Source organism: Flavobacterium denitrificans DSM 15936, assembly GCF_000425445.1.
Classification (GTDB): Bacteria; Bacteroidota; Bacteroidia; order Flavobacteriales; family Flavobacteriaceae; genus Flavobacterium; species Flavobacterium denitrificans.
Genome location: NZ_AUDL01000004.1, coordinates 288358 through 346028, shown reverse-complemented (window position 1 = coordinate 346028; position 57671 = coordinate 288358). Strand labels below are relative to the sequence as shown.

Sequence of the window (57671 nt, the reverse complement as noted above, 5' to 3'; positions counted from 1 at the left end):
TCAGTTGTATTTGAATCTTGGATTGTTGTTGCAGATTTTCCATCTTTAAAAACTTGCTCCAAAGTGCTGAAAAAGTTAAATCCGAAAGTATAATCAAATCCTGAAGCAAAGTGGTTTACTTTTGAACCTTCAGCCAACATTAAAATATTTTGGTTTTTCTTGATTTTTCTCAATTTCGAAATTGCATCTGACCAAAAATTATTCGGAACAAAATCGGCATAATCACATCTAAAACCATCAATATTTGCATTGTAAACCCAATATGACATAGCATCAATCATGGCATTTTTCATATCGGTATTGTTGAAATTTAATTGCGCTACATCATTGTAATTTGTTCCTGGAGGAATAATAATGTTTCCGTTTGCGTCTTGTTGATACCAATCTTTATGCTGTGTAATCCAAGCATTGTCCCAAGAAGTATGATTGGCAACCCAGTCCAAAATAACAGCCATGTTTTTTTTGTGCGCTTCTTCTACTAAAGTTTGAAGGTCTTGCAAAGTCCCAAAATCAGGATTTACGGCTTTATAATCTCTTACAGAATATGGAGATCCTAACTCTCCAGAAGCTTTCACTTTCCCGACTGGATAAATTGGCATTAAATAAATAACATTGGCACCCAATTCTTGGATTTGCGTTAATCGATCTTGAACGCCTTTTAATGTTCCAGCCTGACTAAAAGCACGAATGTTTACTTGATAAATAATGGCATCTTCTTTCTTTGGCATTTTTTCAAAAGAAGCTCCATATTGTGTGTATGGAGAAGCTGGGGTAGCTCCGTCGTCGTCAGAAGAACTGCATGAGACAAATGCTAATGCCAGCAGAAATGTATAAACGAGTTTTATATTGAATTTCATTTTTTTTTCGATTTAGTTGAATAAAACCAGAGTAGAAAGATAGCCTGCCTTTCGCTCAAAAAAGGCAGGTATCACTCAAACTAATCTAGCTTTATTACAATGTTAGATTATTTTTTAACGATAGTACACGTTGCAGTTGCAGGATATCCTGTACTTGCTGGATCTACTTCGTTTATTGTAAATGTTACCTCGTATTTTCCTGCTTCACCAATAGTATAAGCATTGCTATTATCAAGGTTGATTGTGTTTGTACCCGGATCTGCCGGCCCATAATTGATTGTCCAAGCATCATTCAATCTGAATTTTAAAGCTCCAGCAACTAAATCTGCAGTAATTTTCCATGATTTTGTTTGATGATCGTAGCTCATTATAGTACTCTTATCCCAGCCACCAGCAGTTGCGGTTCCAATGATTCCCCATGCATAAGGAGTTTGCGACCATTTTAAGGTATTTAAGTTTACTTTAATTTGATAAGAACCAGCTCCCGGAAGCGTGAAATCAGTATCGCTCATGTTTTTCAAGTCGTTGTTTGTTTCTCCTGCTCCGTAGAATTGCGCCCAATTTCTAGCGGTATTCAATTTGAAACCTGGTCCAGCTCCAACAGGAACTGTCATATAACCTTGGTAAACTCCTTTTTGAATTGCAGTTAAAGCAGCAGCCGTTTCAATAGCCCAACCTTGATAGCTTCCCGGCATATAAATTTCGCCAAAAACAACACTTTTTTCATATGGAGTAATTGTTAATGTAATCGGGTTTGAATATACTTTACGGTCCATTGTTGCTTCAACACGAACAACTAATTTTCCTTCTACGTTTGGAAGGAGTGCTAAATCAACCGCAATTTTGTTTAAATCTCGACCATTAAAACTTTTGCTTAAAACATCAGAACCTGCTTCAACTCTTTTGGCTTTTGCCCAAGCATTTGCACCGCTGGTATCACCAATTAAATCAAATTGAATCGCATAAGAAACCGGAGCTTCAATTGGGAAAGTTACTTCTGGCCAAGAAACCAATAAAACCTGATCATCGGCTGTGTCTTCTGTCAATACTAATTTTGTAGCTGAAACGGTAATATCAGAAGGGAAATTAACCGCTTTTAATGTCGTTAATTCGGCTTCACTGTCGCAGGAAACGCCTAAAAAAAGCACACTTCCTAATAGAAATAATTTACTAATATATTTTTTCATGATAGTTTCGTTTTTTAGTAACCTGGGTTTTGTTTTAGTCCACGATTTGCATCTAAAGCCTCAGTTGGAATTGGAAACAATTTTCTGTAAGCAGGAGATGCGGGTCTAAATTCGTTTGCTAATAAAAATTTGTCAAAACGAATCATGTCTTGTCTTCTGTGACCTTCCCAGTTTAATTCAAATCCTCTTTCATTGTAAATATCCTCTAAGGTTGGATCATGATCTAATGCATTTAATCCAGCACGTTGTCTGATTTGATCGATAAAAGGTTTTGCAGCAGCTGCATTTCCTAAACGCGCATTACATTCGGCCATCATTAAAATTACATCGGCATATCTAAAAATTGGAAAATCGTTAGAAGCTCCTCCACCTGTTCTTGGTGTTGCAGGATAAAATTTCAAGTTACGCACACCAGCTTGAGGATCTGCTCCCGGATTGTCTAAAGAAGCAACGTCCAGTGTATAATTAAATCCGCCTGGCTGTTCTCCGAATAAAAATTGTTTTCTGCGGATATCATTTTCCGCATATTTCAAGAAGAAATCTTTTGGGACAATGGTTCCGTTCCATCCGCTAAACCCAAATAAAGCTTGAGCATGAGGTCCGTACAAACTTCTAACTGCATAAACATTTCGAGAAACAACATCTACCGTTGCGTAAATTGGCAAAATAGTTTCGTCTTCAGGTAGCATATCTCCAAATAATTCATAATAGCGGTTTCCTAACGGACTTGCTGAATTTGCTGCTCCAGAATGAAGTGTAAATCCACCTTCGGCAACTTTATTGCAAGCAGCTAAAGCTTCATTCCATTTTGGAGTTCCTGTATAGACTTGAGCATTCAAATATACTTTTGCTAATAAAGTATAACCTGCCCATTTGTTGAATCTTCCGTAATAATTGCCTCCTCTTGTTCCTGAAAGCAATTCAACGTTTTCAGTCAATTCTTTTACGATAAAATCATAAACTGTTTTACGACTCGCTTGCGGAATTTTATCTACAGTAATATTATTGTCTGTATAAAATGGAACATCTCCATAATCGTCAATCAATAAATAGTAGAAGAAAGCTCTCAATACTTTTGCTTCTGCAATTTTTGAAGCTTCTGCATTTGATTTTTGCAATAGATCTACCGCTAGATTGGCATTAAAAATCGATTTGTAAAGCCATTTCCAAGTGTTGGTCACAATATAATCGGTAGGCAACCATTCATGTTTGTGCAAACGAGCAAAATCTTGTTGCCAATCACCTGTATTTCTATGCGGAATAACTTGTTCATCAGAGGACATACAGTTCATGTCATACCAGCCATTATCCGCTCCGGCGTAACCCACACCATAAAAACCTTCTCTTACGAAGTCGCCTGGAATTTGCGCATAGACACTTGCAAGAGCAATATTAGCGCCCTCTGGAGTTCCGTAAAATTCATCTGCCGGATATTTGTCGTACACGTTTTCTTCAATATCAGAACAGCTAAAAAGTGTCAAGAAACATAGGCTTCCTGTCAATATTATATTTTTAATTTTCATTTCTTTTACTATTTAAATTTTACAGTCAAACCAAACGCCACACTTCTGGTACGAGGATAAATTCCTTTATCGCCTCCAAAGTTGTCACCACCACCGCTTAAATTTAATTCAGGATCAATACCTGAATAATCCGTAATCAGGAATAAGTTGTTTCCTGTAAGTGAAAGTCTAATAGTATCAATGTATTTATCTGTAAAACGGAAATTATATCCCGCAGTAAGATTTTCTAAACGCACAAATGAACCGTCTTCTAACCATAAGTCTGAACCGTATGGAGTAGTGTAGATTCCTTCTTCAACTGCACTTGCCAAAACATTTGATTTACCAATGTTTTCTAATCTGCTTAAATTAGAACGCAAGCCGTTATAGATTTTATTTCCTCCAGAACCTCTGATCAACATCGAAGCATCGAAGTTTTTGTATTTATAAGATGGATTAAATGAAAAAGTATACGTCGGCAAAGCTGAACCTGCATAATAGCGATCTGGACTTTTAACTCCTTGATCAATTACACCATTTCCATCACGATCTAAAACAGTTTCTACACCATTATCATTTTTACCGGTATGTTCCAAAATATAAAAAGCACCAATTGGTTTTCCTGTTACTAAGTATGAGTTTGCTGCTCCCCAACCAACATAATCCGTATTTAAAGGCACACCGTTGATGCTTCCGCTTAAATTAAGCACTTCGTTTTTCATTAATGAAACGTTTCCTGCTAGTGTCAATGTGCTATTTTGGGTTTTGATTACATCATAGGCAAGAGCAAATTCAAGACCTTTATTTGAAATGCTTCCCACATTAGCCATAATGGTATTGTATGGATATGGTGGCTGAGGTACTGTATAATTAAACAATAGATTTTCAGTTTTTGAGGTATAAACATCAAAAGTTCCTCTAAGTCTGCTGTCTAAAAGAGAGAAATCAAGACCAATATTAGTTTGTTTTTTAGTTTCCCAACGTAAATCAGCATTTGCATTTTGACTAATGTTGAAATTCGTAATTGGTGAACCTCCAAAATATGTTGTGCCCGCGCTGTTTACCAATGACAATGAATTTTGCGGACCAAGACCTTGTTGATTTCCAGTTACCCCATAACCTACTCTCAATTTAAGTTCGTTGAAAACATTTTGGCTCTCCATAAAAGATTCTTTGTTGATTTGCCAAGCCAAAGAAGCCGATGGAAAATTTCCCCATTTGTTGTTTGCTCCAAAAACAGATGAACCATCACGTCTGATACTTCCTGTAAATAAGTAACGATCTAATAAACTGTAATTTACGCGGGCTAAATAAGAGACTAGAGTTCGGTCATTTTTATAAGACGAAATATCTCCTGATGTTGCTTTAGAAATATCTCCAAACTGCAACGCATTGTAAGTAGTTTTGTCGTTGATAAAACCTTTTGCTTGAGCGTAGTTTCCTTGATATGTTTGACTTTGCCATTCGTATAAAGCCAAAGCATTGATGCTGTGAATGCCAAAAGTCTTTTTGTATGTAAGGCTTAAATTGGTTAATTTTTCATTTTGTCTTCTGTCGCGAATATTAGCATAACCTTTTTGGTCTATTGCATATGCATTGGTTGATTCTGCTGGAAGGAAATAACCTTCCGTTTGACTTGTTTTTCTCCAGCTTCCAAACCAGCTTCCTTGTAAATCTTTTGTGAAATCCAAATCAGCTTTCAAGCTTCCAAAAAGATTATCTTCTTGTCTTTCATTTACTACAGTTTGTGCCGCAGCGTATGGGTTTAAATATTGAAAAACGTTAGGATCTGTAAAGTAAGTTCCATCTGTATTAAAAACGGGATCTGTTGGTCTAACTAAATAAGCGTTTGTAATCAAATTTGACATATAAGCAGCAGTTCCAATATCTTGAATTGTGCTGTTTGTATCTGTAATACCACTATTTAAATTGAAAGTCAATTTTAATTTGTCATCCAATGCCAATTGCGTTGCTTGAACACGTCCGATATATTTTTTATAATCAGTATTGATTACAACACCATCTTGCAAAATTGCGGTTAGCGATGCTCTGTAATTGAATTTGTCGGTTCCTCCACCAAAAGACAATGTATGCGTTTGCGTAATTCCAGTTTGGGTCAAAATTCCGTACCAATCTGTATTAGAACCGTGATTTGCAGATGCTGGAACACCAACGCTTTGTGCAGTTGCCCACCATTCATCAGCATTCATCATGTCTAGTTTCTTTGGAATAAAATCTAAAGATGTAGATCCAATATATTCCATAGTCGTTTTTCCTGCTTTGCTTTTTTTCGTTGTAACGATGATTACACCAGGTGCACCACGAGAACCATAAACTGCAGTAGCCGAAGCATCTTTTAAAATATCAATAGTTTCAATCTCTGTTGGCGGTACTTGATTCAATAAATCTAAGTTTCCCTGAATTCCGTCAACAACAACCAATGGATCGCTTCCTCCAATTAATGACGTTATACCACGAATACGAACACTTGGTCCAGAACCTGGTTCGCTACCAATTTGATTGATGTTAACACCAGCTGCTTTTCCAGAAATCAATTGTAACGGATTTACAATTGCGCCCTGATTCATGTCTTTTGATGCAATTGAAGAAACGGCACCAGTAACATCTTTTTTAGCTGTAGTTCCGTAACCAACAACCACAATTTCTTGAAGGTCAGTTGCATCTGGAATAAGCTGAATATTAATTACGCTTTGATTAGCGGTTACTTTTTTCTCTTTGTATCCAACAAAAGAAACTACGATTACAGATTGACTGCTTTCAACGGTAAGTTTGTATTTTCCGTCAAAATCTGTTACCATTCCGTTTTTTGTTCCTTCTTCAATAACTGAAGCTCCCGGCAAAGGCAAGCCATTTTCATCGGTAATAATTCCAGATACAGTTTGTTTTTGAAACCGAATTATTTCTGTTTTGAGTTCTGGTTTTTTCAGGATTATCTGAGTGTCACGAATTTTAAATTCAGTTGGAGTTCCTTTAAAAAGCTTATCTAGAACAACATAAATTGATTGATCTTTTACAGAAATTGAAACGGTTCGATCCAAATCGATATCGTTCAGTTTGTAAATAAACCTGAAATCTGTTTTTTGTTCTATGGTCTCAATAACCTTTTCGATTGTTGAATTGTTTAATTCCAGCGTTACTTTTGTTTTTTGGGCATAAGTACTTGCTCTAATATTAAACATGGCGACCAAAATAAGTAGTGTAGTTAGTTTCAATTTTAGGTCATTTTGGAACACTCGGTATAGAAACCCAGTGTTCTTTGATTTTTTTTTCATAATTTTGTTAATTGATTGTAGTTAATTCGTTATATTCAATCACTTAGTTAATCGGAAATTGTTCGCAGCTCTTTCCGATTTTTTTATTCCCGTAATGTTATTTCCTCATAGTTTGTAGTTGGTTTTAAGTGGTTATTTAATTAGTATTTGATTGTCTTTTATAGTGTAATTGATGCCGTGAATATCATTGAAATAGCTCATAACATTTTCAATAGATTCTTCCTTGAAGCTGGCATTGAATTTTTCGTTTGCTAATTTTTCGTTTTTGTTTACAATTGTAACATTATAGCGTCTTTCAAGTTTTGTAATGATATTTTTGAACGTCATATTTCTGAAAGTCAAACCGCCATTTATCCATGAAGTGTAAATGTCTGTAAGAACAGCTTTAGTCGAAATTTTAGCATTTTCTTTATTAAAGCTTCCTTTAAATCCAGGTTTTAAAATGATGTTTTTCGATGCGTCAAATTGCTCTTTTGATTCGTACATCCCAACTGAACCTTCGACCAAAACAACATCTGTCAAAGCGTCTTCTGGATAATTTGAAACGTTGAAATGCGTTCCTAAAACGCGAACATTCAAGTTGTCGGCATTTACTATAAACGGATGTTTTTTATCTTTGGCAACATCAAAAAAGGCTTCTCCGTCAAGAAATACTTGTCTGTTTTCGCCAGCGATAAATTTTATAGGATATCTTAAAGTGGTGCCCGAATTGAGATGAACAAATGTTCCGTCAGAAAGTTGAAGACGGAATTTTTTCCCGTACGGAATTTTGATGGTGTTGTAAACCAATTTTTCAGGATTCGAGCTGTTTTCATAAACCAATTTATCTCCAGTTTGATTTCCAACGATATTGCCTTTAGCATCTTTTACAATCGATGAATTTTTTTCAGAGATTACCTGAATATCACCATTTTCTAATTGAAGAACAATATCGGTGCTTTTGAAATCAAATTCTTTTTCAGCCGGTTTAGTTACAAGATTTTGTTTGTAGAAAAAACCAATTCCCAATAAAACAACAACAGATGCTGCAATCGAAATGTATTTTCTGTAATTCGATTTACGTGCAGGCATTTCAATCACAGCTTCCTTTTTTTCTTCTTTCGAAGCAGATAAAATATTCATGAAAATGTCATCAGCAGTTTGCTTGTCCATTTTCGGCATTTCATCCAAAAGATTTTGAACATCTTCTACTGTCGGAAAATCATCAGTGAGCTGATTTTTTTTATAGTAAGCAATTACCTCATTTGTTTCCTCAGGCGTACACTGATTCAAAACAAACTTTTGCAAAAGGCCTTTTATTTCAGAATTTGAATTCATTACGAATTGTTTTTAAGTCGGGGTTCTAGCATAATACAGCTGAACTAAAGTTGAGTACTACTCAAACGTTATAAATTTTTAAATTTTAACAGTTTGAACGTGAAATTTGTTTTTAACGCAATGATTTTTAGTGTTTTATAGAATGTGTTTTTATTAAAAAAAAATGAGCACTATCTGATGTTAGCCCACAAATTGAATAGATTTAAGCTGGTTTTCATAGATTTTTTGATTATTTCTTATCGTATTTTTTTCAAATATAGCCCGCGGTTTCAACTGCGGGGACCAATATGTGAACAATATATAATCACGATTAGAATAACACCTGTCTCCCGGGGTTTCAACCGCGGGCTATGTTTTTACAATAATTGTGGAGATTTTTAAAGTAATAAAAACAAATAAAATCAGCGTAAACCAGTTTAAATCTGTTAAATCCGTGGCGAATCTCTTCGCTAAGAACAAAAAAAAATCACTTCGAAAGAAGTGATTTAGTTGGTTAACATGTGGTTTGGTTAGATAATTTCATCATGAACTTGAAAAAAGACTCGCATGGATTCCAGTGCTTTGCTCATTTGGTTCCTGACAGTATTTATAGAGATGCCGAGTTCCTGACTTATTTCTTCGTAACTCATGCCTTTCTTTCGGGACATTTTAAAAATTTGCTTTCGCTTGGGGGGCAATTGTTTTATGGCCTGTTTGCGAAGTTTTTTGCAATCTTCTTCGCGAATCGAATAATCGCCGTATTCATGAGACTTTTGGCTTTCATAAAAAACGGCTTCTTTTAAAACCTGATCATTTGCAGCTTTATTCAAAGTATTAAAAGCTTGATTTCTTGCAATTGTAAAAATATAAGCTTTAAATGACTGCTCTAGATTCAAGTTTTCGCGATGCTGCCATACCTTCATAAAAACATCCTGAACATTTTCTTCGGCAGCTTCTTTTGATTTTAAGAGACTAATGCTGTAGCCATAGATATCTTGGTAATACAAATCAAAAAGGGAACGAAATGCTTTTTCGCTGCCATTTTTAAGTTCGCTTACCAATAATTTGTCGTTATGATCTTTGGCTTCCAACATTAAATTAATTAGTTTGTATTTAAATCTAATTATATTGCGATACTATCAAAATCGATACTCTAATGCGTTGAGTGGTTAGCAAATATATAAAAATATAATTCGCATAAAAAAGTCAAAAATCACACTTAATTCTATTTTTTTTAAAATAGTATAGCTTCAATCGCAACAAATGCTGAGGTAATGTGCTTTTTATCAAGTTGATAACTTTTTGGCTAAAAATCTAAAAATTAACTATTTTGATTTTTTAATTTTGAGAATATTCTTATTGTCAGAAGTAGGAGTTGCAGATTCTATATTTTTTTAAATCAAAAAAATCCTTTCATCTTTTTACAAAAAGACAAAAGGATTATTGAAAATTGAATCTATATAATTGATCTAAAATTAAATTCGGCTTAATTAGTTTTTCAAATCTTTGATTACTTTGAACGCAACGTCAACTTGATCTTCGCCAACTAAAATTGTAAATTCATTTGAAGTAGAAATTACCTCGTTGATGATGATTCCTTCCCAAGCCAAACGTTGGAAAATAAAATAATAAATTCCAGGAACAACAATATTTTCTTTTGGCAATTTTACTGTAATAGAAGCTAAATTGTCTAATTTCTGAATTAGTTTTTCTCTCATAAAGTGTTTCTCAACCAAGTGATTCACACTGCTGCTCACTACAATATTAGTTTCATTTACACCACGTGATGAGGTATAGAAAATATCAGATAAAGCATTAATATCAGAAATTAAATCAGCTTGTTTGTTTAAAACAGTTTCTGAAGCAGCAAAAGTGTAATCTGTAAGCTCAGAACGAACCGTGATTTCACCAATATTCTTGATTACTTTATTGATTTTGTGGTTTAATTTAAAATCTAATTCCTCAGTCAATCTTTTAAGAGACATTACAACAGCACCTTGTTTTACCTCTTTGCCAAACTCACTTTCCAGCTCGGTCATAATATTTCGAGATAGCGAAGTCAGATTGATAATTCCGAGCGATAATGCATTTAATAAAAACGGTTTTGTTTTGATGTAATTTTCGACGATGGAAGAAACGGTTTTCATAATTTTTTTTCTTTTTTTTTGTAACTTAATTGTGTTGGTTTAGTTAATTTGATGTTATAAATCTCTGCAAATATAAATAAAAAAACAAATTGTTACAATTATAACAACAAAAAAATATGTTAAAAATGATAAAAAGCGTCAGTAAGGTGCTCAATTGCAAATGTTTCCTCGGTTTTATGAATCGCAATTATGTCAAAACGAATATTTAAATCGTCATTAAAATCCATTTCCCTATCGTTTATGTAGGCATTTACTGCTTTTATGAGTAGCTGAATTTTTTTTTGCTTGACAAAATCTTGCGGAGAACCAAAATCTAAACTCGATCTTGTCTTGACTTCTACGATGGCCAAAATGGATTCTTTTAGGGCAATAATATCAATTTCGGCTTTTTGAATAACAAAGTTTCGTTCTAAAATTTCATAGCCATTTTCTTCGAGATAAGAGACAGCCAAATCTTCTCCAAGTTTTCCTAGTTCGTTATGTTCTGCCATGTTTTTTTTGTTTCAAGTTTCAAGTTTCAAGTTTTTTGTACATAAAAACACAAAGTCGCAAAGGTTGGATACACTTTGCGACTTTGCTCCCGATAATTATCGGGATTGCGAGATTTTATGTGGTATTTTTAGTTTTCCTAGAAAGGAATCAATGTGAGATATTATTTTTGGAATGTAAGTGTACTTCCAGAAGCATTTACATCGATTGTAACAGTATTTCCCATTATCAAGGTTCTGTTGTCTCTAATATGTCCTGCTGGGAAATTGAAAATTACAGGAATATTATATTTTTTAGTCACATCATCAATGATTTCTAGAGCGTTTTTCCCCCACGGAACTTCATTGTCTTTCATTTTGGTCATGCCACCAATAACAATTCCTTTCAAATTTTCGATGCATCCATTTCGTCTTAAATTCATCATCATACGGTCAATATGATACAGATATTCATCTAAATCTTCAATAAATAGAATTTTGTCTTTACAATCAATTGCCGATGGTGAACCTAATAAGCTATATAAAATGGATAAATTTCCACCAACCAATTCTCCAGTTGCTTTTCCAAAACGATTCATTTGGTCTGGAGCAATAGAATAGGATACAGGTTCTCCAAACAAACTTGCTTTTAAAGAACTGACCGCTTCTGGCGTTGCACGCGGTACTGTAACTGGCATTATAGCATGCAACGATTTAAAGCCCATTGTGTTTAAATGATTGTGCAAAACCGTTACGTCGCTAAAACCGATAACCCATTTCGGATGCTGTTTGAATTTGGTAAAATCTAATAAATCTAACATTCTGACAGTTCCGTATCCACCACGAACACACCAAATTGCTTTGATATTTGGATTGTCCATTTGCTTTTGAAAATCGGCCGCACGTTGTTCATCTGTACCAGCTAATTGGTGGTAATCAAGACCAATTGTGCTTCCTACAACAGCTTCTAATCCCCAACTGTGCAATAAATCAATTGTTGGTTTTAAATTGTCGTCGATGTTTTTTCTAGCTGTTGCCAAAAGAGCTACAGTATCTCCTTTTTGTAAATAAGGTGGTGTTATCATGTTTTGTTGAGATTGACAAGTGAATGTATGTAAAGCAAAAGTAAGAAATGCGATTTTAAAGCAGTTAAATTTCTTTTTAAGATTGAGGAAGCTATTCATGATTTCTTATGCTGTTTTTTAATTTTGGTCTGTAACAAATTTAGATATTTGAACGCATAAATAACTGAAATTTCTTACAAATTATTTAATTTGGCGTTTTAATTTTTTAAAGTTATGCAAATTATTAAATTTCATTTTTGTTTGATCGCTTTTTTTGCAATTTCTAGTTTAAGCGGTCAATCTAAAAAATACAGTATTCATACTGTAGCCTTTTATAATTTCGAAAATCTTTTTGATACAATTAATGACCCAAGCACAAACGATGATGAATGGACACCTATAGGTGCGCAACATTGGACAAAAGAAAAATACGAACAAAAATTAAGGAATTTGTCTAAAGTAATTTCTGAAATTGGAACTCCAGAAAACTTAAATGCACCAACTTTAATAGGTTGTTCAGAAGTTGAAAATAGAGGCGTCCTTGAGGATTTGATCAAACAAGAAAAAATTGCAGATTTCGATTATGGAATTATTCATTTTGATTCACCAGATCAACGCGGGATCGATGTGGCACTTTTATACCGTAAAAAATATTTTAGGCCGACTTCTTTTTCAAATATTCCTTTAATTATTTATAAAAACAAAACTGTTCCTCAAGAAAAACGAAATGAAGATTTGGGTGATGTTGAAATTAAAGATAATCATAATCGTGTATTTACGAGAGATCAGCTTTTGGTTACGGGTTTTCTGGAAAATGAAGAAATTAATATCATCATTAATCATTGGCCGTCCAGATCAGGTGGCGAAAAAGCCAGCAGTCCGTATCGTGAAGCAGCTGGTAGATTGAACAGAAAAATTATTGATTCATTGCAGCAAATAAATCCGCTTGCAAAAGTGATTACGATGGGAGATTTGAATGATGGACCATTTAACAAAAGCATAAAAGTGGGCTTAGGAACAGAATCTAAAAAAGCTGAAACTTCAGAATTTGGAACTTTCAATCCGTTTGAAGAAATGGCAGCAAAGGGAATGGGAACGCTGGCTTTCAGAGATTCTTGGGATATTTTCGACCAAATTATAATGACTCAAACTCTTATTCAGCCTGATTTTTCAAGTTATAAATTCTGGAAAGCAGGAATTTTCAATCGGCCTTATTTAATTCAGACTGTTGGAAAATATAAAGGGTATCCGTTGCGAAATTCTCCAACCGAAGCAGGTTTTAGCGATCATTTTCCGGTTTACATCTATTTGGTAAAAGAATTTTAGTCGCAGTCGCAATTTTCAGTCTCAGTGAATCTGAAAACTGCGACTGCGACTGAATACTTTTCATTACCTTAGCATTTCATAAATTCTGAAAAAAATGGCTATAGCAAAACCGTTCAATCTTACCCAATGGATTGAAGAAAACCGACAATTACTTAAACCGCCAGTTGGAAATAAAAACCTTTATGTAGATTCAGGCGATTATATCGTGATGATTGTTGCTGGACCAAATGCTCGAAAAGATTATCATTATAATGAAACCGAAGAGCTTTTTTACCAGCTTGAAGGAAGCATAAAAGTAGTCATTCAGGAAGATGGCGAACGCAAGGAAATGGAATTAAATGCTGGTGATATGTATCTTCATCCTGCTAAGGTGCCACATTCTCCAGTTCGTTCTGAAGGTTCAATTGGATTAGTAATCGAAAGAAAACGCGCAGGGCTTGGTTATACTGATGGTTTGCTTTGGCATTGTGATAATTGTAATCATAAATTGTATGAAGTCTATTTTGAACTTCATAATATCGAAAAAGATTTCCTTCCTCATTTTGAACATTTCTACAATTCAGAAGAATTAAGAACCTGTGATAAATGTGGAACTGTTATGGAAACAGATCCGAGATTTGTGGCTAAAAAATAATTTCGATTAAAACATAATAGCAAACCCGACAGGTTTTTAAAGCCTGTCGGGTTTTTTATAAGTGCAGTTTTTAAATATTTTTTAATCTGCCTAATCAGTAAAATCTGTGGCCAAAAAAATTATAATTCAAACTTCTTCCCTTGTTGAGGATAAATAATCTTCAATCTTAAATCATTTTGAATTTTAATTTGCTCTTTTAGTTTTGTAATGTTTTTAGCTGGCGGTTTCAAATGTGTAATGATAATATTGAAATCCTTTAAACTACCTTTTCCAGCTAAATTTTCCAAGACATGAAGTTCTTTCATTAAATGGTTTGGTGTCAAATGTCCAAATAAAAATTGATCAGGCTGTTCATTTGGAAAAGAGACTTCGATAAAAATACCTTTTAATTGTTTGTTTTGAACTAAAGGTGCAACTGCGGTCCATAGATTTTTTAACTTATCACTTTTCTCAACAGAATCTGGCCCAGTATCACCTAAATACAGGACATAAGATTCTTCATTTTTAATTAAAAATGCAGTACTTTCAAACGGGTTAACATGACTTAAAGGAAAAGCTTTTACCGTCATTTTTGTATTTGCAATAGGAGTTTCTTCGCCTAAACTCAAGGTTTGGAAATGATATTTTTTTAGTGGAAATCCCACGCCTTTATCTCCAAAGTTTGCCCAAGTATGGTCGTTAAAATAATGATTTTCCATCATTTCCATACATTTTTCAGTGGCATAAACTGTTTTTGAAGAATCGGCAGGAGAATTTATGATTAAGCCAGAAACGTGATCTAAATGCGCATGCGAGATTAGATATCCTTTGATGTATTTTCGCAAAACTTCGCTTGTAGAAACTTTAAAGACCTTGTTTTCAATTGCTTTTTCGATTCCTGCATTTACAGTTCCAGCATCCAGACAAATGAAATCTTTCGTGTTTGTTGGCGCTACTAAATAGGCAGAAAGATTTTTTTCGTCGATTCCTCCTTTTATTCCCAGCGGAACAACTTGGAAAGAGGTTTTTTCTTTTTGAGCAAAAACATTCGCTGAAATTAAAAGCAAACAAAGTAAAAGTCTATTGAAATTGGTCATAATTCAATTTTTAAGTAGTGCAAATTTCACGAAATAATTCCAATAAATGCGGTTCTGTTTCTGTAAATACTATCAAATAATCTTAAATTTACAGGTATTTATGTTGGCACTTCAATTTGAAATTAATTCTAAAAGAATATCTTTACATAAATAATATAACAATTTTAACTAAAAAAGTTACAATGACAACAATAGCATCGCAATTTGGTATGAACGAAGCCTTAGAAAAACTAGGAATTAAACTAGTTAATGAAGGGACTTCAACAGGAGTGGAGAGTTTTTCATCAGGAGAAATCTTAGATAGTTTTTCTCCTGTTGATGGAAAATTAATTGCATCGGTAAAAACTTCTACACTTGAAGATTATGAGAAAGTAATGCGTTCAGCAACTGAAGCTTTTAAATCTTTTAGATTAATTCCAGCGCCGCAACGTGGTGAAATTGTACGTCAGTTTGGAGAAAAATTACGTCAAAATAAAGAAGCTCTTGGAAAATTGGTTTCTTATGAAATGGGCAAATCATTACAGGAAGGCTACGGCGAAGTTCAAGAAATGATCGATATCTGTGATTTTGCGGTTGGATTATCTCGTCAATTACATGGTTTGACAATGCATTCTGAAAGGCCGGGACATCGTATGTATGAGCAATATCATCCACTGGGAATTGTCGGAATTATTTCGGCATTTAATTTTCCGGTTGCCGTTTGGTCTTGGAACACTGCTTTGGCTTGGATTTCTGGCGATGTCTGCGTTTGGAAACCTTCTGAAAAAACACCTCTTTGTGGTATTGCATGTCAAAATATAATCGCTCAAGTTATTAAAGAAAACAATTTGCCAGAAGGAATTTCTTGTTTGGTAAATGGTGATTATAAAATAGGAGAGTTGTTGACAAAAGATACTCGTATTCCGTTAGTTTCTGCAACAGGTTCAACCCGAATGGGGAAAATTGTGGCGCAAGCAGTTGCAGCTCGATTAGGAAAATCATTATTAGAATTGGGAGGAAACAATGCCATTATTGTTACTCCAGATGCAGATATTAAAATGACTGTTATTGGTGCAGTTTTTGGTGCTGTTGGAACGGCTGGTCAACGTTGTACATCAACTCGAAGATTGATTATTCACGAAAGTATTTATGATAAAGTAAAAGATGCTTTAGTCGCGGCTTACAAACAATTACGAATTGGAAATCCGCTTGACGAAAATAATCACGTTGGGCCGCTGATTGACACACACGCAGTTGAACAATACGCTGTTGCTTTAAATAGAGTCGTTTCTGAAGGTGGAAAAATTTTGGTTGAAGGTGGAGTACTTTCAGGTGAAGGTTACGAAAGTGGCTGTTATGTAAAACCTGCAATTGCTGAAGCTGAAAATTCATTTGCAATTGTGCAACATGAAACTTTTGCTCCTGTTTTGTATTTAATTAAATATTCTGGAGAAGTTGATAATGCAATCGAAATTCAGAATGGAGTTGCTCAAGGTTTATCTTCAGCAATTATGACGAATAATTTACGCGAGGCTGAAAGATTTTTATCGGTTACAGGTTCAGATTGTGGTATTGCAAACGTAAACATTGGAACTTCGGGAGCTGAAATTGGTGGTGCTTTTGGTGGTGAAAAAGAAACTGGAGGCGGACGCGAATCTGGATCTGATGCATGGAAAATTTACATGCGCCGTCAGACTAATACGATCAATTATACTACGAATCTTCCTTTGGCACAAGGAATTAAATTTGACTTATAAGATTCAAAATAATTATAAAACAACAAAGGCTTCCATAATTGGAAGCCTTTGCTTTTTAAATTAAGTTGGTTAGGTTTTGTTTGTATTATTTTTTAAGAATTGTTTGATTGAAAGAACCATTAGAAGTGTAAAGTTTAACTAAATAAGTTCCTGGAATTAATTGGCTTAAATCGACACTTTCAGCATCTTTTCCTGCACTTTTTACTAACGTCCCAAAAATGTTGTAAATCTGGACTTTTTCAATTGATTGCGTTGATTTTGAAAAGTATAAAACATCAGAAACAGGGTTTGGATATAAAAGGACATTTGTAGTTTCTGGTTCTGCAGTGGTTTCAGTTGTTTTTGCCATTCGTGCAGTGCCTCCGCTTGTGTAAACGGTACTGATATAGAAAAGATTTGCAACAGATCCTTTGGTAATGGTATGAGAACCTGCAGCGATTGATGCGGTTACAATTCCTGCTGATGCAGTATAGGAAACGTTATCAACTTTAATAGTTCCGGTAAAATTCGAATCAAAAACCAAAGTAAGTGTCGAATTGCTTGTTGTCGTGTAAGTTATTGAAGTGCTTGATTCGATCTTTAATCGTTTAGTCAAAGTAAGTCCGTTATATGTTACAGAACCGTCTGTAGAGTTCATATTTCCGGTAATTGCATAAAACGAGCTTGTTTTACCAGAGACTGTAAAATTGTGAATCTCATCACTACTTGGAGTTCCAGTGTTAACTGTAATTGTTCCTGAACCTGTTGCCGGCGTTCCTGTTCCTGTAGTTGCAATTGAGTAAGATACTGTTGCTGTTGGTGTTCCAGTAATTGTAATTGTTTTAGCAGTTGTGTTTTTCACAAAACTAATTCCAGATGTTGGTAATCCTGTTACGGTTGCGTCTGTAGCAGTTCCTCCCCAAGTGAAAACAATTGATGATATTGCTGACCCACTTGTTACAGTCTGGTTATTATTTGACGTTGATGTTAAAGTTTGCGCTCCAGCTGCCGTTACCGTAATTGTTCCTGATCCCGTTGCTGGCGAGCCCGTTCCAGTCGTTGCTATTGAATAGGAAACTGTAGCCGTTGGAGTTCCCGAAATAGTAATAGTTTTAGCAGTTGTGTTTTTTATATAACTAAGCCCTGATGCCGGCAAACCTGTTACAGTAGCGTCTGTCGCGTCTCCGCCCCAAGTAAATACAATTGATGCAATTGCAGTTCCGCTTGCTACAGTTTGGTTTTGATTGCCAGTCGAAGTAAGTGTTTGTGAACTCGCAGGAGGATTTCCTTCGCCTTGAACAGCTACTAATGTTCCAGTATAGTTTGTTAAAGCCGATTTAAGAGCTGTAATTACAAGTGACGAAGTATCATCAACACTGTTGTCAAATGTCCATTTTAAATCTCCTCCAGAAATACGCCCGGCATATTGAGTCACTTTTGTTTTTGCAGTTGCTGGCTGATCAACAACTAAATTTTTTACATATAATGTAGCATCTGTATCAAAGTTGTTATATGAATTTGCACCCGATTTTGATTTGATAGTGCTACTTACGGTTTCGCCTCTTGTTGTTGCTACATAAGCGTCGAAATCTGTAGCAGAACTTATTTTTCCTGAAATATTGTATAGCGGGTTAGGATCATTATAAGCCACAAAACGCATATTGTTTGTTCCGTTCGAAGTATCAAAAGTGTTGTTGTAGGCTTTAATGCTTCCGCCAGCTTCACCAGAAAAGGTTCCCATAGTTCCTGCATTATTGACCTGATTAGCTTCATCCCATATATCTGTTCCTTGTAAAGAGGTTAACATTGGGTGCTTACTATTTCTATAATAATTTCCCTCGATGAAAAGCGAAGAACCTAAAGTTGAACCTGCGCCATATTTAGAAACTCCATCATAATAATTGTTGTAAATGTGTGCCGAATAATAACGTACACGTGGATGACGAGAATCAGAATGGTCAAACCAGTTGTGGTGATACGTAATGTATAAACCAGTTGTAGTTCCTTCACTTAACCCTAAAAGACTTGCTTTTCCGTTATCCCAAAAGTGGTTGTACGACAAAGTGATATAAGTGGAAGATTTGTTGTCCAATGCTCCGTCACCTTTAATTTGATCGGCATCGCTTCCTGCATTTCCGTAGAATAAATCACAATTGTGGACCCAAATATGATCATTGTTTTGCTGCATTCCAACATTGTCACCAGCTGTACTATTGCAGTTCATAAAACCGAGATTGCTTACCTCAATATTCGAAGCCGATTTTAAACGAACACCCCAGCCATTTGCTACGGCATCATTTCCAATTCCTTCAATTGTTACATAACTCGATGCGTTGTTTGCATTTTCGATTACCACATCACCACCTTCCATTACAGTCATATCCGTAATATTTCCGATTAATCGTATGATGAATGGGCGAGTATCTTTTCCTTTCTTAATAGCGTATAAAATATTTTGAAGACCCACACAAGGATTTGCACTTGCTCCAGTAATATTCATCGAAATCGTGTTTTTTGTATTTTGCGTAATGTATAGGATTACTGCATTGTCTTTCGGTGTTCCGTCGGCTTTATAACCACCCGGAACTCTACCGCTTTCAAAAGCAAATCCATTTCGATCGTGTGCAGAGACAGTCAATGCGCTGGTTATTGATCCAATGCCTTCTGTGCCTGAGATTACTGGTTTTACTTTAATTGTGTATGACCCAGCTTTCAATCCTGGAACATCGGCACGATAATAGCTTCCGTAACTTCTGATTAGTTGATCATCAATTTTTCTGTCTGTGCTTCCTTCACCAGAATAATAAACATTGTAGGTTTGAGCATTGCTAACTGGTTGCCATTTTACGAAAGCAGTTTCAAGCCAGCCAGATGCTTCAGTAATTGTAACTTGTTGTGCCCAGATTTGTGCTGTCACAAAGAAAACGAAAACGAAAAGTAGGTTTTTTTTCATAATTGTTTAGGTTAAAAAAGTTAGTAATAGTTATTTGTGGTTTTGATTATTTTTTACAAATATTAATTGTAATCGATTACACAAAAATATAATTTTTTCTGAAATTCATAAATATTTCATAAATAAAAGAAATATTATTTAAAAAATTAATTATATAAATATTGATTATGTAATAAATTGCACTAATTGTAATTTATTACATAATTCAAGAAGTGTCTTCTTAGGTCTTATTTTTACTACGTTTTTGATATGTGAAAAAACAAAAAGGATCATATATTTTTGCAAAATTTTTAAGATTTGCAAATGTTTTAAAATAAAAATTAAAAATAGGAAATAAGCCACTTTTTTGAGTTTGATTTGGGGTTTTTACACTGATAAACAATTTTTTGATCTCTTTTTACATTCTTTTTAAAGATACAAGGGTCAATTAGAGGAATGCTGTTTTTTAAAGAAATTTTGAAAACGAATTGGTGAAGATGTAATTTTTATAAATGCTTTTATTAAATGATAAGCATAAAAAAAGCCTTTTTGAAAAGTTCAAAAAGGCTTATATAGTATAAGTTGGAAAAACTACTAGTCTTTGCTAGATAATTTTGAAAGCAATCTCAAAAATTCAACGTAAAGCCAAACTAATGTAATAATTAGTCCCATAGCACCAAACCATTCCATAAATTTTGGCATTCTTTGCTGTACTCCTTTTTCGATTTGGTCAAAATCTAAAAATAAGTTCAAGGCCGCAATAACAATTACAAATACACTAATCCCAATGCTCATCATTGAATTTCCATAATGAACAGGAGTCCAGTTTGTAAATAATGAAACTAACCAAGAAATTAAATAGTAAGTCCCGATTGCTAGAGTAGAGGCAATAACGACTGATTTGAATTGTTCAGTAACTTTTACGATTTTAAATTTATATAAACCCAAACATACTAAAAAAGTAACGAGTGTTGCAGCAACGGCATTGATTACTATTCCAGGATATTTTATTTCAAATATTGCAGAAATTCCGCCGATGAATAAGCCTTCAAAAAAAGCGTAACCTGGAGCTAGATATGGCGAAGCTTGGGGTTTGAATGAAGAAATAAGAACCAGGATCAAACCAACGATCGCACCACCAATAGTAGGCAACATAGGATTCATTCCGTTAAAGGCCATCCACCAAGTTATCATTGATCCGGCACACAGCAATAAAAATAAAATGGCTGTTTTGTTGATTGTACCAGACAAAGTCATTTCTTGATTGTAATCAATAATTTGTGCTTCGTGTACTTCTTCAGCTTTTGATACAGTATTTGATGAAAAACGCTTGTCGCTTAAAAATGGATTTTTTGAATTGAAGTTCATATTTTTAATACATTTAATTGTAATCAAATATATGGAGTTTTTTTGAAGTCTGTTGTTTTGCGTTAAATTTTTAACATGAATTTTTCGGACTAAAGGTGGCTTAAAAAAAAGTCCGTCAAAAATAACTCTTGACGGACTTTTTATATTTTGGATAAACTTTTTAGTTCAATAAATCTAAAACTAAAGAAGGGAATAAACCTAATACAATGTTTAAAGTAATTGAAACAATTGCTACAGCATAAATAAGGAATGGTTTTCCGGTGCGCTCTTCGTTTGGTTCTTTTGAATACATTGCTAAAATTAATTTAAAATAGTAACCAACACTGATAATAGAGTTGATAACAGCAACAATAACTAAAGCAATATAACCAGATTGAATGGTTTGGCTGAATAAGAATAATTTAGCAAAAAATCCAGAGAAAATTGGAATTCCGGCCATTGATAATAATGAGCCAGTCAAAATTGCAGCCAATAACGGATTTGTTTTTCCTAAACCGTGGAAGTTTGTAATATCCTCGTTGTCTTGATTTTTGCAAACATATAAAATAACACTAAATGCCGCGATTCCTGCTAATGCATACGCAGCTGCGTAGTACAATAAAACTCCTGCAGAAGTTGCGATAGTCAAAAATGTCATCAACATGAAACCAGCATGTGAGATTCCTGAAAATGCAAGCATACGTTTCACATTCACTTGACGCAAAGCCATTAAATTTCCAACTGTCATAGAAGCAATTGAAATGATCACTATAATATGTTCAAATGTTCCTAATAGATCTTGGTTTTCTAATGAAGGAATTAAGTTTAAACCAGCTACCAATTTGTAAAGTGTTGCAACCGCAACAACTTTAGCCAAAGTGCTCATCAAAGCCGTTGTCAATGCAGGAGAACCTTCATAAACGTCTGGAGCCCAGAAATGAAATGGTACAGCTGCAATCTTAAAAAACATTCCAATTGTCATTAAGACCATCCCGATTGGAAACCAGATTGGCAATTCAGCAGATAGAGAGCTTTCGTAGATTTCAGTTACATCAAAAGTTCCCATAGCTCCGTAAATCAAACAAATTCCGAATAAAATGATTCCTGATGCAAAAGATCCCATCAAGAAATATTTCATACCAGCTTCGTTACTTTTAATGTTCAAACGGTCACTTGCTGCAAGAATGTATAATGCAATTGACAGGATTTCAATTCCAAGGAAAAACATTGCTAAATTTCCAAAAGAAACCATAGCAACAGCTCCAGCCAATAAAAATACTTTTATAGCAATATAATCAGAAATTTTTGTTTGATGATTTTCGTAAAAATTATGACTTAATGCTACAAGGAAAATAGTCAAAATAATAAACAATGATGAAAATGCAGTAGAGAACTTGCTTACCGCAATCATATTGTTGTAATAACTTGCTGTTGATCCAAATTCATAATAGTTAAGTGCTAAAACTCCTAATAAACCTAAAATGGTAAACGGAACAATGCCTTTTCTAAAATTTAGAATTTCAAACAATAGGCAAAAAATACCCAATCCTGTTATAGCTATTAATGTATTCATTTTTGTTTTTTTGATTTAGGAAATCTAAAACGCCCTAATTTATTTTATTTAAAATATTAATTTTTATTGATAACGTTTAAAATCGTTTCTAAACTTGGTGTGATCAAATCTGTTATAGGTTTTGGATAAAATCCAAAGAATATTAAAACAGCAATAATGGCTACCATTGAAATACCTTCGTTAAGCGTAACATCAGCAAATATTTTTGAATTCGTTTCTCCTAACATAACATTCTGAAACATTTTAAGCATATAGTAAGCTCCCAAAATAATAGTAGTTCCGCCCAAAACAGCAAACCAGATATTGATTTGAGATAAACTGTATAATACTGTAAACTCTCCAATAAAGTTAAATGTAGTTGGCAAGGCAACTGAAGCTAGAACCAAAATTAAGAACATTGAAGTAAATTTTGGAGACTGTGTACGAATACCACCTAATGAAGCAATTTCTCTTGTTTCAAATCTTCTGTAAATAATTTCGGCAGCATAAAACAATCCAACAACAACAAAACCGTGAGCAATCATTTGTAAAACTGCTCCACGTAAACCATCAACCGTCAAAGTGTAAGTTCCTGCAGCGATTAATCCCACGTGAGCTAAAGAGGAATAAGCTAATAATTTCTTTAAATCTTTTTGTCTCAAAGCTACAATTGATCCGTAAATAACTCCAGCAATTCCTAATATGATAAAAATATCCATGTATTCTTTCGCTGCCAAAGGCGCAATTGGCAATTGCCAACGAATTACACTGTACAATCCCATTTTAAGCATGATACCTGATAAAAGCATTGTTCCAACTGTTGGTGCTTTTTGGTACACATTTGCTTGCCATGTATGGAAAGGAATAATTGGAATTTTGATTGCATAAGCTAAAAAGAAAGCTAGGAATATCCATAATTGCTCGTCAGCAGAAAGATTCAATTTGTATAGATCTTCGATTAAGAAACTGCCCGCTTTTTGATATAAATAAATAAATGCAACAAGCATGAATAACGAACCGGCAAGTGTATAAATAAAGAATTTAACCACCGCTTTTCTTCTTTCATCTGCATCTCCATTACCCCAGATAAGTGCAATAAAATAGATTGGAATAAGAGCTAGCTCCCAGAAAATATAATATAAAAGACCATCTGCAGCAAGGAAAGTTCCTGTCATTGCAAATGCCATAAATAAAATTAATGCGTAGAATGCCTTAGCATTTTTATATTCATTTCCAAAAGAAGAAAATATAATAATCGGTGTTAAAGCTGCTGTCAATAAAAGCATTGCAAGAGCTAATCCATCAGCATTTAAGGCAAATGAAATTTTTGGTTGTGTAATCCAGCTGTTGATTACGCTGATATTTTCGCCAGCAGAAAAATTATTCAATAATACAATTGAACATCCTAAAGCTGCTAAACTAAAAAGTAATGCAACTTTTGAAGCTAGTTTGTCACCAGAAAAATAAGTGGCAAATGCACCAATTAAAAGTATAATTAATATAGTAGAAACGTTCATAGTTATAATATTATTGAGCTAAAAATATATAGGAAACAATTGCACAAAGTCCTAAAACAAAGGCAAAAAGATATAATCCGATACTTCCGGTTTGTAATTTTTTTCCTTGAAATGATAATTCATTCGCCACTTTGCCTAATCCAAAAACAAGTGCAGATAAACCAGTTTCAACATAATCTCTAAAGATTTTTGATAAGCTGTTTACAGGACGCACAAATACTGCATCATAAAGTTCGTCAACATAATATTTGTTGTATAAAACTTTTGCTACACCAGTAATGTTTTCGTCGCTTTCTGGCACATTGTCTTGTTTAAAGTATTTTATATAAGCAATTAAAATTCCTAGTAATCCGCCTAAAACTGCAACACCCATTAAAGTGTATTCAGTTGGGCCTAAATGGTGTTCTTCGCCTGCCACTTTTGTGAAAAGAGGAGCTAAGTACTCATTTAGCCAGCTGTTTCCTGGCAAACTGATTAATCCTCCAAAAGTTGCTAAAATTGCTAAAATGATAAGCGGAATAGTGATTAATGAACCACTTTCGTGTAAATGATGTTTTTGTTCTTCAGTTCCTCTAAATTCTTTGAAGAAAGTCAAGAACATTAATCGAAACATATAGAAAGCCGTCATAATTGAAGCTACAGATCCAACAACATATAATGGAATACTATGGTGGAAAGCTGTCAATAAAATTTCATCTTTAGAAAAGAATCCCGAGAAAAATGGAACTCCAGAAATGGCTAATGAAGAAATCAACATTGTCCAGAACGTAATTGGCATTGCTTTACGCAATCCACCCATATTACGCATATCTTGCTCGCCATGTAATCCGTGGATAACAGAACCTGAGCCTAAGAATAAACAAGCTTTGAAGAAAGCGTGCGTGATTACGTGGAAAACAGCTACTTCATAAGCTCTAAATCCTAATGCTAAAAACATTAGTCCTAATTGAGAAACTGTAGAGTATGCCAATACTTTTTTGATATCATTTTGAACTAATCCAATTGTAGCTGCAACTAACGAAGTGATCGCTCCGATTACTGCAATTACAGTTTGAACATCTGTTGCAAGGTCAAAAACAAAGTTTAATCTCGTTACCATAAAAATACCCGCAGTTACCATTGTCGCCGCGTGGATTAATGCGGAAACAGGAGTTGGTCCAGCCATTGCATCAGGTAACCAAGTGTATAATGGAATTTGAGCAGATTTACCACAAGCTCCAATAAATAAACATAAAGCAGCTAAAGAAAGTAATGATACATCTAAGTTAGCAGCTCCCGCAATTGCTGTTTTTAAAGTTGCATAATCTAATGTTGAGAACATCGATCCGATGATAAACATTCCAATTAAAAGACCTAAATCTCCAATTCTGTTCATGATGAAAGCTTTTTTTGCAGCATCATTGTAATCTTGGTTTTTATGCCAGAATCCAATTAATAGGTAAGAACAAAGTCCAACACCTTCCCATCCGATGAAAAGAACTAATAAGTTGCTTCCAATTACAAGCGTAATCATAAAGAATACGAACAAATTCAAATACGCGAAAAACTTGTGCATATTCTCATCATCGTGCATGTAACTGATAGAGTATAAGTGAATCAAAGATCCAATTCCGGTTACGAAAAGCAACCAAAGAACTGATAATTGATCTAATAAAAATCCAAGATTGATTTTTAAGTTGCTAATTTGAATCCAATCAAATAAAGTAACTTCAATTGCTTTTCCAGTTGAAGTAATTTGATTAAAAAGTACAAGAGTAACGATGAAAGAAATTGCCACAGCTACAGTTCCGATTGCTCCTGAAACTGTTTTTCCAAGGCTCTTTCCAAAGAAAACATTGATTAAAAATCCTAAAAAAGGAGTTAATACTAAAAGTAAAGCTAAATTAATATCCATTTCTTTTTATCCTTTTAAATTTTTTAAGTTATCGATACTAATTGAGCCAATGTTTCTAAAAATTGAAACTAAAATTGCTAATCCTACTGCAACCTCTGCGGCAGCAACTGCCATCGAGAAGAATACGAAAACTTGTCCTTGTGCATCTTGATGATAAGTCGAAAAAGCCACAAATAAAAGGTTAACTGCATTCAGCATGATCTCGATAGACATAAAAACGATGATTGAATTTCGTCTGTATAACACACCAAAAATACCAATACAAAAAAGTACAACACTTAAAAAGATGTAATTTTCAATACCTATTTGATTTAATATATTACCCATTACTTATTTAATTTTTCTTTTTTAGACAATAATACAGTTCCAATCATTGCTACTAAAAGTAAGACTGAAGCAAATTCAAACGGCACCATATATTCGTTCAATAATATTTTGCCCAATACTTTAATCGATTGGAAATCTTCACCAGTTGAATCATAATCACCCACAATTGGCTTAGAGTTGATGAAGATTGCGATTAAAACAATTACAATCAAGCAAAAAGAAACAATGGCACCCAAGCGTGTAATTCTTGGGCGGTGCACGTCTTTTTGTTCGTTTAAGTTCATTAACATGATCGTAAACAGGAACAAAATCATAATAGCTCCGGCATAGACGATAATATGAACAATTGCTAAGAATTGAGAGTTTAATAACAAATAATGACCTCCAATAGAGAAGAAACAAATCACTAAGTAAATAGCTGAGTGAATAGGGTTTCTGCTAAAAATAGTCAAGAAAGCAGTAATTACGGTAATAAACGCTAAGATACAGAATATCACTCCTACAGGAGTTGCGTTTGCAAGATCTGGAATGTGTATCATTAGTTAGCGTTATTAAGTTGTGAATTTTTCAAAGCCATTTCTAAAGGCATTACTAATTTGTCTTTTCCAAAAATGAAATCTTCTCTTTCATAGCTTGCAGGAACTAATACTTTAGATTCGGTCAAGTAAATAGCATCTTTCGGACAAGCTTCTTCGCACAAACCACAGAAAATACAACGAAGCATGTTGATTTCATAGATTTCAGCGTATTTCTCTTCTCTGTATAAGTGTTTCTCATCTGCTTTACGTTCAGCAGCCTTCATAGTGATTGCTTCTGCTGGACATGATAAAGCACATAATCCGCAAGCAGTACAGTTTTCACGTCCTTGCTCATCGCGTTTCAACATGTGTTGACCACGATAAACAGCACTTCTTTCACGTTCTTGCTCTGGGTAATGAATTGTAGCTTTTTTTCTAAAAAAGTGTTTGATTGTAATCAATAAACCTTTTACAATTGCCACAAGATACAATCGTTCCAAAAAAGTCATGTCCTTGTTTGACACCACTTTTTTTCTACCCGATAATGATATAGTTTCTATTGACATTTTTACTATTATAATTTATGATTCAAAATTTGATAAGTCAAATTCAAATCTATTTTGTTTTTATTTGAAGCTGATTACGGTTTTAAAATCCTAAAGCTGCTGCGATATCGTGTCTTAAAATAACAGCTCCTGTAATCATAATATTAACAATCGAAAGCGGAATCAAAATTCTCCAACCTAAATTCATTAATTGGTCATATCTAAATCTTGGAATTGTCCAACGTACCCACATGTAAAAGAATATGAAGAAACATATTTTTACAAATAAAACTGCAATTCCTAATAAGTTAGCTGTGTTTACACCAACATTTTCTACCATCCATTGCATTCCAGGATAATTATATCCTCCAAAGAATAAAACAGAAATAATAGTTGCCGAAATAAACATACTTGCATATTCAGCAAATAAATAGAATCCCATTTTCATTGAAGAATATTCAGTATGGTAACCTCCAATTAACTCGCTTTCACATTCTGCTAAGTCGAAAGGTGTTCTGTTCGTTTCAGCAAAAGAACAAATCAAGAAGATTAAAAATGATAATGGCTGATAAAAAACATTCCAGTTCATTCCTTGTTGCTGTAATGAGATTTCTTTTAAGCTCATTGTTCCAGTCATCATCAATAATGCAATCATTGACAATCCCATCGCAACCTCATACGATACCATTTGAGAAGCAGCACGAACCGCTCCCATCAATGAGAATTTATTGTTAGAAGCCCATCCACCAATCATGATACCGTAAACTCCAACAGAAAGAACTCCGAAAATGTATAGTAAAGCAATGTTTACATCAGTAGCTTGAAGAATTATATCTCTTCCAAAAAGATGTAAACGATCTCCCCACGGAATTACAGCACTAGTCATTAAAGCAGTACTCATGGCAATTGCCGGACCTACTACGAACAAAAATCTATTTGGCGTGTTTGGAAAAAACTCTTCTTTAGAGAATAATTTCATACCATCAGCAAGCGGTTGTAATAAACCTCCCCATCCAGCGCGGTTTGGTCCAATACGATCTTGCAAGAAAGCAGCAACTTTACGTTCTGCCCAAGTAGAATACATTGCCATAATCATAGTTACCGCAAAAACGACAACGATAACAACACTTTTTTCTATAATAAATGCACTTTCCATTTCTTACTATTTTTGGTCTTTATCAGTTAATGGAATTGCTGCCATACTAATTTTTTTACGGTCAATATCTCTACCTAAAAGGATATTCTTTTCAGTATCGATTGTAACTTTCTCTAATTTTTGAGTGTAATTATTTTGATTGATTACAGAATCTTTTTCAAATTCTCTTGGTCCTTCAATAACCCAGTCGTTCACATCTTTGTGATCAAAACGACAGCTGTTACAGATGAATTCTTCAACTTCGTGATATTCATCTTTACGACCCGTTACACGTTGAATTTCATCACCAAACATCCAAACGGTAGTTTTACCGCAACATCCTGGTGTGGTACATTCTCTGTGTGCATTGTAAGGTTTGTTGAACCAAACTCTTGATTTAAAACGGAAAGTCTTGTCTGTTAAAGCTCCAACCGGACAAACGTCAATCATGTTTCCAGAAAACTCATTGTCGATTGCTTTAGAAATTCCAGTTGAAATATTAGCGTGGTCACCACGGTCTAATACGCCGTGAACTCTGTTGTCTGTCAATTGATCTGCAACTTGTACACATCTTTGGCATAAGATACAACGGTTCATATGCAGTTGAATATTTGGACCAATATCTTCTGGTTCAAATGTTCTTTTCTCTTCGATAAAACGTGATTTTGGGTTTCCGTGCTCAAAACTTAAATTTTGAAGATCACATTCTCCGGCTTGATCACAAATTGGGCAGTCTAATGGGTGGTTGATCAATAAAAATTCTGTTACAGATTTACGCGCTTCCGTAACTCTGGCAGAAGATTTGCTGTTTACTTCCATTCCGTCCATACATCCTGTTACACAAGATGCCATTAATTTTGGCATTGGTCTTGGGTCAGCTTCGCTTCCTTTAGAAACTTCAACTAAGCAACAACGGCATTTTCCACCGCTCCCTTTTAATTTTGAGTAATAGCACATGGCTGGCGGTACCAAATCTCCACCAATCATACGTGCAGCCTGCAGGATTGTTGTTCCTGGCTCTACGTCTATACTTTGACCGTCTATGGTTACTTTCATCTCTTAATTTTGTTTTTTTAGTTTCAGGTTTCACGTTTCAGGTTTTCATTTGAAACTAAAAAAACTTGAAACTTTAAACTATTTTAAACTTTTTTGTTGAAAGTCGGAATATTGAAAAGAATTGCTGTCCTTTTTAACATTATGAACTTTATAACTTTCTGCTTTTTATTTTTATACGATTACTTTACCGCCTACTAAATGCTTAACTTGTGAAAATGGTTCAGCAACAAAGTGATCTCTATTTTTGATTTTTTCAGGGAAACGAACGTGATATTCGAATTCATCTCTAAAGTGACGAATTGCCGCAGCAACTGGCCATGATGCAGCATCTCCTAGAGGGCAAATTGTGTTTCCTTCAATTTTGCTTTGAATGCTCCACAATAATTCGATATCTTCTTCACGGCCTTGACCGTTTTCAATTCTCCATAAGATTTTTTCCAACCATCCAGTTCCTTCACGACAAGGTGTACATTGTCCGCAAGATTCGTGGTGGTAAAAACGAGCAAAGTTCCAAGTGTTTCTAACGATACAAGCAGTATCATCATAAACGATAAATCCTCCAGAACCCAACATTGATCCGGTAGCAAAACCACCATCACTCAAAGATTCGTAAGTCATTAAACGATCTTCTCCATTTGCTGTTTTGAAAATTAATTCAGCTGGCAAAATTGGCACAGAAGAACCTCCGGGAACAAATGCTTTTAATGGACGGCTTGAAGACATTCCTCCTAAATATTCATCAGAATTCATGAATTCGTCAACACTTAAGCCTAATTCAATTTCATAAACACCAGGATTTTTGATATTTCCTGAAGCAGAAATTAATTTAGTTCCAGTTGAACGCCCGACACCAATTTTAGCATAATCGTCACCAGAATTGTTTACAATCCAAGGCACCGTTGCGATAGTTTCAACGTTGTTTACCACTGTTGGATTTGCCCAAAGTCCTGAAACTGCTGGGAAAGGTGGTTTAATACGAGGATTTCCTCTTTTACCTTCTAGAGACTCAATAAGTGCAGTTTCTTCTCCACAAATATAAGCTCCAGCTCCACAATGAACGTGAAGTTCAAGATCATAACCTGAACCTAATATATTTTTTCCTAACCATCCGGCAGCTTTTGCTTCGGCGATTGCTCTTTCTAAGATTTTGAAAACCCACATATATTCTCCACGAATGTAGATGTATGAAAGGTTAGCACCTAAAGCGTAACTAGAAGTAATCATTCCCTCGATCAATAAGTGAGGAATAAATTCCATCAAATAACGATCTTTGAAAGTTCCAGGTTCAGACTCATCGGCGTTGCAAACTAAGTGTCTTGGTTTTCCTGATTTTTTGTCAATAAAGCTCCATTTCATTCCGGCAGGGAAACCCGCGCCACCACGACCACGTAATCCTGATTTTTTTACTTCTTCAGTAACTTCATCTGGCGTAAGTGTTTTTAAAGCTTTTTCTACAGAAGCATATCCACCATTTTGGCGATAAACTTCGTAGGTTTTAATTCCAGGAATATTGATTTTATCTAATAATATTTTTTGTGACATCTTATTTATCGTGTAATATTATTTTATCATCTCTGCAATCAGCAATTAACTGATCGATTTTCTCTTCTGTCAATTTCTCTTTGTAGAAATCTCCCAACTGCATCATTGGAGCGTATCCGCAAGCACCTAAACATTCTACTCCGGCAATAGTGAACATTCCGTCTGGAGTTGTTTCGCCCATTTTAATGCCTAATTTTTCAGAAGTATAATCCATTAAATTTTCGGCACCGCTTAAACAACAACAAGAAGTCTGACAAAATTCAAACATGTATTTTCCAATTGGCTTTTGGTTGAACATGGTGTAAAAAGTAACCACTTCATAAACCTCAATTGGTTTAATCTGAAGAATTTCGGCAACTTTATCTTGAAGTTCAATACTAAGCCAGTTATTGTGTGCATCCTGAACCTCATGTAAAACAGGCAATAAAGCCGATTTTTGCTTGCCTTCAGGATAATGACTAATCAATTCATTGATGCGGTTCATCAATGCCTCGGTCATGTTTATTTCTTGTTTGTAATGTTTTCTTTCCATTTTATTCTTGTTTTGCCACAAAGGCGCAAAGGCACAAATTTTTTATGCGTCTAATTCTCCTGCAATTACATTTAAACTTGATAAAATAACAATTGCATCAGAAAGCAACGCTCCTTTAATCATTTCTGGATATGCTTGATAATAAATAAAGCAAGGTCTTCTGAAATGTAATCTATATGGAGTCCTACTTCCATCAGTCACTAAATAGAAACCAATTTCTCCATTTCCTCCTTCAACTGGGTGATAAATTTCTGCAACTGGTACAGGAACTTCGCCCATTACAATTTTAAAGTGATAGATTAATGATTCCATATTATTATATACGTCTTCTTTTGGAGGAAGGTAATAATCTGGAACTTCAGCATGGTATTCGTTTCCGGCTGGCATTTTATCCAAAGCCTGACGAATAATGCTTAAACTTTCCCAAACTTCAGCGTTACGAACACAGAAACGATCGTATGTGTCACCTGATTTTCCAACAGGAACAATAAAATCAAAATCTTCGTAAGATGAGTAAGGCTGTGCAACACGAACGTCATAATCAACTCCGGCAGCACGCAAGTTTGGACCTGTAAATCCGTAAGCCATTGCTTGTTCGGCAGAAATAGCACCTACGTTTACAGTTCTGTCAAGGAAAATTCTGTTTCTTTCGAATAAGTTTTCGAATTCTTTCCAAGCAACTGGGAATTCTTCTAGGAAAATATCAAGTTTTCTGAAAGCTTCTGGAGACCAGTCTCTTTCAAATCCACCAATTCTTCCCATATTTGTAGTCAAGCGAGCTCCACAAATTTCTTCGTAGATTTCGTAGATTTTCTCTCTAAATTGAAAAACGTATAAGAAACCAGTATACGCACCAGTATCAACCCCAAGAATCGAATTACAAATCAAGTGGTCTGTAATACGAGCCAGCTCCATAACAATAACTCTTAAATATTGAGCTCTTTTTGGAACTTCAATGCCTAATAGTTTTTCTAATGTCATCCACCATCCCATATTATTAATAGGAGAGGAGCAATAGTTCATACGGTCTGTAAGAGGTGTGATTTGATAAAAAGGACGGTTTTCAGCGATTTTTTCAAAAGCTCTATGAATGTAACCAATAGTTGGTTCAGCTTCAAGAATTCTTTCTCCATCCATTAATAGGATATTTTGGAAAATACCGTGAGTAGCCGGGTGAGTAGGGCCTAAATTCAGAACAGAAAGTTCGCTTCCGTCTTCGTTTAGTTTTTCCTTAATTATTTTAGCATAACGATGCTCTGGTGGTAATAATAGTTCTGACATTTTATAATGTTGAATTATTTTTTAGCAATTTGTTGTTGTTCTTCCAAAGAATCTGTCGTCTTTATCAGTTCTTCCGCTGTCTTCCATTGGGAATTCTTTTCTCATTGGAAAAGACACCATTTCGTCCATATTCAAAATACGTTTCAATTGCGGGTGACCAATAAAATTGATTCCGTAGAAATCGTAAGTTTCTCTTTCCATCCAGTTTGAACTCAAGAAAATATTTGAAATTGATTTAATCTCTGGTTTTTCGCCATTGATATATACTTTGATTCTTAAACGTGTGTTGTCGTACCAGTTGTGTAAATGATATACAACAGCAAACTGGCGTTCAGTTTCATTATCAGGGTAATGAATGCCGCACAAATCAGTTAAGAAATGAAAACGTAATTCAGGGTCGTTTTTAAGGAAAAGAATCAGCGCTGTGATTTTATCAGCTGAAGCTTCTAAAGTAAAAATATCTCTTTCTTGATGAAAGTTAAAAACATCATTATTGAATGTTTCTACAAGTTTATCTTGGATCAGGGTATTTTCTAAAGCCATTTTATGAGATATTATATGAAGCTAATAATTCTTGGTATTCTGGAGAGCTTCTGCGTCTAACAGATTCACTTTTTACCAATTCCTGTAATCTCATTACTCCGTCAACAATTTGTTCCGGTCTTGGAGGACATCCTGGAACATAAACGTCAACTGGGATTACTTTGTCAATTCCCTGCAAAACTGAGTATGTGTCAAAAACACCTCCTGATGAAGCACAAGCTCCAACAGCAATTACCCAGCGAGGTTCAGACATTTGTTCGTAAACTTGTCTTAAAATAGGAGCCATTTTTTTAGAAATAGTTCCCATTACTAATAACATATCGGCTTGTCTTGGCGAGAAACTCACACGTTCAGAACCAAATCGTGCTAAATCGTAGTGAGATGCCATTGTTGCCATGAATTCGATACCACAGCATGAAGTCGCGAAAGGAAGCGGCCATAATGAGTTAGCTCTTGCTAAACCAACAACATCATTAAGTTTTGTAGCGAAGAAACCTTCACCAGTAACTCCTTCTGGCGGTGCAACCATATTTACTTTTGAATCGCTCATTTTATTTTAGATTGTAGATTTCAGATTTCAGATTTTTGATCTTGAAACCGAAATCAATATTTTAAAATTCAATATTGTATTTTGAGATATTATTTTCAAATCTAAAATTCTAAATCAATTTAATCTAAAAATTTAAAATCTGAAATCTAATATTCATTATTCCCACTCTAAAGCTTTCTTTTTGATGATGTAAAAGAAACCAACTAAAAGCAAAGCCATAAAAACAATCATTTTCAGCATTCCTTCGATGCCTAGATCTTTAAAGTTTACTGCCCAAGGGTAAAGGAAAATTACCTCTACGTCAAACAATACAAACAAGATCGCAACAAGGAAATATTTTACCGAAAAAGGAATACGTGCATTTCCAACAGATTCGATACCACACTCGAAGTTTTTGTCTTTAACTTCAGAGGTTCTTTTTGGACCTAATTTTCCAGAAATAATTATTGTTCCTACTACAAAACCAACAGCTAGAACTAACTGCATTAAAATTGGAATGTAACTGTATTGATCAGATTGCATAAACTTAGGGTTTTTACTTAAAGAATAAGCCACAAAGATAACTTTCAACTATGTAAATCACAAACTAAAGGAGGATATAAGTATGTTCAGAATATGCGTTTAGACCTAATTTTTATTGATTATAAATAAGGTGCTGTTTTTTTAATATTTTTTTAAGAAATAAGCAAAAAAAAACGTCCCGATTCTTCGGGACGTTTTTAAAACCATTCAGAGGCAAAAAAAATAAATTGCTATATTTTTCTTAGATTACTGCTACTTTAGCAGCAACTTTCCCTTTTCTTCCTTCTTCTTCTTCGTAGCTTACACGGTCACCTTCGCGTAATTCTTCCGCGTTAATTCCTGAAGCGTGAACGAAGATGTCCTTTCCTGTTTCTTCGTCTGTAATGAACCCATAACCTTTAGATTCATTGAAAAATTTTACTGTACCTGTACGCATTGTAATTGTAATAATAATTTATAATAAAGCAAATGTAGCATATTAACTAATACAAAAGACATGTACGTGTTAATTTTTTGTAAAAATTATTGATTTACAGTGTTTTTACGTGGTTTATTACATCAAAATGCTAATAAAATAGGATAATTTGAGAATCATTAATTGTAGGAATATACAAAAAGACATGTTGTAGGAATTTTATAATCGATAAATGTGAAATTTGCATTTATTTTTTTACCTAAAAAGATAAAAAAACGCCGATTGAATTTTTTCAATCGGCGTTCCTATTTTTGAATATTTTGCAAAAAATTATGCTATATCAACTTTAATACGAAGTTCTTTCAACTGTGCATCATCAATTGCTGCCGGAGCATCGATCATAACATCACGTCCGGAATTGTTTTTAGGGAAAGCAATGAAATCTCTAATAGTTTCCTGACCTCCTAAAATGGCAACTAATCTATCCAATCCAAAAGCCAAACCTCCGTGTGGCGGTGCTCCAAATTGGAAAGCATCCATCAAGAAACCAAATTGTGCTTTTGCTTCTTCTTCAGTAAATCCTAAATATTTAAACATCAATTGTTGTGTCGTTTTATCATGAATACGAATAGATCCACCGCCAATTTCGTTTCCGTTTAAAACCATATCGTATGCGTTTGCGCGAACTTTCCCTGGTTCTGTTTCCAACAAAGCCATATCTTCTGGTTTTGGAGAAGTAAATGGGTGGTGCATTGCGTGGTAACGGCCACTTTCTTCGTCAAGTTCCAATAATGGGAAATCTACAACCCATAATGGAGCAAATTCTTCAGGATTACGTAACCCTAAACGCGTTGCTAATTCCATACGAAGTGCAGAAAGTTGTCCTCTTGTTTTATTTGCTGGACCAGAAAGTACAAAAATCATATCGCCAGGATTTGCTTCCGTTGCTTTTGCCCAGTTTGCCAAATCATCATTATCGTAGAATTTATCTACAGATGATTTGTATGTTCCATCTTCATTGCATTTGACGTAAACCATTCCAGATGCTCCAACTTGTGGACGTTTTACCCAGTCAATCAATCCGTCGATTTCTTTACGAGTATAATTTCCTGCTCCTGGAACCGCGATTCCGACAACTAATTCAGCCGAATTAAAAACTGGGAATTCTTTGTGCTGTGCGAATTCGTTTAACTCACCAAACTTCATTCCGAAACGAATGTCCGGTTTGTCGTTTCCGTATGTTTTCATAGCATAATCGTAGGTAATTCTTGGGAATTTCTCTACTTCAATGCCTTTAATTTCTTTTAATAGGTGTCTAGTCAAACCTTCGAAAACATTCAAGATATCTTCTTGTTCAACAAATGCCATTTCGCAGTCAATCTGTGTAAACTCTGGCTGACGATCTGCACGCAAATCTTCGTCACGGAAACATTTCACGATTTGGAAATATTTGTCCATTCCACCAACCATTAAAAGCTGTTTGAATGTTTGCGGAGATTGTGGCAAAGCATAAAACTGTCCTTCGTTCATACGACTTGGTACGACGAAATCTCTTGCTCCTTCTGGAGTTGATTTGATTAAGTAAGGCGTTTCAACTTCGCAGAAATCTAAATCAGATAGATATTTGCGAACTTCCATCGCTACTTTATGACGAAACAATAAGCTGTTTTTTACCGGATTTCTTCTGATATCCAAATAACGGTATTTCATTCTAATATCTTCTCCGCCGTCAGTTTCATCTTCAATTGTAAATGGAGGAGTCAAAGCCGAATTTAAAATAGTCAATTCAGAAACTAAAATTTCGATTTCACCCGTTGGAATATTTTTGTTTTTGGCTTCACGCTCAATAACAGTTCCTTTTACCTGAATTACAAATTCACGTCCAAGAGTTTTGGCTAATTCAAAAACGGTTTTATCGGTACGACTTTCGTCGAAAATAAGTTGTGTAATTCCATAACGGTCGCGTAAATCGACCCAATTCATAAATCCTTTATCGCGTGATTTTTGAACCCAGCCCGCAAGCGTAACTTCGGTATTAATATTTGAAGCGTTTAATTCGCCGCAATTATGACTTCTATACATGATCTCAATTTTAGACTGCAAAAGTAAACACAAAATTCAAATTAAAATAGCAAAGTGATAAGCTGATGCACATTAATTTTAAAATATTTTGTTAATTCTGAAATTTTGAAGCTGTTAATTCTTTAGATTTGAGATACTAAAAACAAACCTTAATAAACTATGAAACAACTTTTTATTGCAGGAATTGTCCTTTTGAGCGCGCTTAATGCTACTGGGCAATCTAAAAAATACGTCACTTTTGAAGCAAATATTGCCAATAGAAATAGCGACATTATCAAAATTATTAATGATGGAAAAGTTGTTAAGACGATTTATGTTAATGCAAAAGGTATTTTTAAAGATACTTTGGTATTGAATGGAGGAAGGGGTCGTATGTATGATGGCGTTGAATCAACCGAATTGTTTTTGAAAAATGGTTATGATTTAAAGCTTAAAATGGATGCCAAACAATTTGATGAGACAATTGTTTATAAAGGTAAAGGAAGTTTAGAAAACAATATTTTGGCTCAGCGTATTCTGGCCGATGAGAAACTTTATGATAATAGTGTTGTAAATTTAGATGATGCGGCTTTTAATAAATTAATTGATGACAAAAAAGCAGCTGATGCAGCTCGATTAAATAATAAGAAATTAGATCCTGATTTTGTAAAGATTGAAACTGAAAATGGACAGCAAGCGATTGCAGAAATTACAGAACATCGCAACCAAGTGTTGAAAATGGCAAAATTGAATAATACAGCATCGCCAGATTTTGAATTTGAAAACCATAAAGGAGGAAAAACAAAGCTTTCGGATTTAAAAGGGAAGTATGTTTATATCGATATGTGGGCAACTTGGTGTGGTCCTTGTCGAGCAGAAATTCCTTTTCTTCAAAAAGTAGAAGAAAAATATCACGGGAAAAATATTGAGTTTGTTAGTATTTCAATAGATGCACAAAGAGATCATGATAAATGGCAAAAATTTGTCACAGATAAACAGCTTGGTGGTATCCAGCTAATTGCTGATAATGAATGGAAATCTGATTTTGCAACAAGCTACAATGTAGTTTCAATCCCTAGATTTATTTTAGTTGATCCACAAGGCAAAGTTGTCAATTCAAATGCTACAAGACCTTCTGATCAAGCGCTTCAAACACAATTGGATGCATTATTGAACTAATTTATTTACGAATTCGATAACGTTATCGCAACTTCTTGATTTTCATAAAATACCAGTAAAACCAATGCTTCAGCATTGGTTTTTTTGTTTTGAAAGAATTTCCAATGTTAAGTTTTTACTCAATGTTACCAAATTGTTAAGTAAAAGTTTTTTTAATGTAAACATTTGACTATATTTGATAAAGATTTCTTAACATTAATACCTACAGATATGAAAAAGAGTGTAATTTTAGCTGCGTTATTGTTCTCTGGAATGTTAGTTGCGCAGGAAGCAAAACCTGAATTAGAAGCCGTTGGAAACAAGGTAAAAGCTACTTATTACTATGAAAATGGAAATGTGCAGCAAGAAGGCTTTTTTAAGGATGGCAAGCTTGATGGTGTTTGGGTATCTTATGACGAAAAAGGAAATAAAAAAGCCGTTGGAGAATACGCAGACGGAGTGAAAACTGGAAAATGGATTTTCTTTACTGAAGACACTTTAAAAGAGGTAGCTTATGTAGACAACAAAGTTAATTCAGTAAAAAATCTTCAGAAAAATGCTTTAGCAAACAGAAATTAATTGATTTCGACAACTTATAAAAAAAACCGTCCCGTTTTTAATGGGACGGTTTTTTTGTGTTTTTATGTTTCGATTTTTTGCTTCTTCCAAACCAAATTATAAAACCAGTAACCGGCAAAGCAGAAGCAAGCAAACTGACAGTAAAAGCAATTATTTTACCTGGTAAATCTAAAACTTGTCCTGTATGAATTCCGTAGTTCATTTCAACGACTTGAAGGCCCAAAGTCTTTTTGTCAAAAGTCTGGCTCTTGATCAATTCTCCGCTTGACGGATGAAAATAGTAGTTGCTCTGCTGATCATAGCGCAACGTATGAGGATAAGCTCCTGTACTTACAACATCGCCTTTTTGTTGTGGAATCATCACAAAAAACATTTCGGCTTTTGGTTGTAGTTTTATAGTTTGAGCAAAAGCTTTGTCAATGGCATCAACTGAATTTGATTTGAATTTTGTGGTGTCAATTATAGGCGTTTTGGTTTCAGCTGCTTTATCACCGCCAAAATTAAAGCTTTTGTAAATGCCGTCGCCAACCCATTCATAGGTAAAAGTCAAACCTGTGATGGCTAAAATCAAAGCGATTAAAGCAATGTAAAATCCAGAAGTATTATGCCAGTCATAATTTACGCGGCGCCATTTGGCATTCCATTTAATGGTAAAACTTCTTTTAATATCGCTTTTGCGTTTTGGCCACCATTGAATAATTCCTGAAATCAACAATAAAATAAAGATTATCGTTGCACCGCCAATAATATGTTTCCCGATATAATCTGGCAAAAGCAAATACAAATGAATGTATTCAACAATGATGAAAAAGTCGGTTTTTGGATTTTCGGTTTTTAAATATTGACCCGAATACGGATTGAAATACAAATATAAATTCTCAGTATCAGAATACGTATAAACAATAGCCGATCGGTTTTTTCCGTAATAGGCGACCATGCTTGTTTTGTTCTTTGGAACAATTTCTAAGGCTTTTTCTTTTAAAACAGAAGGAGTAAGGAAAGGCTCATTTTTTGGTTCAACCAAACGCCATTCTTTTCGGGTAATGTCTTTTATTTCATCATGAAAACAGAAAATACAGCCCGTAATGCAGACTATAAAAACAATGAGCCCGGAAATTAATCCGAGCCATTTATGCAGAAAACGTATTTTCGTTTTGAATCTCATTTTTTGATTAAAAGCGTAAAAGTATGCTCAAAATCGATATGGGGCAAATAATTCTAGAGTATTTTGTTGATAAGTTGAAAAAACTACAAAAGAATAATCTCGCAAAGTCGCGAAGTCGCAAAGTAATATTTGAAAAAGACTTTGCGACTTCGCGACTTTGCGAGATTCAAAAAAAAACTTCTTTGCGAGATTATCACGAGTTCTTTTTTTAAGAAATTACTTGTTTCGGTTTTAAATGATAAGCCACATATAATGAAATGGAAGCCAAGAAAATCCAGAAAATATCAATAAAGAAAATCTGAATTTTGTTTTCCATAAATGAATTCCAAAACCAGTTTCCGGTCACAATTCCGTTTGTAATAGGAATTAAAAACCCTAAAATACTTCCTGAAATCAGGCAGCATTTATTGGTAAAAGTGTCATTCTTTTTAATGATGAAGAAAATTGTCAAGATCAGCCATCCGCCAAAATAAAGTGTGTATAAATTGGATTGGCTTAAAGGATAGAAAATTTTGCTTCCAATAAAAGCTAAAGCTGTAATTGGGTACATGCTCAAACAAATTGCCAAATAAATTCGGACAACGGCTGCGTTGAAGCGTCTTTTCTTTTCAGGCAGATTGTTTTTTTGTCGGGCAACAAGCCAAATCATAACGCCTGAAATGATTACAAAACAGGTTATGATACCAAGAACAAAACTGATGATTTTTAAAGCATAGCCACCATAATCGCCAAAATGAATTCGGTACAAAACATTTTTTACAACATCCAGATAACTGGTTTGTGTAACAGGGTTTTTTCTGGCGATTTCTTTTCCATCGGCAATTCGGTAAACTACTTTTCCGTTACCGGTAAATTTTTTGTGATTTAGCATTTCGCCTTCCACTAAAACATGCATGTTGGCATCGCCATAATTTTGGATAAAAACACGTGTAATTTCAAAATCAGCCCATTTGCTTTTTGCTTTGGCAACCAAATCATTTACATTAAAAGGGTTTGCTAATTTTTTGTTTTCAAATTTATAATCGGCATCCGTATATTCGAGTTCTTTATATAATTTATCTTGATCTCCGTTATATAATGCTGCTACTGCGGGAGCAACAATCAAGAGTTTTATCATGAAAAAAGCGCCAGTAACTGCATAAACAAACTGAAAAGGAAGACCAATCATTCCTAAAGCTGTGTGCGCGTCTGTCCAAAGTGTTTTTAATTTTTCTTTTGGACGGAACATATAAAAATTGGAAACAATTTTATTCCAATGAAGCAGTACTCCAGTAATTATGACAAATAGGAAAAACAAAGCTGTAAATCCAGAAAGATAATATCCTGCAGGATAGGGGATTTGCGCGAGAAAATGCAGTCGATATAACAATTCTCCTAAAGAATAAGATTCTTCGTAGGTATATGATTTGTAATTTTTGTTATCTAAATAAAAAAACTGTCCTTCTTTTTGTTTGGCTGGAGCCAAAGTATCTTTGGTTCCTTCCATATAAACGGCAACTCTGTCTTCTATTGAAGGTTTAGAGATTGTAATATTTCTTCCGTGTAAAATATATTTTTTGTCAAGATGCTGTAAAGCAGTATTATAGTCTAGTTGAATTTCTTTTGTTAGAGCTGTAGATTCGCTTCTTTCCCAATTGATGATTTCATCTCTAAAAAAAGAAAAAGATCCAGCAAAGAAAATCACAAAAAGAATCACACTGATCACAATTCCGCTGACAGTATGTGTATGAAAATAGATATTATAATGACGGTTGTTCATAGATTAGTGTGCAGGATGATTATAGGATTGACCCAAATAGATGAAAAGACAAAAAAGCAGACTCAATAGGATATAAATACCCCAGATTTTCCAACCGCTTTTGGCCAAAAAAGCAATCACCATCAATGCCACCCAAAGAATGAATCCGCTGAATGCCATTGTTATCAAAATATTAGCGCGATTAAACCAAGAAGCTAAAGCCAAGTGGAAAGTAACAGATACTAAGTATCCTCCTAAAATCGCGGCAGTAATTTTGAGGAAACGAGGCAAAAAAGCCGGGGTTAAATATTTTGGATTTGCTGGCATAGAATAATTTAAGAAGATTTAGTTGTAATAGAATTCCAAAATAGCAACAAGAACAAGCAATGCTAGAAGCGCCTTGCTGTTTACTTTTTTTAATGGAGTCAGGATAATGATAAGGCTTCCAACTGTCATCAGCTGAATAAAAAACATCAAGGTGCCGCAACATAAGGATTTTGCAAAAAGCCACATTGCATATGCTGACGCTAATAAAAATAATCCTGTGATTTTAGTTTGTTTTGGATTTCGTTGCATCCATTTTTCAAACCCTAAATCATACGATAAAGTGGCTCTTTTTGAAGTGTAATAAAGCGTGTAAAAAGCTAAAAAAACGACAAGACTGGCTATTGTTATCATAATTTCTAGAATTTAAAAACACCTTTCTGGTTTCAATAGAAAGGTGTTTGTTGTTTGTTTTTTATAATTTGTACGTAAAGCTTGCAGCAAAAGTTCTAGGATCTTTTGGATGAATTGTTGACCATCCGTCATAGATCTCTTTGTTTGCAATGTTGTTTAGCTTAAGCGTAATAGCAAATTTTTCTGTACTGTAAAATAAAGAAGAGTTAAGCTCTGTATATTCTGGAATTGTAAATGTTCCTGAAACAGATCTGTTCATGATTTTGTTGTCTCCAACATAGTTTCCGCCAAATCCTAAGCCGAACCCTCTTAATGTCCCAGTAGTGAATTTGTAACTAGCCCATAAGTTTGCCAAGTTGTAGCCTCCAGCACTTTCCGGTCTGAATCCTACAAAGTCAGCATCTCCTTGTGTTAAAGTAGCATCATTGTAGCTGTAACCAAGAATAATGTTTAATCCTGTAATTGGATTAGCGATAAATTCAGCTTCAAAACCTTTATTGTGCTGTCCACCATCTTGGTAATTGATTACTGTTGTAGCATCTGGTCTAACGCTGTAAGCCATATTAGTGACTTTAATGTCGTAGTAGCTTAAAGTCGCGTATATTTTATCTTTGAAAATATTCAATTTTGTACCAAATTCGATTTGGTTGGCGTGTTCAGGATCAAAAGTAACAGGAGTTCTTACTGTTCCATTTACATTTTCGCTAGGCGCTACGTTTGAAAATCCGTTCATGTAGTTGGCGAAAATCGATACCTTGTCGATAATAGGTTGGTAAACTAATCCGAATTTTGGAGAGAAAGAAGTTTGGTTATAATCGTCAGCATCTGTAGAAACATCTCCAGAATTCATGAAACGATCCGCGCGTAAACTTACCATTGCAGAAAAAGCAGGAGTAAAGTTGATTACATCTGAGAAATAAGCACTATAAACTTCTTGCTTTGTTTTGTTGTTGTTTCTTGGAGCATCTCCAACAATTGCATCAGATCCCGCTTTTGTCAAATCTCCCGTGTCACCATTTGAAGGTCCGAAAATTGCATTAAATGCTGCTAAATTATCTCCTACATATACATAACCATTTCCAAAATAGCCTGTACCACGATCAAGACCAACTCTATTATAGTAATCCAAACCAACAACAAGTCTGTTTCTTAAACTTCCGATTTTAAAATCACCAATAAAATTTTGTTGGATATCAAAAGTTACGTTTTTGTTGTCTTGGTAGTTGAAGTATCTTGCCAAAACAATTCCGTCTCCAGGTTGCATTGTTGTATAAGCAGTTCCTTCATATAAATAAGCATAGTTTCCAGTTGACTTAGCGTTGCTTGTAGAGAATATAGTTTGCGAAGTCCATTGGCTAGAAAGCTTGTAGTTCATTTGTGCCTGAATGTTGTAAGAAGGCGTTTTGATTGTCAATTCGTCGCTTGTGTAAGAACGTTTGTTATCGTATTTTAATTCAGCGATGTTGTGGACTCTTAAAGGATTTCCTCTGTCTAAAAACAACATTGTTGGGTTTGTTGTTTCATTAGTCATGAATTCGGTATTCACCAAGAATGATAACTTGTCGTTCACTTCATAAGATAATGATGGAGCGATAAAAAATGATTCTCTGAAGCCAGCATCTTGAAATGTGTTTTGCTTGTTGTAAGCCGAATTAATTCTGAAATTAAGGGTTTTCTTATCGTTAAGAGAGGTGTTAAGATCTACGGTTGCACGGTTTAATCCGTAGCTTCCAACAGTGTAATTTACGTCTCCGCCAAATCCTTTGTAAGGTCTTTTTGTTGTCGTGTTGATTAATCCTCCATATGAAATTAAGCTACTTCCAAATAATGTTCCAGAAGGCCCTTTAATAATTTCAACTCGATCAATATTTGCTGGATCCAAACTTCCGTTTGTTAAACCTGGTACACCATTTACAATAGTAGCTTGAACTGGAAACCCTCTTAAAGAGTAGTAGCTAGCTCCGTCACCTCCACGTCCTGTTGAAGCCCAAAGTTGCGTAACACCAGGAGCATTTTTTAATGCATCATCAAATGTAGTAACTACTTGTTCTTTTAATACGCTTCCGGTAATTGTTGTATAAACTTGAGGGTTTTCAAGATTTTTAAGTGGCAATCTTGAAACTTGTTGGTTGTCTTTGCGCACAAAACTATTTTTGCGACCATTTATAACTATTTCTGTTAATTCTTCTGAATTTGAAGTAAGGTTTACATTTTCAGTTAACTCTTGCCCTTCAGTAACAGTAATCTTTTTTTCTGTTGTATTATAACCAACTGCCGAAACTTTTAAAGTGTAACTTCCTGGTTTAACATTTTTGATTTTGTAATTACCTTGATCATCTGCAATTGTTCCGAATCTTGTGCCTTTTAAAGCGATCGAAATGCCTTCAGGAGATTCATTATTATTTAAAGATATTTTACCTTTAACAGTTGCTTTTTCCTGAGCAGATAATGTTGCGCCTGTCAATAAGAAAAAACAAAAAGCTAAAACAGAAAATGTAAATTTTAATTTCATTTTTATTTAGAATTAATTTTAATAGCGCAAATTTAAGCGTTGAACATCAACTATACAAGCTATTTTTATTTATTCTAAATAATTCTTTTTTAAAGGGTAAAATTTACATTTCTTCAAAAAATTAACATCTTAAGCTAAAATTAAGCTAATCTTAAGCAAAAAAACCTGTTCAAATTAATGAACAGGTTTTTCGGTATTGTCGAAAATTATTTAAAATTACAACTCTAAAGCACGTTTAGCGTCGCCATTCATCAATAATTCTAATGGATTTTCTAAAGCTTCTTTTACAGCAACCAAGAAACCAACAGACTCACGTCCGTCAATGATTCTGTGATCGTAAGAAAGAGCAACATACATCATTGGGTGAATTTCAACTTTTCCGTTTACAGCAATCGGACGCTCGATGATGTTGTGCATTCCTAAGATTCCTGATTGAGGAGGGTTGATGATTGGAGTAGATAACATACTTCCGAAAACACCACCATTAGTGATTGTGAAAGTTCCTCCAGTCATATCGTCAACTGTAATTTGACCATCACGAGCTCTTAAAGCCAATCTTTTGATTTCAGCCTCAATTCCACGGAAAGTTAAGTTTTCAGCGTTACGAACAACAGGAACCATTAATCCTTTTGGTCCAGAAACGGCGATAGAGATGTCACAGAAATCGTAGTTGATTTTGTAATCACCATCCATCATAGAGTTAACATCTGGATATAATTGTAAAGCTCTTGTAACTGCTTTTGTAAAGAATGACATGAAACCTAAACCTAAACCACCATGTTTAGCTTTGAAAGCATCTTTGTATTCGTTACGGATTTGGTTGATTGGCGTCATGTTTACTTCGTTGAAAGTAGTAAGCATAGCTGTTTCGTTTTTAGCCGAAACTAATCTTTCTGCTACTTTACGACGTAACATAGATAATTTTACGCGCTCAGTTCCACGGCTTCCACCAGTTGGAGTTCCCATTGATGGTACTGCGTTTACAGCATCGTCTTTAGTGATTCTTCCGCCTTTACCAGTTCCTGAAACAGATGCTGGAGCAATATTTTTCTCGTCTAATATTTTTCTTGCTGCTGGAGATGGAGTTCCCGTTGCATAGCTTGTAGCAGCTGGAGCTGGAGCCGCTTTTGGAGCTTCAGCCTTTGGAGCCTCTGCTTTTGGTGCTTCTGCTTTTGGAGCTTCAGTTGCTGCTGGTGCAGCTGGAGCACTTCCTGCTGGTTTTGCAGCATCTGTATCAATTAAACAAACTACAGCGCCTACAGCTACAGTATCTCCTTCTTCAGCTTTTAATGTAATTACACCGCTCATTTCAGCAGGCAATTCAAGAGTAGCTTTATCTGAATCAACTTCAGCAATAGCTTGATCTTTTTCTACATAATCTCCGTCTTTTACTAACCAAGTTGCAATTTCAACTTCTTTTATTGATTCCCCTGGTGATGGGACTTTCATTTCTAAAATCATCTTGTTTTTGTTTAAGGTTTTTAAGGTTTCAACCCCGATAGCTATCGGGAATGAAACTTGAAACATTTTTTTTAATTATCTAAATAAATTTTTATCGAATACCATTCTGATTGCATCTGCGTGACGGCGTTTTGCACGTGTGTAACTTCCAGATGCTGGAGCAGAATATGCTTTTAATGAAGCCAATCTCCATTTTACAAGATCAAAGTTCATTAACATGTAGCTGTAAGCCCCCATGTTTTTAGGCTCTTCTTGTGCCCAAACATAATCATCTGCATTTGGATATTTTGCAATGATTTCTTTAATCTGCTCAACAGGGAAAGGAAATAATTGCTCAATACGAACAACAGCAACGTCATTTCTTCCGTTGTTTTCTCTTTCAGCCACAATGTCGTAGTAGAATTTACCTGTACAGAAAACTAAAGTTTTTACTTTCTTTTTATCTACTGTATTGTCATCAATTGTTTCTTGGAAGCTTCCGTTTGCGATTTCATCAACTGTAGAAACACATCTTGGATCACGCAATAAACTTTTTGGAGAGAAAACTACCAAAGGTTTACGGAAATTCGTTTTCATTTGTCTTCTCAACAAGTGGAAGAAGTTGGCTGGCGTTGTACAATCTGCAACATACATATTATGTCTTGCGCAAAGTTGTAAGTAACGCTCCATTCTTGCAGAAGAGTGTTCTGCACCTTGTCCTTCATATCCGTGAGGCAACAACATTACAATACCATTTTGGTTGTTCCATTTGTCTTCTCCACATGAAATGTATTGGTCAATCATAATTTGAGCTCCGTTAGAGAAATCTCCAAATTGTGCTTCCCAAATTGTTAAAGCTTTCGGATTAGCTAACGCATATCCATAATCAAAACCTAAAACTCCGTATTCAGATAATAAAGAGTTAAATACTCCGAATTTTCCTTTTTTGTTTTCAATTCCATTCAAAAGAATTACTTCTTCTTCAGAATCTTCTACCTTAACTACAGCATGACGGTGAGAGAAAGTACCACGCTCAACATCTTGACCAGAAATACGAACGTCAAATCCTTCTGTTAAAAGAGATCCGTAAGCTAATGCTTCTGCAGTTCCCCAATCAACTGTGTTGTTGTCGTATCCTGTTTTTCTGTCTGTAACGATCTTAGTTATTTTGCTGATGAATTTTTTATCAGCAGGCAACGTTGAGATGGTGTTGATAATAGAATCTAAGCCTTTTTTGTCAAAAGTAGTATCTACTTTTTGAAGCATTTGAGTATCTGTTACCTGAACAAATCCTTCCCATTCATTTTTCATGAATGGAGTGATGATAGTCAAATCTTTTTTACGAGAAGCTTCTAAGTTTTCTTCTAATTTAGATTTGTATTGTTTTTCTAAACCATTTACATAAGAAGCATCGATTACACCATCAGATAATAACTTCTCAGCGTAAATGTCCCTTGGGTTTTTATGTTTAGCAATGATTTTATATAAAACTGGTTGGGTGAAACGAGGTTCGTCACCTTCGTTATGACCGTATTTTCTATATCCTAATAAATCGATAAATACGTCACGTCCAAATTGCATTCTGTAGTCTAATGCAAAAGATACAGCGTGTACAACTGCTTCAGCATCATCAGCATTTACGTGTAATACTGGCGATAAAGTTACTTTAGCAACGTCTGTACAATAAGTTGATGAACGAGCGTCTAAATAGTTAGTCGTGAATCCAACTTGGTTGTTGATTACAATGTGGATTGTTCCTCCAGTTTTGTAACCGTCAAGTTGTGCCATCTGAATAATTTCATATAAAATACCTTGACCTGCAATTGCAGCATCTCCGTGTACTGCGATTGGCAATACTTTAGAGAAATCATCAGCATAATATTTATCTTGTTTTGCTCTTGTGATACCTTCAATTACAGCTCCAACAGTTTCTAGGTGAGAAGGGTTTGGTGCCAAATTAATGTTGATGCTTTTTCCAGATCTCGTTTTTCTGTCGGCAGTAAGGCCTAAGTGGTATTTTACGTCACCGTCAAAATATTCTTGATCGTAATCTTTTCCGTCAAACTCACCAAAGATATCTTGAGTAGATTTTCCGAAGATGTTTGCCAAAACGTTCAAACGACCACGGTGAGCCATTCCCATTACGAATTGTTCAACACCTTTTTCCGCAGCTTGTTCGATCAAAGCGTCAAGAGCAGGAATGATAGATTCTCCACCTTCTAATGAGAAACGTTTTTGACCCACATATTTAGTATGAAGGAAATTCTCAAAAGATACAGCTTCGTTTAATTTATTTAAGATTGTTTTCTTTTCTTCAGTAGAGAAAGTAGGCTGATTAACATTTACAGCTAATTTATCTTGAATCCATTTTACAACGCCAGGATTTCTGATATACATGTATTCAATACCAATATGTTGGCAGTAAATAGCTTTTAAACGGTTTACGATATCTTGTAAAGAAGAAGGTACCATTCCGATTGTTTGTGCAGCATCAAAAACAATTGAGAGGTCAGCTGTAGATAATCCGAAGTTTTCGATATCCAAAGTTGGAGATGAAGTTCTTCGGTCACGAACAGGATTTGTCTTCGTGAATAAATGCCCGCGCGTACGGTATCCGTCAATTAATTTTAAAACGTTGAATTCTTTCTTTAGTTTTTCTGAAACCTGACTGTAATCTGTGTTGTCGCTTGTCACGTACTCAACAATTGTTTGCACAGGATTTTCGTCATTATAAGTCGTCATTCCAAAGTCAAAACCTTGAAAAAAACTTCTCCAGCTAGGCTCAACGCTGTCTGGGTTAACTAAATATTGATCGTATAATTGTGCAAAAAACTCGGTATGCGCTGCGTTTAAAAATGAAAACCTATCCATAATATGAGTGAATATACTTTTTTGTTATATAGAAACGCAAAAGTACAACAATCACATTTATTTAAATCTTTTTTTTACGTACTTTTACGTAAAAATTTGTTAAAATAAACGTTAACTATGAATAAAAATCAAATTTCAATCGTTTTCAATTCTTTTTTTGTGATTTTGGCAGTTTTATTTTCAACCAATGCGAAAGCACAGCAAAATTATGTTATAGATAACAGCAATCATTTTTGGGATAAAGTGCAATTTGGGGGCGGACTTGGATTGGGTTTTGGTTCAGGTTATACCAATATTTCGGTTATGCCGAGTGCTATTTACAACATCAATCCAATAGTTTCAGTTGGTGCTGGACTGCAGTTTGGTTATTTATATCAGAAAAATTATTACGAATCTTTTGTTTGGGGAGGAAGTCTTATAGGATTGGTAAATCCAATTCCAGAAATTCAGTTATCTGCTGAATTGGAACAAGTGAGAGTAGATACCCAATATGAAGCTACCTATAATTTCCCATCATATTCAGATAGTTATTGGAATACCGCATTATATTTAGGTGCAGGATATAGAACAAATAATGTTACAATAGGTGCCCGCTATGATGTTTTATATAATCCTAATAAAAGTCTTTACGGATCTGGATTTATGCCTTTTGTGAGAGTTTATTTTTAAAAAGATGCTAAGGTGCTGAGATGCTAAGATTCTAAGGTTTTTAAAAGCGAAAAGTTGAAGAAAGTTGTTTTTATAATTACAGCAATTATAGTTTTAAGCTGTAATAATTCAAAGAAATCAGATGTTGATAAGGAAAAAGTTGCGAAAAAAGAATTGCGGCCTTTTTTTGATTCTGATAGAATTGATCATTATTTTGTGAATTATACTCTTGACAGCATAATTATTTCTGGAGGAAAAAGTAAAAAATCAAAAAAAGAGAAGGAATTTGAAGATTTATTTATGGGATATTTTCCTGATAGTATTCCTAAAAAGAGTTTTGAAGAAATTTTGTTAAGTCATAATTATAAGAAATCCAATCTTACGACTAAACAGCAAAAGGAAATTGAAAATGTTTTCAGCGTAAAAGATTCTCTTCAAATGAGTGCATATGCGTGTGTTCCTGAATACCGCGATATCTTTATTTTTAAAAAGAAAGAAAAGACAATTGGAATAGCAAAGATTTGTTTTAAATGTGGTCGTTTCCAAATTATTGGAAGTAAAGTTGACACCCAGTATTTTGGACTTTGGACCGAATTAGAGAAATTGCATAATATAGTGCGTCCCAATGATAAAAAACCTTAGAATCTTAGCAACTTAGTACCTCAGAATCTTACTTATAATAATTCCGAAACCAAACCTTCTGCCATTCTCTTTTTAAAATCAAAAAAGCAACCTGTTCTGACAGAATTACTAAATCAGAGCCGTCGAGCTGTTTGATTTCGTTTTCAGGAACATCAATAATGTAAAGCAGATTCAAATATTCAGCAAATTTATACTGAATCATTCTGTAGATTTTTTCGTGAAGCTGAATCTTTAATTCTTCAGGTACAATGCTCAATGGGAAATCAATTCCTTCGTTTGCCAAATTAAAATCTTTATTGAGCTGTTCAATAAGATTCAAGTATAAAGTTTCAGCCTGTGCTTGTTCAAATAATGCTTCTGTATTTACCGGTGCTACAAACATAATTTTTCAATTTCAAAAATCAATGTCAATCACAACTTCCAAATTCAATTTTAAACTTATTTCGTTTTTGATATTGAAATTGATTTTTGAAATTGTTATTGTTGTTTTTTTAGACTTTACGCCCCATTAAATTTTCGCCAAATGTCCTCAGGATATTTTTCTTTTCAGAATCAATATCCATTTTTTCTAAGGTTTCAAAAGCTTTAAAAGTATACATTTCTATAGCGTCTTGTGTTGCTTTTGAAGCGCCAGATTCATTAAAAATGGCTTTTGCAGTTTCAATTTTTTCTGAATTTTCATCCAATTGCAAAGTGAATAATTTTTGTAATTCGGTTGCTTTTTCTGGAGTTGAAAATTCTAGGGCTTTTAAGTATAAATAGGTTTTTTTGTTTTCGATAATATCGCCACCAACTTGTTTCCCAAAAGTTTCTGGATCTCCAAAAGCGTCTAGATAATCATCTTGAAGTTGAAAAGCCAATCCTAAATTCAATCCGAAATCATAAATTAAATCGCCTTCTTTTTCAGAAGTTTTAGCCACAATTGCACCCATTTTCATTGCGGCGGCAACTAAAACTGCTGTCTTGTATTCAATCATTTTTAAGTATTCCGGAATAGTAACATCAGTTCTTTCTTCAAAATCAACATCCCATTGTTGTCCTTCGCAAACTTCAAGCGCTGTTTTGCTGAATAATTTGGCTAAGTCTCTAAAAACTGCTGGCTCATACTGCTCGAAATATTGATAAGCCAGAATCAGCATGGCATCACCAGACAAAATTCCAGTGTTGATATTCCATTTTTCATGTACCGTTTCTTCTCCTCTTCGCAAAGGTGCGTCATCCATAATATCATCATGAACAAGCGAGAAATTATGAAAAACTTCAACTGCCATTGCAGCCGGAAGAGCTGTTGTGTAATCGGTATCAAAAACCTCCGAAGCCATCAATGTAAGTACTGGACGCATACGTTTTCCGCCAAGTCCCAATATGTATTCAATAGGCTCATAAAGGTTTTTAGGTTCTTTTTGGATGCTTTGTTTTTTTAAATAACTAATAAAAAAATCCTGGTACTGACTAATATTGTGCATAAAATGAAATTCTGATTTCCGAGGCTCAAAGATACAATTCAATTATGAATTATCGCTTGAATAATCTTAAATGCGGCTTATAAATTAAGGTTTGATGAAAATCGTAACAAAATTTATGGATTAAAATTATTTTTTAAAAAACTTGGAAACTTTTTTGGTATTTAGAGTTTCCTGTATATATTTGCAGCTTTAAACGGAAACTCATAACACTGTAAAAGTTTCCTTAGAAGGTTTTGTAATTTGTAAACTAATAAAAACCAGTAATTTATGAAAACAACTTGGACTTTAGATTCTACACAATCAGATGTTTTAATAAAAATGAGACATTCGAAAATTGCTTATTTAGGGGGTATTACCAATAAATTTGATGGTTATGTGAATATTGAAGATAATGAAATTGAAGATGCATCGGTGGAGTTTTCATTGGATATAAATAATAAAAATGAAAGTTTCCAGCAAATAGATTCTCATTTACAATTACAGGATTTCTTTGATGAAGATGAACATCCAATAATCAGTTTTAAATCGACTTCATTTCAAAAAGTGAACAACAATATTAATTTCTTCAAAGGCGATTTGACAATCAAAGATGTGACTAGAGTTGTTGAGTTGGATGCAGAATTCATTGGCGTAAACACTTATAATGGAGAGAAAAAAGTAGCTTTTGAAATTAAAGGTGATATTAAACGTCAGGATTTTGGTTTGAATTATGATTCATTTAACCATCAGAATGGAGAAGCGCTTGGAAAAGATATTAAACTGATTGCAAATTTAGAATTTAGCATATAAATCTTACATAATGAATAAGTTAATGTAAAATTAGTACAAAAATAACGGAAACTATTTTTTCAGCTTTAGTTTCCTAGTTATATTTGTATGCAATTGAGAATCAAGATGAAAGACAAAATTATATCAAAAGCTAGTGAGCTATTTTTGAAACTCGGTTTTAAAAGTGTCACAATGGATGATATTGCAGGCGAAATGTGTATTTCAAAAAAAACGATTTACAAATATTTCTGCAATAAAGAAGTTTTAATTGAAGAGAGCACTTCGATGGTTCACAATCAAGTACATCAGATTATAGATACCATTGTAGCGAAGAATTACAATTCGATTCATGAGAATTTTGAAATCAGAGAAATGTTTCGTGATATGTTTAAAAACAATATTGATACATCGCCAATTTATCAATTGAAAAAACATTATCCGGAGATTTATCAAAATGTACTTTCTCACGAAATTGATCAATGTACGCAATATTTCAGAGTTAATATTGAAAAAGGAATCCGTGATGGTTTATATCGTGAAGATTTGAATATCGATGTTTATGTGAAATTTTATTACACTTTAATTTTTCATATCAATGAGACTACAGTTTCAGAAAGAGAAGCACAACAAATAGAATTAGAAGCCCTAGAATATCACACGAGAGCCATGGCAACGCCAAAAGGAATTGAGGAATTAGAAAAACAACTTAAAAAAATCACCGTTTAATCGCCAATATATACATAATTTATGAAAAAAATAATTGTAATACTTTTGTGCTCTCTTGGCTTGTCTGCCAATGCACAAGTCACAACGCTAACCTTAAAGGATGCCGTTAACTACGCGCTCCAAAATAAAGCCGAAGCTAAAAAGGCAAAATTACAGGTTGAGAACAGCGAATACCAAATTCAGGAAATTCGCGCAAGAGCATTGCCACAAATTTCTGCAAACGGAAACTTGACATACAATCCAGTTATTCAGACAACAGTAATTGATGGAGCAGGATTTGGCCAACCAGGAACTACGATTCAAGCTGCATTTGGTCAAAAGTGGACATCAGTTGGAGGTCTTTCTTTAACTCAGGCAATCTTTGATCAGTCGGTTTTTACAGGTTTAAGAGCAGCACAAACTACTCGCGAATTTTATCAAATAAATGATCAATTGACAGAAGAACAAGTTATTGAAAGAGTTGCTAACAACTACTATGCAGTATATGTTCAGAAAGAAAGATTGATTTTATTGGACAGCAGTTATGTAAATACAACAAAAGTTCGTGACATTGTACAAGGTCAGTTTGATAATGGTTTGGCAAAAAAAATAGACTTAGACCGTATTATCGTAAAAATGTCAAACATTGATACCGACCGTCAACAAGTTAAAAATCAAATTACTTTGCAGGAAAATGCATTGAAGTTTTATATGGGAATGCCTATTGAGACTCAAATTACAATGCCAAAAGAACAATTTGAAGTTGTTCCGGCTGCATTGACTGAACAACCCAATATCGAAAACAGAACAGAATATCTGCTTTTGAAAAAACAGGAAGAGCTTTTAGTTTTTAACAAGAAAGCTGTTGAAGCAGGATATTACCCAACACTTTCGTTAACTGCAGGATATAATTATATTGGCCAAGGTCCGCAAATGCCTTGGTTTGCAAAACCAGCAGATGGTGTTTATTGGTCAGACTACTCTTCAATTGGATTGAATTTACATGTCCCAATTTTTACAGGTTTTGGAACTCGTGCCAAAGTAAGACAGGCAGATGTTGAAATCAGATCACTTCAAGAAGATATTAAAGACACTAAACTTTCTCTTGATTTAGATTACAGAAATGCAATGGCACAAATTGATAACAATATTGTGACAATCAATAATCAAAGAGAAAATATGCGTTTGGCGCTTGAAATTTTAAGCAATACAAAAAACAATTACCTTCAAGGATTAGCATCTTTAACCGATTTGCTAGACGCTGAAAATGCATCACTTGAAGCTCAAAATAATTTTACAAGAGCAGTTTTAAACTATAAAATTGCAGAGATTTCTTTAATCAAATCAAAAGGCGAACTAAAATCACTTACTAAATAACGAATTACAATGAAGAAAACTATTATAACAATCGTAATCATAATCGCAGCTTTGGGTGTGATAGGATATGTTTTAAATAACAATAAGAAAGAAAATAAAGCTAAAACGGATATCGTAGCAGAGAAAAATGCTGCAGTTTCTGTAAAAGTTACTCCTGTAAAAACAGAATTAGTTTCATTGGATTTCGTTGCAAACGGAAACTTTGCTCCAACTCAAGAATTGACTTTCTCTGCTGAAAAATCTGGAAAAGTAATTAGTGTTTTAGCAAAAGAAGGTGATTACGTACGTGTAGGCCAAACGTTGCTTACAATGAGAGGCGATGTAATCAATGTAAGTGCTCAACAAGCTCAAGCGGTTTATCAAAACGCAAAATCTGATTATGCGAGATATGAAAACGCTTTTAAAACAGGCGGTGTTACAAGACAACAATTAGATCAGGCAAAATTGGCTTTGACAAATGCAGAGTCTAACTTGAAACAAGCGAACATCAATGTTGGTGATACAAAAGTAAAAGCGCCAATTAATGGTTTCATCAATAAAAAATACATTGAGCCAGGATCTATCTTGACTGGAATGCCAGCAACTGCATTATTTGATATCGTAAATGTTTCTAAATTGAAATTGACGGTGACAGTTAATGAAAACCAAGTGACTAGTTTAAAATTAGGCGACAATATCAATATTACTGCAAGTGTTTATCCTGATAAAACGTTCCCTGGAAAAATTACTTTCATTGCTGCAAAAGCGGATGCAAGTTTGAATTTCCCAGTTGAAATTGAAATTACCAACAACTCAAACAACGACTTAAAAGCAGGTATGTACGGAACAGCAAATTTTGCATCTAAACAGCAAAAACAAAACCTTATGGTTGTTCCTAGAAATGCTTTCGTAGGAAGTGTAAGCAGTAACGAAATTTTCGTAGCTGAAAACGGTGTTGCAAAATTGAAAAAAGTTACAGCTGGAAGAATCTTAGGAGATCAAGTAGAAATCATCAACGGATTAACTGACGGTGAAAAGGTAATTACTACAGGTCAAATCAATTTACAAGACGGAAATACAGTAGAAATTATTAAATAGCTATAGGTTATAAGCTGTATGCTTTAAGCTTTTTAAAAGCCTATTGCCTATAACTTTACTGCCTAAATATTAAAGCATTTTAAAAAAACCTTAAAGCATACAGCTTAAAGCCTAAAGCCTAAAGCCTACTGCTTATAGCAATAAAAAAAATATGAAATTAGCCGAAATATCCATAAAACGTCCGTCGTTAGTAATTGTATTGTTTACAATTCTGACCCTTGGTGGATTGTTCAGCTACAGCCAATTAGGCTACGAGCTGATCCCAAAATTTGAACAAAACGTTATTACAATTTCTACAATTTATCCTGGAGCTTCTCCAAGTGAGGTAGAAAATACCGTGACAAAGAAAATTGAAGATGCCATTGCGTCTCTGGAGAATGTAAAAAAGATTGACTCAAAATCATATGAGAGTTTATCTATCGTTTCGATTACTTTGACATCAAATGCAAAAGTCGATTTTTCTTTGAATGATGCCCAGCGAAAAATCAATGCGATTATTAGTGATTTGCCAGATGATGTAAAAACGCCGGCATTGACCAAATTCTCGCTGAGTGATTTGCCAATTATGACGCTTGGTGCCAATGGAAAAATGGACGAAGCCGAATTTTATGATTTGATCGATAAAAAAGTAGCTCCTATTTTGTCTCGAGTACAAGGTGTGGCGCAAGTAAATATTATTGGTGGTTCTGAGCGTGAAATTCAAGTAAATCTTGATGCTGTAAAAATGCAAGGTTATGGACTTTCTGTTCCGCAAGTACAACAAAATATTTTGGCCTCAAACTTGGATTTCCCAACAGGAAATATCCAGACACGTAATCAAAAAATATTAATTCGTTTAGCGGGTAAATATAAAAATGTTGAAGAATTAAGAAACTTAGTAGTTTCTTCTCAAAACGGAATTCAGATTCGTTTAAGTGATATTGCCGATGTTCAGGATACACAAAAAATTGCTGAAAAAATATCACGTGTAGATCAAAAAAGTGCAATCGTACTGCAAATCATCAAACAATCTGATGCAAATGCGGTGGCGGTAAGTGAGCAATTATTAAAAACAATTGCAACGCTTGAAAAAGATTATAAAGTAAATCAGCTTAAATTAGAAGTTGCAAAAGACAGTACCATCTTTACGCTTGAAGCAGCAGATTCTGTTGTACATGATTTATTGATTGCGGTAATTCTGGTAGCATTTGTAATGTTGTTTTTCCTTCACAGTATCAGAAACTCGTTGATTGTAATGGTTTCTATTCCTGCATCGTTGATTGCAACTTTCATCGGAATTTATTTGATGGGGTATACTCTGAACTTGATGAGTTTACTTGGATTATCTCTTGTTGTTGGTATCCTTGTGGATGACGCGATTGTGGTTTTGGAAAACATTTACAGGCACATGGAAATGGGTAAAAGCCGAATTCGTGCGTCTTACGATGGAACTGCAGAAATTGGGGGAACAGTAACTTCGATTACATTAGTAATTGTGGTGGTATTCTTGCCAATCGCAATGAGTTCTGGATTGGTTTCTAACATCATTACACAATTTTGTGTTACGGTAATTATCTCAACAATGTTGTCATTGTTGGCTTCATTTACTATTATTCCTTGGTTGTCTTCTCGTTTCGGGAAATTAGAGCATATTGAAGGGAAGAATTTATTTGGAAGAATCATTCTTGGTTTCGAAAACTATTTAACACGTTTCACTGACTGGGTTTCTCATTTATTGACTTGGTGTTTGGATCATTATGTTAAAACATTTGTAGTTGTAATTATATTGTTCTTTGCTTCAACTGTTGGATTAATGGGTGGAGGTTTCATTGGGGGAGAGTTCTTTGCTTCTTCTGATAGTGGAGAGTTCTTGGTTCAAATTGAAATGCCAAAAGATGCTTCATTAGAACAAACCAACTTCATGACGCAAAAAGCAGAAGCGTTTTTGAAAGCGCAAGAGTATGTTCACAGCCAAATTACAACTGTAGGACAAACTTCTGAAGGTTTTGGAGCATCTCAAGCGACAGCTTACAAA

The 57671-nt window shown here is 34.4% G+C and carries 49 protein-coding genes (2 of these 49 only partly in view); 12 read left to right on the top strand and 37 right to left on the bottom strand.

Going from position 1 to position 57671, the window contains the following annotated elements:
• The 9 genes from H600_RS0101530 to H600_RS0101490 all read right to left on the bottom strand — a co-directional run.
• Positions 1–857, bottom strand: the 5' portion of a protein-coding gene (locus H600_RS0101530) for an alpha-amylase family glycosyl hydrolase (protein WP_026727134.1). The gene continues 526 nt to the left of window position 1, outside the view; 857 of the gene's 1383 nt are visible here — the first part of the coding sequence; the start codon lies at positions 855–857; its stop codon lies off the left edge, out of view.
• Positions 858–964: 107 nt separating this feature from the next.
• Positions 965–2044, bottom strand: coding sequence for a SusE domain-containing protein (locus H600_RS0101525; RefSeq protein ID WP_026727133.1), 1080 nt, complete (start codon positions 2042–2044; stop codon positions 965–967).
• Between the two features lie 14 nt (positions 2045–2058).
• On the bottom strand, positions 2059–3567 hold the full coding sequence (locus H600_RS0101520; protein ID WP_026727132.1) for a RagB/SusD family nutrient uptake outer membrane protein: 1509 nt from the start codon (positions 3565–3567) through the stop codon (positions 2059–2061).
• Positions 3568–3575: 8 nt separating this feature from the next.
• Positions 3576–6779: a TonB-dependent receptor gene (locus H600_RS0101515; RefSeq protein ID WP_245176527.1), complete on the bottom strand. Its 3204-nt coding sequence runs from the start codon at positions 6777–6779 to the stop codon at positions 3576–3578.
• 192 nt (positions 6780–6971) lie between these two features.
• Positions 6972–8156, bottom strand: a complete 1185-nt coding sequence (locus tag H600_RS0101510) for a FecR family protein (RefSeq protein ID WP_026727130.1) — start codon at positions 8154–8156, stop codon at positions 6972–6974.
• A gap of 509 nt (positions 8157–8665) precedes the next feature.
• On the bottom strand, positions 8666–9229 hold the full coding sequence (locus H600_RS0101505) for an RNA polymerase sigma factor (RefSeq protein WP_026727129.1): 564 nt from the start codon (positions 9227–9229) through the stop codon (positions 8666–8668).
• A 396-nt stretch (positions 9230–9625) separates the two neighbouring features.
• Positions 9626–10282, bottom strand: a complete 657-nt coding sequence (locus H600_RS0101500) for a hypothetical protein (RefSeq protein ID WP_008466087.1) — start codon at positions 10280–10282, stop codon at positions 9626–9628.
• A 119-nt stretch (positions 10283–10401) separates the two neighbouring features.
• A complete protein-coding gene (locus H600_RS0101495) occupies positions 10402–10773 on the bottom strand; it encodes a YraN family protein (protein WP_026727128.1) in 372 nt (123 codons plus the stop codon).
• 161 nt (positions 10774–10934) lie between these two features.
• On the bottom strand, positions 10935–11834 hold the full coding sequence (locus H600_RS0101490; protein ID WP_026727127.1) for a S66 peptidase family protein: 900 nt from the start codon (positions 11832–11834) through the stop codon (positions 10935–10937).
• Between the two features lie 213 nt (positions 11835–12047).
• On the opposite strand from H600_RS0101490, the gene H600_RS0101485 reads away from it, so the two are divergent.
• Positions 12048–13139 (top strand): endonuclease/exonuclease/phosphatase family protein, encoded by a 1092-nt coding sequence (locus H600_RS0101485; RefSeq protein WP_026727126.1) that lies wholly within the window; start codon positions 12048–12050, stop codon positions 13137–13139.
• 94 nt (positions 13140–13233) lie between these two features.
• A complete protein-coding gene (locus tag H600_RS0101480; protein ID WP_026727125.1) occupies positions 13234–13773 on the top strand; it encodes a 3-hydroxyanthranilate 3,4-dioxygenase in 540 nt (179 codons plus the stop codon).
• A gap of 119 nt (positions 13774–13892) precedes the next feature.
• On the opposite strand, the gene H600_RS0101475 is transcribed toward H600_RS0101480, so the two are convergent.
• A complete protein-coding gene (locus tag H600_RS0101475; RefSeq protein ID WP_026727124.1) occupies positions 13893–14849 on the bottom strand; it encodes an MBL fold metallo-hydrolase in 957 nt (318 codons plus the stop codon).
• Between the two features lie 182 nt (positions 14850–15031).
• Here H600_RS0101475 and amaB point away from each other — a divergent pair, with 182 nt between their 5' ends.
• A complete protein-coding gene (gene amaB / locus H600_RS0101470) occupies positions 15032–16585 on the top strand; it encodes an L-piperidine-6-carboxylate dehydrogenase (RefSeq protein WP_026727123.1) in 1554 nt (517 codons plus the stop codon).
• Positions 16586–16670: 85 nt separating this feature from the next.
• Here the strand turns inward: amaB and H600_RS0101465 are convergent, their stop codons facing one another.
• From H600_RS0101465 to aspS, 18 genes are all read right to left on the bottom strand, one after another.
• On the bottom strand, positions 16671–19517 hold the full coding sequence (locus tag H600_RS0101465) for a pectate lyase family protein (RefSeq protein WP_026727122.1): 2847 nt from the start codon (positions 19515–19517) through the stop codon (positions 16671–16673).
• Between the two features lie 573 nt (positions 19518–20090).
• Positions 20091–20864, bottom strand: a complete 774-nt coding sequence (locus H600_RS0101460; RefSeq protein WP_026727121.1) for a Bax inhibitor-1/YccA family protein — start codon at positions 20862–20864, stop codon at positions 20091–20093.
• 160 nt (positions 20865–21024) lie between these two features.
• Positions 21025–22416, bottom strand: coding sequence for an NADH-quinone oxidoreductase subunit N (locus H600_RS0101455; protein WP_026727120.1), 1392 nt, complete (start codon positions 22414–22416; stop codon positions 21025–21027).
• 56 nt (positions 22417–22472) lie between these two features.
• Positions 22473–23912 carry a complex I subunit 4 family protein gene (locus H600_RS0101450; protein ID WP_026727119.1) on the bottom strand — a complete coding sequence of 480 codons (1440 nt, stop codon included), beginning with the start codon at positions 23910–23912 and terminating at the stop codon, positions 22473–22475.
• 10 nt (positions 23913–23922) lie between these two features.
• A complete protein-coding gene (gene nuoL, locus H600_RS0101445; RefSeq protein ID WP_026727118.1) occupies positions 23923–25806 on the bottom strand; it encodes an NADH-quinone oxidoreductase subunit L in 1884 nt (627 codons plus the stop codon).
• Between the two features lie 6 nt (positions 25807–25812).
• The gene (gene nuoK, locus H600_RS0101440) at positions 25813–26133 is read right to left on the bottom strand and encodes an NADH-quinone oxidoreductase subunit NuoK (protein ID WP_026727117.1); all 321 of its coding nucleotides are present in this window, start codon (positions 26131–26133) and stop codon (positions 25813–25815) included.
• On the bottom strand, positions 26133–26672 hold the full coding sequence (locus tag H600_RS0101435) for an NADH-quinone oxidoreductase subunit J family protein (RefSeq protein ID WP_035108238.1): 540 nt from the start codon (positions 26670–26672) through the stop codon (positions 26133–26135). The genes nuoK and H600_RS0101435 overlap by 1 nt, the downstream gene beginning before the upstream one ends.
• Positions 26672–27217 carry a NuoI/complex I 23 kDa subunit family protein gene (locus H600_RS0101430; RefSeq protein ID WP_026727115.1) on the bottom strand — a complete coding sequence of 182 codons (546 nt, stop codon included), beginning with the start codon at positions 27215–27217 and terminating at the stop codon, positions 26672–26674. Before H600_RS0101430 ends, H600_RS0101435 begins: the two co-directional genes overlap by 1 nt.
• A gap of 82 nt (positions 27218–27299) precedes the next feature.
• Positions 27300–28352 carry an NADH-quinone oxidoreductase subunit NuoH gene (gene nuoH / locus H600_RS0101425; RefSeq protein WP_026727114.1) on the bottom strand — a complete coding sequence of 351 codons (1053 nt, stop codon included), beginning with the start codon at positions 28350–28352 and terminating at the stop codon, positions 27300–27302.
• Positions 28353–28358: 6 nt separating this feature from the next.
• On the bottom strand, positions 28359–29387 hold the full coding sequence (locus tag H600_RS0101420; RefSeq protein ID WP_026727113.1) for an NADH-quinone oxidoreductase subunit G: 1029 nt from the start codon (positions 29385–29387) through the stop codon (positions 28359–28361).
• 171 nt (positions 29388–29558) lie between these two features.
• A complete protein-coding gene (gene nuoF / locus H600_RS0101415; RefSeq protein WP_026727112.1) occupies positions 29559–30929 on the bottom strand; it encodes an NADH-quinone oxidoreductase subunit NuoF in 1371 nt (456 codons plus the stop codon).
• 1 nt (position 30930) lies between these two features.
• Positions 30931–31461 (bottom strand): complex I 24 kDa subunit family protein, encoded by a 531-nt coding sequence (locus tag H600_RS0101410; RefSeq protein WP_026727111.1) that lies wholly within the window; start codon positions 31459–31461, stop codon positions 30931–30933.
• Between the two features lie 42 nt (positions 31462–31503).
• A complete protein-coding gene (locus tag H600_RS0101405; protein WP_026727110.1) occupies positions 31504–32742 on the bottom strand; it encodes an NADH-quinone oxidoreductase subunit D in 1239 nt (412 codons plus the stop codon).
• 21 nt (positions 32743–32763) lie between these two features.
• Positions 32764–33285: an NADH-quinone oxidoreductase subunit C gene (locus H600_RS0101400; protein ID WP_026727109.1), complete on the bottom strand. Its 522-nt coding sequence runs from the start codon at positions 33283–33285 to the stop codon at positions 32764–32766.
• Position 33286: 1 nt separating this feature from the next.
• Positions 33287–33835 carry an NADH-quinone oxidoreductase subunit B gene (locus H600_RS0101395; protein WP_026727108.1) on the bottom strand — a complete coding sequence of 183 codons (549 nt, stop codon included), beginning with the start codon at positions 33833–33835 and terminating at the stop codon, positions 33287–33289.
• Between the two features lie 156 nt (positions 33836–33991).
• The gene (locus H600_RS0101390; protein WP_026727107.1) at positions 33992–34357 is read right to left on the bottom strand and encodes an NADH-quinone oxidoreductase subunit A; all 366 of its coding nucleotides are present in this window, start codon (positions 34355–34357) and stop codon (positions 33992–33994) included.
• Positions 34358–34598: 241 nt separating this feature from the next.
• Positions 34599–34793, bottom strand: a complete 195-nt coding sequence (locus H600_RS0101385; RefSeq protein WP_007137066.1) for a cold-shock protein — start codon at positions 34791–34793, stop codon at positions 34599–34601.
• A 309-nt stretch (positions 34794–35102) separates the two neighbouring features.
• Positions 35103–36854: an aspartate--tRNA ligase gene (aspS, locus tag H600_RS0101380; RefSeq protein ID WP_026727106.1), complete on the bottom strand. Its 1752-nt coding sequence runs from the start codon at positions 36852–36854 to the stop codon at positions 35103–35105.
• Positions 36855–37013: 159 nt separating this feature from the next.
• Between aspS and H600_RS0101375 the strand changes: the two genes are divergently transcribed.
• On the top strand, positions 37014–38012 hold the full coding sequence (locus H600_RS0101375; RefSeq protein WP_026727105.1) for a TlpA family protein disulfide reductase: 999 nt from the start codon (positions 37014–37016) through the stop codon (positions 38010–38012).
• Between the two features lie 210 nt (positions 38013–38222).
• Positions 38223–38570, top strand: a complete 348-nt coding sequence (locus tag H600_RS0101370; protein WP_026727104.1) for a toxin-antitoxin system YwqK family antitoxin — start codon at positions 38223–38225, stop codon at positions 38568–38570.
• A 37-nt stretch (positions 38571–38607) separates the two neighbouring features.
• Here H600_RS0101370 and H600_RS0101365 read toward each other — a convergent pair whose 3' ends face one another.
• The 7 genes from H600_RS0101365 to H600_RS0101330 all read right to left on the bottom strand — a co-directional run bounded on the left by H600_RS0101365 (position 38608) and on the right by H600_RS0101330 (position 48974).
• Entirely contained in the window at positions 38608–39735 is a 1128-nt protein-coding gene (locus H600_RS0101365) for a PepSY-associated TM helix domain-containing protein (protein ID WP_026727103.1), read from the bottom strand.
• A gap of 208 nt (positions 39736–39943) precedes the next feature.
• Positions 39944–41494 (bottom strand): PepSY-associated TM helix domain-containing protein, encoded by a 1551-nt coding sequence (locus H600_RS0101355; RefSeq protein ID WP_026727101.1) that lies wholly within the window; start codon positions 41492–41494, stop codon positions 39944–39946.
• Between the two features lie 3 nt (positions 41495–41497).
• Entirely contained in the window at positions 41498–41800 is a 303-nt protein-coding gene (locus H600_RS0101350) for a hypothetical protein (protein WP_026727100.1), read from the bottom strand.
• Positions 41801–41818: 18 nt separating this feature from the next.
• Positions 41819–42151, bottom strand: a complete 333-nt coding sequence (locus tag H600_RS0101345; protein ID WP_026727099.1) for a hypothetical protein — start codon at positions 42149–42151, stop codon at positions 41819–41821.
• Positions 42152–42212: 61 nt separating this feature from the next.
• On the bottom strand, positions 42213–44663 hold the full coding sequence (locus H600_RS0101340) for a TonB-dependent receptor (protein ID WP_026727098.1): 2451 nt from the start codon (positions 44661–44663) through the stop codon (positions 42213–42215).
• A gap of 216 nt (positions 44664–44879) precedes the next feature.
• The gene (gene odhB / locus H600_RS0101335; RefSeq protein ID WP_026727097.1) at positions 44880–46124 is read right to left on the bottom strand and encodes a 2-oxoglutarate dehydrogenase complex dihydrolipoyllysine-residue succinyltransferase; all 1245 of its coding nucleotides are present in this window, start codon (positions 46122–46124) and stop codon (positions 44880–44882) included.
• Between the two features lie 75 nt (positions 46125–46199).
• Positions 46200–48974 (bottom strand): 2-oxoglutarate dehydrogenase E1 component, encoded by a 2775-nt coding sequence (locus tag H600_RS0101330; protein WP_026727096.1) that lies wholly within the window; start codon positions 48972–48974, stop codon positions 46200–46202.
• Positions 48975–49091: 117 nt separating this feature from the next.
• Here H600_RS0101330 and H600_RS0101325 point away from each other — a divergent pair, with 117 nt between their 5' ends.
• Positions 49092–49643 carry a hypothetical protein gene (locus H600_RS0101325; protein WP_026727095.1) on the top strand — a complete coding sequence of 184 codons (552 nt, stop codon included), beginning with the start codon at positions 49092–49094 and terminating at the stop codon, positions 49641–49643.
• Between the two features lie 54 nt (positions 49644–49697).
• Positions 49698–50264 (top strand): hypothetical protein, encoded by a 567-nt coding sequence (locus tag H600_RS0101320; RefSeq protein WP_026727094.1) that lies wholly within the window; start codon positions 49698–49700, stop codon positions 50262–50264.
• A gap of 28 nt (positions 50265–50292) precedes the next feature.
• On the opposite strand, the gene H600_RS0101315 is transcribed toward H600_RS0101320, so the two are convergent.
• On the bottom strand, positions 50293–50646 hold the full coding sequence (locus tag H600_RS0101315; protein ID WP_026727093.1) for a hypothetical protein: 354 nt from the start codon (positions 50644–50646) through the stop codon (positions 50293–50295).
• Positions 50647–50755: 109 nt separating this feature from the next.
• Positions 50756–51730: a polyprenyl synthetase family protein gene (locus H600_RS0101310; protein WP_026727092.1), complete on the bottom strand. Its 975-nt coding sequence runs from the start codon at positions 51728–51730 to the stop codon at positions 50756–50758.
• Between the two features lie 267 nt (positions 51731–51997).
• Here H600_RS0101310 and H600_RS0101305 point away from each other — a divergent pair, with 267 nt between their 5' ends.
• The 5 genes from H600_RS0101305 to H600_RS0101285 all read left to right on the top strand — a co-directional run.
• Complete coding sequence (locus H600_RS0101305; protein WP_026727091.1) at positions 51998–52519, top strand: YceI family protein; 522 nt, start codon at positions 51998–52000, stop codon at positions 52517–52519.
• A 105-nt stretch (positions 52520–52624) separates the two neighbouring features.
• Complete coding sequence (locus H600_RS0101300; protein ID WP_026727090.1) at positions 52625–53224, top strand: TetR/AcrR family transcriptional regulator; 600 nt, start codon at positions 52625–52627, stop codon at positions 53222–53224.
• 21 nt (positions 53225–53245) lie between these two features.
• Positions 53246–54580: a TolC family protein gene (locus H600_RS0101295; RefSeq protein WP_026727089.1), complete on the top strand. Its 1335-nt coding sequence runs from the start codon at positions 53246–53248 to the stop codon at positions 54578–54580.
• A gap of 9 nt (positions 54581–54589) precedes the next feature.
• Positions 54590–55657, top strand: coding sequence for an efflux RND transporter periplasmic adaptor subunit (locus H600_RS0101290; RefSeq protein ID WP_026727088.1), 1068 nt, complete (start codon positions 54590–54592; stop codon positions 55655–55657).
• A gap of 151 nt (positions 55658–55808) precedes the next feature.
• Positions 55809–57671, top strand: partial view of an efflux RND transporter permease subunit gene (locus tag H600_RS0101285; RefSeq protein ID WP_026727087.1) — the 5' portion only. The gene runs 1314 nt beyond the window's last position; only the first 1863 of its 3177 coding nucleotides appear in the window; it begins with the start codon at positions 55809–55811; its stop codon lies off the right edge, out of view.

Bases quoted from the DNA above. Each gene is read 5' to 3' on its own strand.
- amaB (WP_026727123.1), top strand. From the start codon at position 15,032: ATGACAACAATAGCATCGCAATTTGGTATGAACGAAGCCTTAGAAAAA.
- H600_RS0101430 (WP_026727115.1), bottom strand. From the start codon at position 27,217: ATGTCAATAGAAACTATATCATTATCGGGTAGAAAAAAAGTGGTGTCA.
- odhB (WP_026727097.1), bottom strand. From the start codon at position 46,124: ATGATTTTAGAAATGAAAGTCCCATCACCAGGGGAATCAATAAAAGAA.
- H600_RS0101420 (WP_026727113.1), bottom strand. From the start codon at position 29,387: ATGAAAGTAACCATAGACGGTCAAAGTATAGACGTAGAGCCAGGAACA.
- H600_RS0101490 (WP_026727127.1), bottom strand. From the start codon at position 11,834: ATGATAACACCACCTTATTTACAAAAAGGAGATACTGTAGCTCTTTTG.
- H600_RS0101495 (WP_026727128.1), bottom strand. From the start codon at position 10,773: ATGGCAGAACATAACGAACTAGGAAAACTTGGAGAAGATTTGGCTGTC.
- H600_RS0101385 (WP_007137066.1), bottom strand. From the start codon at position 34,793: ATGCGTACAGGTACAGTAAAATTTTTCAATGAATCTAAAGGTTATGGG.
- H600_RS0101315 (WP_026727093.1), bottom strand. From the start codon at position 50,646: ATGTTTGTAGCACCGGTAAATACAGAAGCATTATTTGAACAAGCACAG.
- H600_RS0101480 (WP_026727125.1), top strand. From the start codon at position 13,234: ATGGCTATAGCAAAACCGTTCAATCTTACCCAATGGATTGAAGAAAAC.
- H600_RS0101305 (WP_026727091.1), top strand. From the start codon at position 51,998: ATGAAAACAACTTGGACTTTAGATTCTACACAATCAGATGTTTTAATA.
- H600_RS0101350 (WP_026727100.1), bottom strand. From the start codon at position 41,800: ATGCCAGCAAATCCAAAATATTTAACCCCGGCTTTTTTGCCTCGTTTC.
- H600_RS0101295 (WP_026727089.1), top strand. From the start codon at position 53,246: ATGAAAAAAATAATTGTAATACTTTTGTGCTCTCTTGGCTTGTCTGCC.
- H600_RS0101435 (WP_035108238.1), bottom strand. From the start codon at position 26,672: ATGATACACATTCCAGATCTTGCAAACGCAACTCCTGTAGGAGTGATA.
- H600_RS0101300 (WP_026727090.1), top strand. From the start codon at position 52,625: ATGAAAGACAAAATTATATCAAAAGCTAGTGAGCTATTTTTGAAACTC.
- nuoL (WP_026727118.1), bottom strand. From the start codon at position 25,806: ATGGATATTAATTTAGCTTTACTTTTAGTATTAACTCCTTTTTTAGGA.
- H600_RS0101410 (WP_026727111.1), bottom strand. From the start codon at position 31,461: ATGGAAAGAAAACATTACAAACAAGAAATAAACATGACCGAGGCATTG.
- H600_RS0101345 (WP_026727099.1), bottom strand. From the start codon at position 42,151: ATGATAACAATAGCCAGTCTTGTCGTTTTTTTAGCTTTTTACACGCTT.
- H600_RS0101460 (WP_026727121.1), bottom strand. From the start codon at position 20,864: ATGAACTTCAATTCAAAAAATCCATTTTTAAGCGACAAGCGTTTTTCA.
- H600_RS0101465 (WP_026727122.1), bottom strand. From the start codon at position 19,517: ATGAAAAAAAACCTACTTTTCGTTTTCGTTTTCTTTGTGACAGCACAA.
- H600_RS0101340 (WP_026727098.1), bottom strand. From the start codon at position 44,663: ATGAAATTAAAATTTACATTTTCTGTTTTAGCTTTTTGTTTTTTCTTA.
- H600_RS0101395 (WP_026727108.1), bottom strand. From the start codon at position 33,835: ATGAGCGATTCAAAAGTAAATATGGTTGCACCGCCAGAAGGAGTTACT.
- H600_RS0101325 (WP_026727095.1), top strand. From the start codon at position 49,092: ATGAATAAAAATCAAATTTCAATCGTTTTCAATTCTTTTTTTGTGATT.
- H600_RS0101485 (WP_026727126.1), top strand. From the start codon at position 12,048: ATGCAAATTATTAAATTTCATTTTTGTTTGATCGCTTTTTTTGCAATT.
- H600_RS0101510 (WP_026727130.1), bottom strand. From the start codon at position 8,156: ATGAATTCAAATTCTGAAATAAAAGGCCTTTTGCAAAAGTTTGTTTTG.
- H600_RS0101455 (WP_026727120.1), bottom strand. From the start codon at position 22,416: ATGAATACATTAATAGCTATAACAGGATTGGGTATTTTTTGCCTATTG.
- aspS (WP_026727106.1), bottom strand. From the start codon at position 36,854: ATGTATAGAAGTCATAATTGCGGCGAATTAAACGCTTCAAATATTAAT.
- H600_RS0101525 (WP_026727133.1), bottom strand. From the start codon at position 2,044: ATGAAAAAATATATTAGTAAATTATTTCTATTAGGAAGTGTGCTTTTT.
- H600_RS0101520 (WP_026727132.1), bottom strand. From the start codon at position 3,567: ATGAAAATTAAAAATATAATATTGACAGGAAGCCTATGTTTCTTGACA.
- H600_RS0101290 (WP_026727088.1), top strand. From the start codon at position 54,590: ATGAAGAAAACTATTATAACAATCGTAATCATAATCGCAGCTTTGGGT.
- nuoH (WP_026727114.1), bottom strand. From the start codon at position 28,352: ATGGAAAGTGCATTTATTATAGAAAAAAGTGTTGTTATCGTTGTCGTT.
- H600_RS0101405 (WP_026727110.1), bottom strand. From the start codon at position 32,742: ATGTCAGAACTATTATTACCACCAGAGCATCGTTATGCTAAAATAATT.
- H600_RS0101505 (WP_026727129.1), bottom strand. From the start codon at position 9,229: ATGTTGGAAGCCAAAGATCATAACGACAAATTATTGGTAAGCGAACTT.
- H600_RS0101370 (WP_026727104.1), top strand. From the start codon at position 38,223: ATGAAAAAGAGTGTAATTTTAGCTGCGTTATTGTTCTCTGGAATGTTA.
- H600_RS0101390 (WP_026727107.1), bottom strand. From the start codon at position 34,357: ATGCAATCTGATCAATACAGTTACATTCCAATTTTAATGCAGTTAGTT.
- H600_RS0101365 (WP_026727103.1), bottom strand. From the start codon at position 39,735: ATGAGATTCAAAACGAAAATACGTTTTCTGCATAAATGGCTCGGATTA.
- H600_RS0101375 (WP_026727105.1), top strand. From the start codon at position 37,014: ATGAAACAACTTTTTATTGCAGGAATTGTCCTTTTGAGCGCGCTTAAT.
- H600_RS0101475 (WP_026727124.1), bottom strand. From the start codon at position 14,849: ATGACCAATTTCAATAGACTTTTACTTTGTTTGCTTTTAATTTCAGCG.
- H600_RS0101330 (WP_026727096.1), bottom strand. From the start codon at position 48,974: ATGGATAGGTTTTCATTTTTAAACGCAGCGCATACCGAGTTTTTTGCA.
- H600_RS0101310 (WP_026727092.1), bottom strand. From the start codon at position 51,730: ATGCACAATATTAGTCAGTACCAGGATTTTTTTATTAGTTATTTAAAA.
- H600_RS0101500 (WP_008466087.1), bottom strand. From the start codon at position 10,282: ATGAAAACCGTTTCTTCCATCGTCGAAAATTACATCAAAACAAAACCG.
- H600_RS0101355 (WP_026727101.1), bottom strand. From the start codon at position 41,494: ATGAACAACCGTCATTATAATATCTATTTTCATACACATACTGTCAGC.
- H600_RS0101450 (WP_026727119.1), bottom strand. From the start codon at position 23,912: ATGAACGTTTCTACTATATTAATTATACTTTTAATTGGTGCATTTGCC.
- nuoF (WP_026727112.1), bottom strand. From the start codon at position 30,929: ATGTCACAAAAAATATTATTAGATAAAATCAATATTCCTGGAATTAAA.
- nuoK (WP_026727117.1), bottom strand. From the start codon at position 26,133: ATGGGTAATATATTAAATCAAATAGGTATTGAAAATTACATCTTTTTA.
- H600_RS0101400 (WP_026727109.1), bottom strand. From the start codon at position 33,285: ATGGCTTTAGAAAATACCCTGATCCAAGATAAACTTGTAGAAACATTC.